This is a genomic window from Sphingomonas sp. CFBP 13733 (assembly GCF_014841795.1).
Lineage (GTDB): Bacteria > Pseudomonadota > Alphaproteobacteria > Sphingomonadales > Sphingomonadaceae > Sphingomonas > Sphingomonas aerolata.
In genome coordinates, this window is the sequence record NZ_JACYUP010000003.1 from 227145 (window position 1) to 283978 (window position 56834).

Annotated in this window: 50 protein-coding genes (1 of these 50 only partly in view); 20 read left to right on the forward strand and 30 right to left on the reverse strand. The window is 68.1% G+C overall.

Going from position 1 to position 56834, the window contains the following annotated elements; all coding sequences use genetic code 11:
* Positions 1–17: 17 nt before the first annotated feature.
* The 10 genes from IFT71_RS09590 to IFT71_RS09635 form a co-directional block, all read right to left on the reverse strand.
* Positions 18–2063 (reverse strand): acetyl-CoA carboxylase biotin carboxylase subunit, encoded by a 2046-nt coding sequence (locus IFT71_RS09590; protein ID WP_192140534.1) that lies wholly within the window; start codon positions 2061–2063, stop codon positions 18–20.
* Positions 2064–2118: 55 nt separating this feature from the next.
* Positions 2119–2490 carry a lysozyme inhibitor LprI family protein gene (locus tag IFT71_RS09595; RefSeq protein WP_192098630.1) on the reverse strand — a complete coding sequence of 124 codons (372 nt, stop codon included), beginning with the start codon at positions 2488–2490 and terminating at the stop codon, positions 2119–2121.
* Positions 2481–3524 carry a biotin synthase BioB gene (gene bioB / locus IFT71_RS09600; RefSeq protein WP_192140536.1) on the reverse strand — a complete coding sequence of 348 codons (1044 nt, stop codon included), beginning with the start codon at positions 3522–3524 and terminating at the stop codon, positions 2481–2483. The genes IFT71_RS09595 and bioB overlap by 10 nt, the downstream gene beginning before the upstream one ends.
* Positions 3525–3637: 113 nt before the next feature.
* Positions 3638–5788 carry a methylmalonyl-CoA mutase gene (gene scpA, locus IFT71_RS09605; protein WP_192140538.1) on the reverse strand — a complete coding sequence of 717 codons (2151 nt, stop codon included), beginning with the start codon at positions 5786–5788 and terminating at the stop codon, positions 3638–3640.
* Positions 5789–6110: 322 nt separating this feature from the next.
* Positions 6111–6896 carry an enoyl-CoA hydratase-related protein gene (locus tag IFT71_RS09610; RefSeq protein ID WP_192140540.1) on the reverse strand — a complete coding sequence of 262 codons (786 nt, stop codon included), beginning with the start codon at positions 6894–6896 and terminating at the stop codon, positions 6111–6113.
* Between the two features lie 130 nt (positions 6897–7026).
* Positions 7027–7446 carry a methylmalonyl-CoA epimerase gene (mce, locus tag IFT71_RS09615; protein WP_192140542.1) on the reverse strand — a complete coding sequence of 140 codons (420 nt, stop codon included), beginning with the start codon at positions 7444–7446 and terminating at the stop codon, positions 7027–7029.
* On the reverse strand, positions 7443–7955 hold the full coding sequence (locus tag IFT71_RS09620) for a hypothetical protein (protein ID WP_192140544.1): 513 nt from the start codon (positions 7953–7955) through the stop codon (positions 7443–7445). Before IFT71_RS09620 ends, mce begins: the two co-directional genes overlap by 4 nt.
* Positions 7952–8164 carry a hypothetical protein gene (locus tag IFT71_RS09625; protein WP_192140546.1) on the reverse strand — a complete coding sequence of 71 codons (213 nt, stop codon included), beginning with the start codon at positions 8162–8164 and terminating at the stop codon, positions 7952–7954. Before IFT71_RS09625 ends, IFT71_RS09620 begins: the two co-directional genes overlap by 4 nt.
* The gene (locus IFT71_RS09630; protein ID WP_192140548.1) at positions 8161–8463 is read right to left on the reverse strand and encodes a hypothetical protein; all 303 of its coding nucleotides are present in this window, start codon (positions 8461–8463) and stop codon (positions 8161–8163) included. Before IFT71_RS09630 ends, IFT71_RS09625 begins: the two co-directional genes overlap by 4 nt.
* A 59-nt stretch (positions 8464–8522) precedes the next feature.
* Positions 8523–10049 (reverse strand): acyl-CoA carboxylase subunit beta, encoded by a 1527-nt coding sequence (locus IFT71_RS09635; RefSeq protein WP_192098636.1) that lies wholly within the window; start codon positions 10047–10049, stop codon positions 8523–8525.
* 101 nt (positions 10050–10150) lie between these two features.
* On the opposite strand from IFT71_RS09635, the gene IFT71_RS09640 reads away from it, so the two are divergent.
* On the forward strand, positions 10151–11545 hold the full coding sequence (locus IFT71_RS09640; RefSeq protein WP_192140550.1) for a helix-turn-helix domain-containing protein: 1395 nt from the start codon (positions 10151–10153) through the stop codon (positions 11543–11545).
* A gap of 418 nt (positions 11546–11963) precedes the next feature.
* On the opposite strand, the gene IFT71_RS09645 is transcribed toward IFT71_RS09640, so the two are convergent.
* A complete protein-coding gene (locus IFT71_RS09645; RefSeq protein WP_031441838.1) occupies positions 11964–12365 on the reverse strand; it encodes an acyl-CoA thioesterase in 402 nt (133 codons plus the stop codon).
* A gap of 170 nt (positions 12366–12535) precedes the next feature.
* Here IFT71_RS09645 and clpB point away from each other — a divergent pair, with 170 nt between their 5' ends.
* Positions 12536–15115, forward strand: a complete 2580-nt coding sequence (gene clpB / locus IFT71_RS09650; RefSeq protein ID WP_192140552.1) for an ATP-dependent chaperone ClpB — start codon at positions 12536–12538, stop codon at positions 15113–15115.
* A gap of 73 nt (positions 15116–15188) precedes the next feature.
* On the opposite strand, the gene IFT71_RS09655 is transcribed toward clpB, so the two are convergent.
* Together IFT71_RS09655 and IFT71_RS09660 are read right to left on the reverse strand one after the other, a co-directional pair.
* Positions 15189–18224, reverse strand: a complete 3036-nt coding sequence (locus tag IFT71_RS09655; protein WP_192007968.1) for a TonB-dependent receptor domain-containing protein — start codon at positions 18222–18224, stop codon at positions 15189–15191.
* A gap of 405 nt (positions 18225–18629) precedes the next feature.
* Positions 18630–21767 carry a TonB-dependent receptor domain-containing protein gene (locus IFT71_RS09660; protein WP_192140554.1) on the reverse strand — a complete coding sequence of 1046 codons (3138 nt, stop codon included), beginning with the start codon at positions 21765–21767 and terminating at the stop codon, positions 18630–18632.
* A 307-nt stretch (positions 21768–22074) separates the two neighbouring features.
* Between IFT71_RS09660 and IFT71_RS09665 the strand changes: the two genes are divergently transcribed.
* Positions 22075–22626 (forward strand): hypothetical protein, encoded by a 552-nt coding sequence (locus tag IFT71_RS09665; RefSeq protein ID WP_244654857.1) that lies wholly within the window; start codon positions 22075–22077, stop codon positions 22624–22626.
* Between the two features lie 13 nt (positions 22627–22639).
* Here the strand turns inward: IFT71_RS09665 and IFT71_RS09670 are convergent, their stop codons facing one another.
* From IFT71_RS09670 to xseA, 3 genes are read right to left on the reverse strand one after another with little or no spacing between them, the layout of a single operon-like run.
* Entirely contained in the window at positions 22640–23491 is an 852-nt protein-coding gene (locus IFT71_RS09670; RefSeq protein ID WP_342212631.1) for a M23 family metallopeptidase, read from the reverse strand.
* Complete coding sequence (locus IFT71_RS09675) at positions 23488–23688, reverse strand: DUF2093 domain-containing protein (protein ID WP_031441717.1); 201 nt, start codon at positions 23686–23688, stop codon at positions 23488–23490. Before IFT71_RS09675 ends, IFT71_RS09670 begins: the two co-directional genes overlap by 4 nt.
* A gap of 31 nt (positions 23689–23719) precedes the next feature.
* On the reverse strand, positions 23720–25183 hold the full coding sequence (gene xseA / locus IFT71_RS09680) for an exodeoxyribonuclease VII large subunit (protein WP_446740759.1): 1464 nt from the start codon (positions 25181–25183) through the stop codon (positions 23720–23722).
* Between xseA and purD the strand changes: the two genes are divergently transcribed.
* The gene (gene purD, locus IFT71_RS09685; protein ID WP_192140556.1) at positions 25182–26453 is read left to right on the forward strand and encodes a phosphoribosylamine--glycine ligase; all 1272 of its coding nucleotides are present in this window, start codon (positions 25182–25184) and stop codon (positions 26451–26453) included. The two genes, xseA and purD, sit on opposite strands and share 2 nt — an antisense overlap.
* A gap of 135 nt (positions 26454–26588) precedes the next feature.
* The gene (locus IFT71_RS09690) at positions 26589–27380 is read left to right on the forward strand and encodes a hypothetical protein (RefSeq protein WP_192140558.1); all 792 of its coding nucleotides are present in this window, start codon (positions 26589–26591) and stop codon (positions 27378–27380) included.
* A 41-nt stretch (positions 27381–27421) separates the two neighbouring features.
* Here the strand turns inward: IFT71_RS09690 and IFT71_RS09695 are convergent, their stop codons facing one another.
* On the reverse strand, positions 27422–27727 hold the full coding sequence (locus IFT71_RS09695) for a hypothetical protein (protein WP_192140560.1): 306 nt from the start codon (positions 27725–27727) through the stop codon (positions 27422–27424).
* Positions 27728–27862: 135 nt separating this feature from the next.
* Here IFT71_RS09695 and IFT71_RS09700 point away from each other — a divergent pair, with 135 nt between their 5' ends.
* Positions 27863–28264, forward strand: a complete 402-nt coding sequence (locus IFT71_RS09700) for a hypothetical protein (protein WP_192069506.1) — start codon at positions 27863–27865, stop codon at positions 28262–28264.
* A 76-nt stretch (positions 28265–28340) separates the two neighbouring features.
* Here the strand turns inward: IFT71_RS09700 and IFT71_RS09705 are convergent, their stop codons facing one another.
* Complete coding sequence (locus tag IFT71_RS09705; protein ID WP_107045480.1) at positions 28341–29642, reverse strand: hemolysin family protein; 1302 nt, start codon at positions 29640–29642, stop codon at positions 28341–28343.
* Positions 29643–29782: 140 nt separating this feature from the next.
* Here IFT71_RS09705 and IFT71_RS09710 point away from each other — a divergent pair, with 140 nt between their 5' ends.
* Positions 29783–30457 carry an OmpA family protein gene (locus IFT71_RS09710; protein WP_056406963.1) on the forward strand — a complete coding sequence of 225 codons (675 nt, stop codon included), beginning with the start codon at positions 29783–29785 and terminating at the stop codon, positions 30455–30457.
* 516 nt (positions 30458–30973) lie between these two features.
* Here IFT71_RS09710 and IFT71_RS09715 read toward each other — a convergent pair.
* The gene (locus tag IFT71_RS09715; protein ID WP_192141221.1) at positions 30974–31405 is read right to left on the reverse strand and encodes a nucleoside deaminase; all 432 of its coding nucleotides are present in this window, start codon (positions 31403–31405) and stop codon (positions 30974–30976) included.
* A gap of 79 nt (positions 31406–31484) precedes the next feature.
* On the reverse strand, positions 31485–31718 hold the full coding sequence (locus tag IFT71_RS09720) for a hypothetical protein (protein ID WP_031395039.1): 234 nt from the start codon (positions 31716–31718) through the stop codon (positions 31485–31487).
* Between the two features lie 227 nt (positions 31719–31945).
* Here IFT71_RS09720 and rpmB point away from each other — a divergent pair, with 227 nt between their 5' ends.
* The gene (gene rpmB / locus IFT71_RS09725) at positions 31946–32236 is read left to right on the forward strand and encodes a 50S ribosomal protein L28 (RefSeq protein ID WP_031395040.1); all 291 of its coding nucleotides are present in this window, start codon (positions 31946–31948) and stop codon (positions 32234–32236) included.
* A gap of 311 nt (positions 32237–32547) precedes the next feature.
* On the opposite strand, the gene IFT71_RS09730 is transcribed toward rpmB, so the two are convergent.
* On the reverse strand, positions 32548–33582 hold the full coding sequence (locus IFT71_RS09730) for an esterase-like activity of phytase family protein (protein ID WP_342212632.1): 1035 nt from the start codon (positions 33580–33582) through the stop codon (positions 32548–32550).
* A 205-nt stretch (positions 33583–33787) separates the two neighbouring features.
* Between IFT71_RS09730 and IFT71_RS09735 the strand changes: the two genes are divergently transcribed.
* Positions 33788–34183: a glycine zipper 2TM domain-containing protein gene (locus IFT71_RS09735; RefSeq protein ID WP_192140562.1), complete on the forward strand. Its 396-nt coding sequence runs from the start codon at positions 33788–33790 to the stop codon at positions 34181–34183.
* A gap of 539 nt (positions 34184–34722) precedes the next feature.
* Complete coding sequence (locus tag IFT71_RS09740; RefSeq protein ID WP_192140564.1) at positions 34723–35037, forward strand: hypothetical protein; 315 nt, start codon at positions 34723–34725, stop codon at positions 35035–35037.
* Between the two features lie 149 nt (positions 35038–35186).
* On the opposite strand, the gene phbB is transcribed toward IFT71_RS09740, so the two are convergent.
* The 4 genes from phbB to IFT71_RS09760 all read right to left on the reverse strand — a co-directional run bounded on the left by phbB (position 35187) and on the right by IFT71_RS09760 (position 41137).
* Positions 35187–35909 (reverse strand): acetoacetyl-CoA reductase, encoded by a 723-nt coding sequence (gene phbB / locus IFT71_RS09745; RefSeq protein ID WP_192140566.1) that lies wholly within the window; start codon positions 35907–35909, stop codon positions 35187–35189.
* A 34-nt stretch (positions 35910–35943) separates the two neighbouring features.
* On the reverse strand, positions 35944–36951 hold the full coding sequence (gene hemH, locus IFT71_RS09750; protein WP_192097935.1) for a ferrochelatase: 1008 nt from the start codon (positions 36949–36951) through the stop codon (positions 35944–35946).
* Positions 36948–39140, reverse strand: coding sequence for a molybdopterin cofactor-binding domain-containing protein (locus IFT71_RS09755; protein ID WP_192140568.1), 2193 nt, complete (start codon positions 39138–39140; stop codon positions 36948–36950). Before IFT71_RS09755 ends, hemH begins: the two co-directional genes overlap by 4 nt.
* 308 nt (positions 39141–39448) lie before the next feature.
* Entirely contained in the window at positions 39449–41137 is a 1689-nt protein-coding gene (locus IFT71_RS09760) for a class I adenylate-forming enzyme family protein (RefSeq protein ID WP_192140570.1), read from the reverse strand.
* A gap of 94 nt (positions 41138–41231) precedes the next feature.
* On the opposite strand from IFT71_RS09760, the gene lgt reads away from it, so the two are divergent.
* The 6 genes from lgt (at position 41232) to IFT71_RS09790 (ending at position 46974) form a co-directional block, all read left to right on the forward strand.
* The gene (gene lgt / locus IFT71_RS09765) at positions 41232–42140 is read left to right on the forward strand and encodes a prolipoprotein diacylglyceryl transferase (protein WP_425057506.1); all 909 of its coding nucleotides are present in this window, start codon (positions 41232–41234) and stop codon (positions 42138–42140) included.
* 143 nt (positions 42141–42283) lie between these two features.
* Positions 42284–43336, forward strand: coding sequence for a class I SAM-dependent methyltransferase (locus IFT71_RS09770; protein ID WP_192141224.1), 1053 nt, complete (start codon positions 42284–42286; stop codon positions 43334–43336).
* A complete protein-coding gene (locus IFT71_RS09775; RefSeq protein ID WP_192140572.1) occupies positions 43333–43842 on the forward strand; it encodes a GNAT family N-acetyltransferase in 510 nt (169 codons plus the stop codon). Before IFT71_RS09770 ends, IFT71_RS09775 begins: the two co-directional genes overlap by 4 nt.
* A 289-nt stretch (positions 43843–44131) precedes the next feature.
* Complete coding sequence (pgeF, locus tag IFT71_RS09780) at positions 44132–44896, forward strand: peptidoglycan editing factor PgeF (protein ID WP_192140574.1); 765 nt, start codon at positions 44132–44134, stop codon at positions 44894–44896.
* 76 nt (positions 44897–44972) lie between these two features.
* A complete protein-coding gene (locus IFT71_RS09785) occupies positions 44973–46316 on the forward strand; it encodes a cystathionine gamma-synthase family protein (protein WP_373928262.1) in 1344 nt (447 codons plus the stop codon).
* Positions 46317–46455: 139 nt separating this feature from the next.
* Entirely contained in the window at positions 46456–46974 is a 519-nt protein-coding gene (locus IFT71_RS09790) for a phosphoribosyltransferase (RefSeq protein WP_031440516.1), read from the forward strand.
* A gap of 123 nt (positions 46975–47097) precedes the next feature.
* Here IFT71_RS09790 and murA read toward each other — a convergent pair whose 3' ends face one another.
* Positions 47098–48381 carry a UDP-N-acetylglucosamine 1-carboxyvinyltransferase gene (gene murA / locus IFT71_RS09795; RefSeq protein ID WP_031440515.1) on the reverse strand — a complete coding sequence of 428 codons (1284 nt, stop codon included), beginning with the start codon at positions 48379–48381 and terminating at the stop codon, positions 47098–47100.
* Positions 48382–48552: 171 nt separating this feature from the next.
* Here murA and IFT71_RS09800 point away from each other — a divergent pair, with 171 nt between their 5' ends.
* Positions 48553–49287 (forward strand): Crp/Fnr family transcriptional regulator, encoded by a 735-nt coding sequence (locus IFT71_RS09800; RefSeq protein WP_342212633.1) that lies wholly within the window; start codon positions 48553–48555, stop codon positions 49285–49287.
* A 54-nt stretch (positions 49288–49341) separates the two neighbouring features.
* On the opposite strand, the gene clpS is transcribed toward IFT71_RS09800, so the two are convergent.
* The 3 genes from clpS to IFT71_RS09815 form a co-directional block, all read right to left on the reverse strand.
* On the reverse strand, positions 49342–49728 hold the full coding sequence (clpS, locus tag IFT71_RS09805) for an ATP-dependent Clp protease adapter ClpS (protein ID WP_081874265.1): 387 nt from the start codon (positions 49726–49728) through the stop codon (positions 49342–49344).
* 238 nt (positions 49729–49966) lie between these two features.
* Positions 49967–50929, reverse strand: coding sequence for a phasin family protein (gene phaP / locus IFT71_RS09810; protein ID WP_192140582.1), 963 nt, complete (start codon positions 50927–50929; stop codon positions 49967–49969).
* 133 nt (positions 50930–51062) lie between these two features.
* Complete coding sequence (locus IFT71_RS09815) at positions 51063–52820, reverse strand: PHA/PHB synthase family protein (protein ID WP_192140584.1); 1758 nt, start codon at positions 52818–52820, stop codon at positions 51063–51065.
* 265 nt (positions 52821–53085) lie between these two features.
* On the opposite strand from IFT71_RS09815, the gene IFT71_RS09820 reads away from it, so the two are divergent.
* Entirely contained in the window at positions 53086–54294 is a 1209-nt protein-coding gene (locus tag IFT71_RS09820; protein ID WP_192140586.1) for an LL-diaminopimelate aminotransferase, read from the forward strand.
* Positions 54295–54581: 287 nt separating this feature from the next.
* Complete coding sequence (locus tag IFT71_RS09825; RefSeq protein ID WP_192140588.1) at positions 54582–55010, forward strand: acyl-CoA thioesterase; 429 nt, start codon at positions 54582–54584, stop codon at positions 55008–55010.
* Between the two features lie 4 nt (positions 55011–55014).
* On the opposite strand, the gene IFT71_RS09830 is transcribed toward IFT71_RS09825, so the two are convergent.
* On the reverse strand, positions 55015–55416 hold the full coding sequence (locus IFT71_RS09830) for a winged helix-turn-helix transcriptional regulator (RefSeq protein ID WP_042467067.1): 402 nt from the start codon (positions 55414–55416) through the stop codon (positions 55015–55017).
* A gap of 248 nt (positions 55417–55664) precedes the next feature.
* Between IFT71_RS09830 and IFT71_RS09835 the strand changes: the two genes are divergently transcribed.
* Positions 55665–56834 carry the 5' portion of a RelA/SpoT family protein gene (locus IFT71_RS09835; RefSeq protein ID WP_031394869.1) on the forward strand. Its footprint extends 951 nt past the window's final position, so the window shows 1170 of its 2121 coding nt (coding positions 1–1170); the start codon lies at positions 55665–55667; its stop codon lies beyond the right edge, outside the window.

Below are 56834 nucleotides of genomic sequence, written 5' to 3' on the forward strand. Positions count from 1 at the left end.
GACACAAGAACTGAAACCTATTCCAGCTCCAAAATCACCTGATCCACCGCCAGGCTGTCCCCCGCCGCCGCCGATACCGACTTCACCACGCCGGTCTTCTCCGCGCGCAGGATATTCTCCATCTTCATCGCCTCGACCACCGCAAGCGCCTGCCCCGCCTCGACCCGGTCCCCCGCCGCGACGTCGAGCCGCACCAGCAGCCCCGGCATCGGACAGATCAGGAATTTCGACAGATCGGGCGCGACCTTCTCGATCAGATGCGCGGCATAGGGCGCGACCCGCGCGGGCAGTACGCGCGCGACATGGCTCGCGCCGCGCGTCGTCAGCCTGAACCCGGCGCGCGCCCTGGCGATGCGGATCGTGAGATGCTCGTCGCCCTCGACCATCACCATCCGATCCCCCGGCGTATATTCGAGCGACAGGTCGAGCTCTTCGCCATCGACAGAAATCCCGTCGGTCGACACGCGCACGTCGTGATCGGTCCCGCCGATCATCACCACCCAGTCCGCAGGCGGGCGCAACCGCCGCCCGAGCTGCCCGTCGATCCGCCGCGCGCGATCGGCCTCCGCGGTCGCGGCGAACGCGGCGACGGCGGCAAGCGTCGTCAGCAACACCGCATCCGCGGGCGCGCCGTGGAAGCCGTCGGGATATTCCTCGGCGATGAACCCGGTCGTCAGCGCCCCCGACTGGAAGCGCGGATGCTGCATGATCGCCGACAGGAAATCGATGTTGTTCCCCGGCCCCTCCAGCTCGAACGCGTCGAGCGCCGCGATCTGCGCCGCGACCGCCCCCTCGCGCGTCGGCGCCCAGGTGATCAGCTTGGCGATCATCGGGTCATAGAACATGCTGACCTCGCCCCCCTCGCGCACGCCATCGTCGACCCGGACGCGGGGTTCGGCGGAATCCACAGCTCCTCCCCCGTTCGTGCTGAGCGAAGTCGAAGCACCCTCGCTCAGGGCGAACGGGAGGGGCGGATTATACCGCACCAGCCGCCCGATGCTCGGCAGGAACCCGCGATACGGGTCCTCCGCATAGACCCGGTTCTCGATCGACCAGCCGTTCAGCTTCACCGCGTCCTGCGCGAACCCCAGCGGCTCGCCCGCCGCGACCCGGATCATCAGCTCGACCAGATCGAGCCCGGTAATCTCCTCGGTCACCGGATGCTCGACCTGAAGCCGCGTGTTCATCTCGAGGAAGTAGAACCCCTCGCCGCTCGTATCCGCGCCCGACACGATCAGCTCGACCGTCCCGGCCGAATAATAGCCGACGGCGCGCGCCAGCGCGACCGCCTGGTCACCCATGGCCTTGCGCATCTTCGGCGTCACGAACGGCGACGGCGCCTCCTCGACCACCTTCTGGTGGCGCCGCTGGATTGAGCATTCGCGCTCGTTGAGATAGACGATGTTGCCATGCTGGTCGCCGATCAGCTGGATCTCGATATGCCGCGGGCTCTCGATGAACTTCTCGATGAACACGCGGTCGTCGCCGAACGATGCCAGCCCCTCGCGCTTGGTCGCCTCGAAGCCCTCGCGGACGTCCTGCTCGCCATAAGCCAGCCGCATGCCCTTGCCGCCGCCGCCCGCCGACGCCTTCATCATCACCGGATAGCCGATGTCGCCCGCGATCCGCACCGCCTCGTCGGTGTCCGCGATCTCGCCCAGATAGCCCGGCACGACGTTGACGCCCGCCGCCTTGGCGAGCTTCTTCGATTCGATCTTGTCGCCCATCGCCGCGATCGCAGCCGGCGGCGGGCCGACGAACGCGATCCCCGCCTCGGCACACGCCCGCGCGAAGCTCTCGCGCTCGGACAGGAAGCCGTATCCGGGATGGATACAGTCCGCGCCCGTCTCCTTGGCCGCCAGCAGGATCAGCTCGGCCTTGAGATAGCTCTCCGCCGCGGGCGCGGGCCCCAGCCTTACGCTCTCGTCCGCCATCAGCACGTGCGGGCTGCGCACATCGGCGTCGGAATAGACCGCGACGGTCTTGATCCCCATCGCCTTGGCGGTGCGCATCACGCGGCATGCGATCTCGCCGCGATTGGCGACCAGGATTTTCTTGAACATCTCTCGCCCTAAACTGTGCCGTCTCCCCGGCTTGGCGCCGGGTGCGGACGTGTATTTACTGGTACCAGATCATCGATTTGAGCTGCGCGGTCCGTGCCTTGGTCAGGGCGGTGCGGCAGCCGGCGATCGTCATCGCCTGCGCCGATCCGCCGGCATATTGCCCGCCCTCGATCACGCATTGCGTGTCGCGGAACTTCAGCCACGCGCGCTGGCTTTCGAGCAGCGATCCCGCAAACCCGAAGCCACCGCCACGCGACGTGTCCTGTGCATCGCGCCGCTTCATATAGGCATAGGTCCGCTTCCACTGCGCGGTCATCGCCGCATCCGCCTGCGCATAGCTGCTGCCCGCGGACCGGGTCATCTGCGCCTGCGCCTGCGACTGGGGCTGCATCGGCGCGGCGGCGACCAGGAGTGCGATCAGCAGCATGTCTTGGCCTCGCGCATCGGTTCGGCACCCGTCATCGGCGTCATCCCCAGCTTCGCCAGCAACGCCGCATCCGCGCTGTCGCCCGCATTGCCCGTCGTCAGCAGCGTGTCGCCGGTGAAGATCGAATTCGCCCCCGCCATGAAGCACAGCGCCTGGGTCGCCTCGGACATGCTCTCGCGCCCCGCCGACAGCCGCACCATGCTCAGCGGCATCGTGATCCGCGCGACCGCGACGGTCCGGACGAACTCGATATCGTCGATCTTGGCGAGCGGCGTGTCGGCGAGCATGTTGCCCAGCACCGTCCCCTTGACCGGCACCAGCGCATTGACCGGCACGCTCTCGGGATGCCGCGGCAGCGTGGCGAGCGCGTGGACGAAGCCGACGCGATCGCTGCGCGTCTCGCCCATCCCGACGATCCCACCGCAGCAGACCGAGATGCCCGCGTCGCGCACGTTCGCCAGCGTCTCCAGCCGGTCCTCGAAGGTCCGCGTGGTGATGACGTTGCCGTAATTCTCCGGCGAGGTGTCAATATTGTGGTTGTAGTAATCGAGCCCCGCATCGGCGAGCTGCTTGGCCTGCTCCGCGTCGAGCATGCCGAGCGTCATGCACGTCTCCAGCCCCATCGCGCGGACGCCTTCGACCATCGCCACGACCTTCGGCATGTCGCGCGGCTTCGGGTTGCGCCAGGCAGCCCCCATGCAGAACCGCTGCGAACCCGCCGCCTTGGCGTGCGCGGCGTCGGCAAGGACGGCATCGACGTCCATCAGCTTTTCCGCCTTCAGCTGCGTATCCGCGCTCGCCGACTGCGAACAATAGCCGCAATCCTCGGGGCACCCGCCGGTCTTGATCGACAGCAATGTGCACAGCTGCACCTCGCTCACCGCATGATGCGCCCGGTGCACGGTCTGCGCCCGGTACATGAGTTCGTCGAACGGCAGGTCGAACAACGCCGCGATCTCCGCCCGCGTCCAGTCCATACGCACCGTGCCCCCCTCCCCTTCAGGGGAGGGGCTGGGGGTGGGGCCCGTCCGCATATCCGACGTCGCTCTCGCGGCGGAACCCCACCCCAACCCCTCCCCTGAAGGGGAGGGGCTCGCAGGCGCCCCATAGCCGTCACCGGAGGGGCTCGTGCGGATCATCGTATCGGTCATTCTGCGGCTTCCTCTTGCGGGCCCATATTATGGCCGAGGAGCTTCAACACGTCCTCGGCGGCCTGGATCAGGTTGGTGCCGGGTCCGAAGATCGCCTGGACCCCGGCATCACGCAGCGCCTGATAGTCCTGTGCGGGAATAACGCCACCCGCGATCACCTTGATATCCGCGCGTCCCGCCTCGCGCAGGTGGCCGATCAGCTCGGGGATCAGCGTCTTGTGCCCCGCCGCCAGACTCGACGCGCCGACCACGTCGACGTCCTTGGCCAGCGCCAGCGCGGCGACCTCCGCCGGGGTCTGGAACAGCGCCCCCGGCACGATCTCGAACCCCAGATCGCCAAACATCGACGAGACGAGATTGGCGCCGCGGTCATGCCCGTCCTGCCCCATCTTGGCGACCAGCATGCGGGGCTTGCGTCCCAGCCGCCGCTCGGTCGCTTCGACCCCATCGGTCAGCCGCGTCCAGCGCGCATCGTCCTCATACGCGCCACCATAGACGCCCGACACCGGAGTCGGCTGCGTCCCGTAGCGCCCGAACACATCCTCCATCGCCGACGAGATCTCGCCCAAGGTCGCCCGCGCCCGCGCGCACTCGACCGCCAGCGCGAGCAGGTTCTCCGAGCCCTTCGCCCCCTCGCGCAGCGCATCCAGCGCGGCCCGGCACGCCTCCTCGTCCCGCGTCGCCTTGACGTGCGCGATCCGCTCGACCTGGCCTGCCCGCACCGCGACATTGTCCACGTCGAGGATCTCGATCGCGTCCTGCTCGGCGAGCTTGTACTTGTTCACCCCGACGATCACGTCCTCGCCGCGATCGACGCGCGCCTGGCGCCCCGCGGCGGCCTCCTCGATCATCGCCTTGGGCCAGCCCGCCGCGACCGCCTTCGCCATCCCGCCCTCGGCCTGGATCCGCTCGATCAGCGTCCACGCGCCGTCGACCAGGCTCTGCGTCAGGCTCTCGACATAGTAACTGCCGCCGAGCGGATCGACGACCTTTGTCATCCCCGTCTCTTCCTGCAGCACGATCTGCGTGTTGCGCGCGATCCGTGCGGAAAAGTCGGTCGGCAGCGCGATCGCCTCGTCGAGCGCGTTGGTGTGGAGCGACTGCGTGCCCCCCAGCATCGCCGCCATCGCCTCGATCGTCGTGCGCATGACGTTGTTGTACGGGTCCTGCTCGGTCAGCGAGACGCCGCTCGTCTGGCAATGCGTGCGCAGCATCTTCGACCGCTCGTCCTGCGCGCCCAGCTCGGTCATCGCGCGGTGCCACAGCACGCGCGCGGCGCGCAGCTTGGCGATCTCCATGAAGAAGTTCATGCCGATCGCGAAGAAGAACGACAGCCGCCCGGCGAACTTGTCGATGTCGAGCCCGGACGCGACGCCGTATTTCACATATTCCATGCCGTCGGCGATCGTGAAGGCGAGCTCGTGGAGCTGCGTCGCCCCCGCCTCCTGCATGTGATAGCCGCTGATCGAGATGCTGTTGAACTTGGGCATCTCGCGCGACGTGTAGCCGAAGATGTCCGAGATGATCCGCATGCTCGGCTCGGGCGGGTAGATATAGGTGTTGCGGACCATGAACTCCTTGAGGATGTCGTTCTGGATGGTCCCGTCGAGCAGGTGCCGCGGCACGCCCTGCTCCTCGCCCGCGACGATGAAGAAGGCAAGGATCGGGATCACCGCGCCGTTCATCGTCATGCTGACCGACATCTTGTCGAGCGGAATGCCGTCGAACAGGATCTTCATGTCCTCGACGCTGTCGATCGCGACGCCGGCCTTGCCGACATCGCCCGTCACGCGCGGATGGTCGCTGTCATAGCCGCGGTGCGTCGCGAGATCGAACGCGACCGAGAGCCCCTTCTGTCCCGCGGCAAGATTGCGCCTGTAGAACGCGTTCGACGCCTCCGCGGTCGAGAACCCCGCATATTGCCGGATCGTCCACGGCCGCCCCGCATACATCGACGCCCGCACCCCACGCGTGAACGGCGCGAACCCCGGGAGGCCGGGGTCGGCGGTCACGTCCGCCGCGGTATAGAGCGGCTTGACGTCGATACCCTCCGGGGTCGCCCAGGTCAGGTCGGCACCCTTCACCTCCTTGGCAGCAGCAGCCTCCCACTCGGCAAGCGTCGGATTCGGTTTGTGCGTATCATTCATACTTGAAACACCACCCCGGCGAAGGCCGGGGCCCAGTTGGAAAGTTTACAGTAACGAAGCGCAGCACCAGCCAATCCGCCGCCACCCAACTGGGCCCCGGCCTCCGCCGGGGTGGCGCGATCGATCGGCGCCATGGCCCCGTGAACACCGGCGTGCCCGTCTGAACGGGTGGAACTCGTCGCGCCAGTCATGCCCAAAACACCCCCCCCGGCGAAGGCCGGGGCCCAATTGGAAAGGTCACAGTAACGAAGCGCAGCACCAGCCAATCCGCCGCTGCCCAACTGGGCCCCGGCCTCCGCCGGGGTGGAGCGCGAACCAGACGTCACGTCCCCGTGAACACCGGCTTGCGCTTCGTCAGGAACGCGATCCCGCCCTCCATCGAATCCGCAGACCCGCGCGCGGCCCGCTGGTTGACCGCCTCGGCCTCCATCGCGCCCGCATAATCGCTTGCATAGGCCGCGGTGATCGCACGCCGCATCAGCCCCAATGCCACCGTCGGCATCGCCGCGAGCCGCTCCGCCAGCGCGAACGCCTCCGCGTCGAGCGCCTCGTCCGCGACGACCTTGTGCACCATCCCCCAGTCGAGCGCCTTCGCCGCAGGCACCCGCTCGCCCAGCATCATCATCTCGGTCGCGCGTGCGCGCCCGATCAGCCGCGGCAGCATCCACGACGCGCCGCCATCGGGCACCAGCCCGATATTGACGAACGCCTGGAGGAAATACGCGCTCTCGCTCGCGACACAGAAATCCGCGGCGAGCGCGAGGCTGCACCCGATCCCCGCCGCCGGTCCGCGCACCGCGCTGACCACCGGCACGCCCAGATCGGCGATCGCCGCCATCGCCGGATTATAGCTCCCCGTCAGCGCCTGATAGGTCGCCGCACCCGGATCATCCGACCCCAGCGCCCCGCCACCGACATCCGCGCCCGAACAGAACGCCCGCCCCGCACCCGCGATCAGCACCGCCCGCGCACCGTCGAGCGAGGCGACCGCGGCGGCGATCTCCTCGAACATCGCCGGCGGCGCCGCATTCAGCCGGTCGGGCCGGTTGAGCGTCAGCACCAGCACGTCGCCACGCCGCTCGCTCAGGATATGCTCATAGGCGGTCATGCCAGTCTCCCCCATCGATTACGCCCCAGTCCGCAAGCCCCACCCCCGCCGTTCGCCCTGAGCGAAGTCGAAGGGCCTGAGTCCCACGCCCTCCGACCACGCCCACCACGAACGGACGAAGGATGCGGGGTCAATGATCCTCCCCCGGCGTCTCCATCAATTCGACGAGCATGCCGCCAAAGTCCTTCGGGTGGACGAACACGATCGGCGTGCCATGCGCACCGATCCGCGGTTCGCCGAGCACCGTCGCGCCCTTGGCCTTCAGATCCGCGACCGCGGCCGCGATATCGGGTACCTCGAAACACACATGATGCTGCCCGCCCGCCGGATTCTTGCGCAGGAACCCCGCGATCGGCGAGCTGTCGTCATAAGGCTCGATCAGCTCGATCTGCGTATTGGGCGCATCGATGAAGCACACTTTCACACCCTGCGCAGGCAGATCGAACGGCTCCCCGATCACCGTCGCGCCGAGCAGCACCCGGTACGTCTCGACCGACTTCGCGATCGACGGCGTCGCGACCCCGACATGGTTGAGGCGGCCCAAAGTCATTGCGCATCCTCCGCCGCAGGCGGCGCAGGCGGCGGCACGACGCCCAGCGTGTAGCCGCACACCCCCAGCACCTGCCGCACCATCGCATCGCTCGCCGGCGCGACGAAATTGGCCTGCACCGCAAAGCCTGCGCCGTTGGTCGCCTCGACGCGCAGCGTCTTCGATTTCACCAGGAACGTCGTCAGCCGCGTGATCGCCACGGGATCGGTGATGTAGGTCCCCGTCCCCGGAAACTGCCAGTTATAGATGAAGGCCGGCCCGCCATCGAAGCGCACCGCGACCGGCTTGTCCGCGCCCTGCCCGAGCGACTGCGGCTGGATGAACTGGATCGACACGATCGACTCGGTGCCGACGTCGCACTTCACCACGAACCGCGACAGCCCGTCATTGCCCGTGACCGAGGTAGAGATGCTCCGCACCCCCGCCGCATTGGTCCGGTCGGCGAGCTTCCACGCGGGCGTTGCTGTGCTTGTCGCAGCCGCGGCTTGGAGAAGCAGAAGCGCGATCATTGCTCGATCCTCGGGGTCGGCCGTATCCCGGACCGCATTTCCTCGAACGTTTCCAGGCGGATCAGGCGTCCGTTGATCTGGATGACCGAGTCGACCACACGTCGCACCTGCCCGTTGGTCGCGGCAAGTTCCTCGCTCAATCGCTCGACCTTGCTGCGGAGCAGGATGACGGACTCGATCGTGCGCATCGCGTCGCCAATCATGCTCATGCGACACGCTCCGCGTCGAGCAGGCCGGCCTCGCGCAGCCTGTCGTCGATATCGGCGCGCAGACGCTGCTGCCCCTCGATCGCCGCATCGAGCGCGGCGTGCATCGCCGGGAGCGCCTCGTCGAGTTCGTGGATCAACAGCTTGAAGCGGTCGTCCTCGGTCATGTCACCCTCCACGACATAGCGCGAGGTCGCCTCGCGAACGACATGACCGACGGACATGCCGTTGCTCGCCGCAAACGCGTCGAGCGCCGCCTTGTGATCGGGGGTGGTCAGAAACGTCACGCGTTCGGTCTGCATGTCACGACTCCTTCGCATGACATGATAATGTGCTTGGCATGACCCAACAAGCCGCCCCCTCAGAGCGGGATGTTGTCATGCTTCTTCCACGGATTCTCGATGCTCTTGCCACGCAGCTTGCGCAGCCCCAGCGCGATCCGCCGCCGTGTCGAATGCGGCTGGATCACCTCGTCGATGAAGCCCTTGCTCGCCGCGACGAACGGGTTCGCGAAGCGCGCCTCGTACTCCGCGGTCCGCTCCGCGATCTCCTCGGGCGTCTTGCCGCGAAAGATGATCTCGACCGCGCCCTTCGCACCCATCACCGCGATCTCCGCGGTCGGCCATGCATAGTTGAGGTCGCCGCGCAGATGCTTCGACGCCATCACGTCATACGCGCCGCCATACGCCTTGCGCGTGATCACGGTGATCTTCGGCACGGTCGCCTCGCCGTACGCGAACAGCAGTTTCGCGCCGTGCTTGATGATCCCGTTATGCTCCTGCGCGGTGCCGGGCAGGAAGCCGGGGACGTCGACGAAGGTCACGATCGGGATCTCGAACGCGTCGCAGAAGCGCACGAACCGCGCCGCCTTCTTCGAGCTGTTGATGTCGAGCACGCCTGCGAGCACCATCGGCTGGTTCGCGACGAAGCCGACGGTCCGCCCCTCGATCCGCCCGAAGCCGGTGATGATGTTGGCCGCATGCGCCGGCTGCGTCTCGAAGAAATCGCCCTCGTCGACGACCTTCCGGATCAGCTCATGCATGTCATAGGGCTGGTTTGCCGACGCCGGGATCAGCGTGTCGAGGCTCTCCTCGACCCGGTCCCACTCGTCCGCGGTCGGCCGCTCGGGCACGCCCGCACGGTTCGATTCGGGCAGGAAGTCGAAGAAGTCGCGCGCCGCGAGCAGTGCCTCGATGTCGTTCTCGAACGCATTGTCCGCGACCGACGTCTTGGTCGTGTGCGTCACCGCGCCGCCCAGCGCCTCCTGCGTGACCACCTCGTTCGTCACCGTCTTGACCACGTCGGGCCCGGTCACGAACATGTAGCTCGAATCCTTCACCATGAAGATGAAGTCGGTCATCGCCGGGCTGTACACCGCACCGCCCGCGCAAGGCCCCATGATCAGCGACAGCTGCGGCACGACGCCGCTTGCCAGCACGTTGCGCTGGAACACCTCGGCATAGCCGCCAAGGCTGGCGACACCCTCCTGGATGCGCGCGCCGCCGCTGTCGTTCAGCCCGATGATCGGCGCGCCGACCTTCATCGCGCTGTCCATCACCTTGCAGATCTTCTGCGCGTGGCGCTCGCTGAGCGACCCGCCGAATACCGTGAAATCCTGGCTGAAGACGAAGACGAGGCGGCCGTTGATCGTGCCCGATCCGGTGACCACGCCGTCGCCGGGGATCACCTGGTCCTGCATGCCGAAATCGACGCAGTTATGCTCGACATACATGTCGAGCTCCTCGAACGATCCCTCGTCCAGCAGCACGTCAAGGCGCTCCCTCGCGGTGAGCTTTCCCTTGGCGTGCTGCGCTCCGATCCGCTTGATACCCCCGCCCACTCTTGCGGCTTCGCGGCGTCGTTCAAGCTCTTCGATCGTCGATGACATCGTCTCTCCGTCCTGCTGGGGGCTTTCACAGAGCGTGAGCCTTTGCGCAAATGCAATGTTGCAAACTTGTGCCACCCATGTTTGCAAACTACACCCGCGGCATGACCAATCCCCCCCGCCGCCTCTTCGTCGGACACCGGCTGCGCGACCTTCGCGGCACGCTCGGGATCAGCCAGGCGGCGATGGCGGTCCGGATCGGCATCTCGGTCAGCTATCTCTCGCAGATCGAGAATGGCGACCGCCCGGTCAGCGAAGCCGTGCTCGTCACATTGGCGCGCGAATTCCCCGCCGACTGGGGCAGCATCGACGCCGCCGACGACACCGCGCTGCTCGTCGCGACACTCGAGGCCGTCACCGACACCAGCGTAGCGGCGCCGACTCTGGACGAAAGCGCGATCCGCCGCGCGGTGAAGCACCAGCCCTTGCTCGCCCAGCGCCTCGTCGCGATGCACGACGCCTATCGCCGCGCGCAGGAGCAGTTGCGCGCGCTCGACGACCGGCTGGTGGCGGGGTCAGGCGCGCCCGGGCTGCTCCCCTGGGAGGATGTCCGCGACTGGTTTCACGCCGCGGGCAATTATGTCGACACGCTCGATCGTCGCGCGGAGGAAATCGGCGAGACGCTCGGCAGCGACCGGATCGCAGCACTCGAGGCGCGGCTCGCGGCGCGCGGCGTCTCGGTGACGATCTCGGGCGCCCTGGCAGCACCGTTACGCGACTATGACGGCGCGACCTTGCGGCTCGACGGGTCGCAGCCCGGCGAGACCACGCTCTTCTCGCTCGCGCATCAGGTCGCGCGCGGCGAGTTCGCCGACCTGATCGCCGACATCGTCGCCGCCTCCGACATGGCGTCGGAGACCGCGCGTGCGCTGCTGACCGCGGGGCTCACCAATTACGCCGCGGGCGCGATCGTCATGCCCTATACCCGCTTCCGCGCAGAGGCGCGCAGCGTCCGCCACGACATCGACCGGTTGCGGCGGATCTTCGGCACCAGCTTCGAACAGACCTGCCACCGGCTCTCGACGCTCCAGCGCCCCGGCGCGCTTGGCATCCCGTTCTTCTTCTGCCGCGTCGACATGGCGGGCAACATCACCAAGCGCCACTCCGCCACCCGCCTCCAGTTCGCGCGCTTCGGCGGTGCCTGTCCCTTGTGGATCGTCCACGAAGCGGTCGCGATTCCCGACCGCATCCTCACGCAATTGCTCGAGACCAGCGACGGCATCCGCTACGTCTCGATGGCCAAGGGGCTGGTGAAACCCTCCGAAACCTATACCCGGCCCGCGCGCCGCTATGCGGTGGCGCTGGGCTGCGAGGAGGCGAACGCGTCCGAATTCATCTACGCCGACGCGCTCGGCACCGGCGGCATCGCCACCCCGATCGGCGCATCCTGCCGCATCTGCCTGCGCCCCGACTGCGACCAGCGCGCGTTTCCGCCGGCCGCCAGCGAAATCCGCGTCGACCCCAACCGCCGCGGCGCGGTCCCGTATGAGGTGGTGTGACGACTAGGCCACCTCCCCGGCGAAGGCCGGGGCCCAGTTGGGGGCCGGAAATAACGTGAGGCGAAGCGGAGTCACGAGGGCCTTCCCACCTGGGCCCCGGCCTCCGCCGGGGAGGTAGTGTACGTCGCTGACCGCTCGCCCCAATCCGGCGACCCAGGACAGGCGGCCGCATCCAGCCCGCCCCCCAAAACCCGTCATCCCCGCGAAGGCGGGGATCCAGACCGGCAAACCACGGCGATACCCACAAAAGCCAGCCGCTCCGGCTTCCCGCCTCCGCGAGAATGACGGCACGGGTCGCACGTCCCGGTCAAAAAAAACCCCGTTCGCCCGCGAAAGCGAGGGCCCAGGCTCAAGCAGTGCAGCGCCTCATAACCCTGGACTCCCGCCTCCGCGGGAGAACGGCCAAGGCAAACGCCCCTCAATCCTTGGGAAAGAACCGCTCCACCACATTACTCGCCAACCGCGAAGGCCGCAGCGTCTCCGCATCCAGGCAACACCAGCTCGACTTCACCTCGGCCAGCACATCCTCGCCGCGCTTGATGATCGTCTCGTAAAACGCCCGCGCGCCCTGCACCTTTTCGAGCAGCACCGTCGCGATCACGTCGTCGTCCAGAAACGCCGGCTTGCGGTAGGTAATCTCGTGTTTCAGCGCGACCCACAAATGCCCCGCCACCGCCTCGGCCGGGGCGAGCCGCTGCCAGTGATCGATCACCGCGGCCTGTACCCACTTCAGATAGTTCGCGTTGTTGACGTGACCCATGAAGTCGATGTCGGCCGGCTCGATGCCGATGGCGTAGATATGGGGAATGGCTGTTGACACCCCACCTATATAGCATGGGCGCGGGCTTATAGCGATGACGACGCTGCTTCGACACCGACAATAAACGCTATTCCGGCCCGCGGCGCTTGTCCCTAGCATGATGCAACGCCGCCCTCTTGTGTTGCCTAAATACAACACCATCTCTGGCCAAAGACCACAGGGATACGCCCATGAACATCGACAAATTCACCGACCGCGCGAAAGGCTTCCTCCAGTCCGCGCAGACCGTCGCCATCCGCATGAACCATCAGCGGATCGCGCCCGAGCATCTGCTGAAGGCGCTGCTCGAGGACGAACAGGGCATGGCCGCGGGGCTGATCGCGGCCGCGGGCGGCGACGCCAAGCGCGCGACCGCCGAGACCGATCTCGCGCTCGCCAGGATCCCCGCCGTGTCGGGCTCGGGCGCGCAGACCACGCCGGGCATCGACAATGACGCAGTCCGCGTGCTTGACCAGGCCGAACAGATCGCGACCAAGGCGGGCGACAGCTTCGTCACCGTCGAACGCCTGCTCGTCGCGCTCGCGCTCTCGCTCAACACCGCCGCGGGCAAGGCGCTCAAGACCGGCGGCGTCACCCCCGAGGGGCTCAACACCGCGATCAACAGCGTCCGCCAGGGCCGCACCGCGGACACCGCGGGCGCCGAGGACCGCTATGACGCGCTCAAGAAATTCGCGCGCGACCTGACGCAGGCGGCGCGGGACGGCAAGCTCGACCCCGTCATCGGCCGCGACGAGGAGATCCGTCGCACGATCCAGATCCTCGCGCGCCGTACCAAGAACAACCCCGCGCTGATCGGCGAACCCGGCGTCGGCAAGACCGCGATCGCCGAAGGCCTTGCCCTTCGCATCGCCAACGGCGACGTCCCCGACACGCTCAAGGACCGCCGCCTGATGTCGCTCGACATGGGCTCACTGATCGCCGGCGCAAAATATCGCGGCGAGTTCGAAGAGCGGCTGAAGGGCGTGCTCGACGAGGTGAAGGCCGCCGAGGGCGACGTCATCCTGTTCATCGACGAGATGCACCAGCTGATCGGCGCGGGCAAATCCGAAGGCGCGATGGACGCAGGCAACCTGCTCAAGCCAGCCCTCGCCCGCGGCGAGCTCCACTGCGTCGGCGCAACCACGCTCGACGAATATCGCAAATATGTCGAGAAGGACCCCGCGCTCCAGCGCCGGTTCCAGCCCGTCATGGTCGGCGAACCCACCGTCGAGGACACGATCTCGATCCTGCGCGGCCTCAAGGAGAAATACGAGCTCCACCACGGCGTCCGCATCACCGACGGCGCGATCGTCGCAGCCTCGACGCTGTCGAACCGCTACATCACCGACCGCTTCCTCCCCGACAAGGCAATCGACCTGATGGACGAGGCCGCGAGCCGGATCCGCATGGAGGTCGAGTCGAAGCCCGAGGAGATCGAAAATCTCGACCGCCGCATCATCCAGCTCAAGATCGAGCGCGAGGCGTTGAAGCGCGAGACCGACGAGGCCTCGATCGACCGGCTCGACACGCTCGAGGGCGACCTCGTCAATCTCGAGGAACAGTCCGCCGAGCTGACGACGCGCTGGAAGGGCGAGAAGGACAAGATCAACGCCGAGGCGCGGCTGAAGGAACAGCTCGACGCCGCGCGCCTCGAACTCGACCAGGCACAGCGTTCGGGCGATCTCGCGCGCGCGGGCGAGCTCTCCTACGGCACGATCCCCGGCCTGCAACGCCAGCTCGACGAGGCGGCGGGCGCGACCAAGGGCGCGATGCTGCGCGAGGAGGTCAATGCCGACGACATCGCCGGTGTCGTCAGCCGCTGGACCGGCATCCCGGTCGAGCGGATGCTCCAGGGCGAGCGCGACAAATTGCTCGCGATGGAGGCGACGATCGGCAAGCGCGTCATCGGCCAGGCGCATGCGGTCAAGGCCGTCTCGACCGCGGTCCGCCGCGCACGCGCGGGCCTTCAGGATCCCAACCGGCCGCTCGGCAGCTTCCTGTTCCTCGGGCCAACGGGCGTCGGCAAGACCGAGCTGACCAAGGCGCTCGCCGAATTCCTGTTCGACGATCCCTCGGCGATGGTCCGCATCGACATGAGCGAGTTCATGGAAAAGCACGCGGTCGCGCGGCTGATCGGCGCGCCTCCCGGCTATGTCGGCTATGAGGAGGGCGGCGTGCTGACCGAGGCGGTCCGCCGGCGGCCCTATCAGGTGATCCTGTTCGACGAGGTCGAGAAGGCGCATGGCGACGTGTTCAACGTGCTCCTCCAGGTGCTCGATGACGGCCGCCTGACCGACGGCCAGGGCCGCACGGTGGATTTCAGCAACACGCTGATCATCCTGACGAGCAACCTCGGCAGCCAGTATCTCGCCAACATGGCCGAGGGCGACGACGTGTCGTCGGTCGAACCCCAGGTGATGGAGATCGTCCGGTCGCACTTCCGCCCGGAATTCCTCAACCGCCTGGACGAGGTGATCCTGTTCCACCGTCTGGGCCAGGCGCACATGGCGCCAATCGTCGACATCCAGGTATCGCGCGTCGACAAGCTGCTGGCCGACCGCAAGATCACGCTCGACCTCACCGAAGCCGCCCGCGCCTGGCTCGGCCGCGTCGGCTACGACCCCGTCTACGGCGCAAGGCCCCTCAAACGCGCGGTCCAGCGCTACCTCCAGGACCCCCTCGCCGACATGATCCTGCGCGGCGAGGTCAAGGACGGCGCCACCGTCCATATCGGCGAGGGCGACGGGAAACTGGTGCTCGCGGTCGGGTGAGCCCCCGAACGGCAGGCACAAAAAAAGGGCGGCTCCCGAAGGAGCCGCCCCGATATGTCGCGTGGGTATCGGCTTAGAAGTTGAACTTCGCGCCGGCACGATACTGACGACCGAAGATGCCGTCGCCACCCTGGATCGCATTGTACAGATACGCGCCATAGGTGACGGTATCGACCGGCGGCAGGCGATCGAAGAGGTTCAGCGCGTTGACGTAGAAGCTGAACTTGTCGGTGACCTTGAAGTTCACGTTCGCATCGACCGTGATGTAGCTCTTCACGTGGCAGTCATTGTACACGGCAGCCTGGCCGCAATCCTTGTATTCGTCGCCCTGATCGGTCGCCGACAGGTCATAGCCCGACGTGTAGTTGACCGTGGTGCTGACTGCGAAGTCGCCGAAGTCGAACGTGTTGAGCCAGTTGCCCTTCCACTCGAACGTCCCCGACCCTGCGGTCAGGTTGAAGTTGCCGAGCGTGCCCTCATAGCGCTGCTTCTCGCCGTCGATCGTCGTGCTGAGCTCGATGATGTAGCTCGCATTCAGGTTCGACGTCCACTTGACCGGACCGAAGTCATACGCGCCGTTGATGCCGAAATCGATGCCCGACGACTTGATCGTGTCGGCATTGATCAGCTGCGAGCGGACGAAGGCGATCTTCGGACGCGCGTTCGGGTTGTTGACGTCGGGTGCGTCGGCGATGACCTCGAACCCGGCAACCGGTGCGGCACCGGCATAATAGGCTGCGATCGCGGCCGAATTGTCCGGCGTCGTGATCGCACCGGTCTTCTTGATGTTGTAGTAGTCGACGGTCAGCGACACGCTGCGGATCGGGTCGAACTTGAGCCCGCCGGTGAAGCTGCGCGACTTTTCAGGCTTCAGCTCCGGCGATGCCAGCGTCGTCTGTCCGATCGAGTAGGACGTCAGATAGGCCGGGCACGCCGTCGGGTTCGCCTGCGAACAGCCTGCGCCATATTGGGAAAGGAACGCATCGGGGATCGCCGAGATCTGCTGCGTCACATAGCCCGTCGTCGGCAGTGCATTCGCCTCGCCGAAGCTCGGGATACGGAAGCCGCGCGAATAGGTACCCCGCACCGTGACCTGCTGGAGCGGCGTGAAGATCGCGCCGACCTTCGGCGAGAAGTTGCTCTGCCCGGTCGAATAGTGATCGTAGCGACCCGAACCGTTGAGCGTCAGCACGTCGAGCACCGGTGCGTTGATTTCGGCGAAGGCCGAGCTCACCGTGCGGTTACCCTTGGTACCAAAGGCGTTCAGCGTGAAGTACCGCTGCGTCGCGCCGTTATAGTCGTCGTTCGCGCTGGGCGCGTCGACCGCTTCGTAGAAGATCGAGCCACCGACCGCGACGCGCAGGTCGCCGCCGGGCAGCGTGGCAAGCGACTTCTGGACGGTCAGCTGCGCCTGATAGAGATCCGACGTCGTGTCGGTGATGTTCTCAGGCGTCAGATAATCGCGCACCGCCTGGGTGTTGAGGCCCGGGTTGACGAAGTTGTAGCTGCCGTCGGCAATGACGTTGAGCAGGTTCTGGATATAGACATACCCGTTGGTCTTCACCCGCAGGTCGGTGTGCATCGCCGTTGCGTTGAAGTCATAGTCGAAGCCGTTGAGGACCGTGCCCTTGAGGCCGAATGCGGCACGGTACACGCGGCTGCGGGTCTCGTTCTGCGTGACCGTGTCGGGCAGCGCGCCGACGAGACGTGCGACCTGGCCCTGTGCCGCGAACGGGTTGTTCGGGTTCAGCGTGCCGTTCGTCGGACCGCAGTTCACGCGCGCGGCGCAGACATAGACCGGCAATGCCAGGACGCCCGAGCCCGCGGCCAGCGCGGCAGTCTGCGCCTGCGAGGTCGAGAACTGCGGCGAGAGGATGCCGGCCGGTGCGTTACCGCGGATGACCGACGGACGACCGGTATAGTTGCTCGCCGACTGGGCGAAATTGACCAGCAGATATGCCTCGGAGTCGGCACCGACCTTTGCGCTGAAACGGGCCGAGCCGCCGAAACGCTCGATGTTCGGCGTCACCATGTCGTACTTGTTGGTGTTGTCGACCTGGCAGACCGTGGTCGGCGTCGTCACGTTCGCCGGCGTGGCGAGCTGCGCGGCGGTCGGGTTGTAGGGGGTGCCGTTGAGGCAGCCCGCTGCCGGGTTCAGCAGCTGGTACCGGCCCGATGCGACCGTGTTCGCGGCGTCGGCCGGACGGACGTAGAAATTGCCCGTACCGATCGCGAAGCCGTTGAGGGCGCCGTTCGCGTCAAGGCCGTTCGCCGTGTTGTTCGGGCCGCACTGCGTGGTGCCGGTGCGGTTGGAACAGATCCCGGTCAGGTTGTCCGAATTGAAGGGCGCCGGCAGGTCGCGCTGGTACACGCCCTCGTTGCGGAAATAGAAGCCGCTGACATAGGCGTTGTAGCCCTTCTCGTCGAGGTCGCCGGTACCCGCGGTCAGCGTCAGCCGCTGGTTGGCGTTGTTGCCGTTCTCGGAGATGCCGGCCTCGGCGCGACCGCTGATGCCGTTGAACTTGCGCTTGGTGATCACGTTGACCACGCCTGCAATGGCATCGGCACCGTAGCTCGACGATGCGCCGTCGCGCAGCACGTCGATGCGCTCGACGATGTCGTCGGGGATGGTGTTCAGATCGACGAAGTTGCGCGATCCGTCATCCGACAGCGGGTAATAGGCGGCGCGCAGGCCGTCGAACAGCACGAGCGTCGAGTTGGTCGACAGGCCACGCAGCGACACCGAAGACGCGCCCGCGGCGAATGCGCCGTTGGCGGTGAACGAGTTGGTCAGCGCCGGGCCGTTGTTCGACGACAGCGCCTGGATGCCGGCCTGCACCGTGTTGATGCCGCGCGAATCCAGATTTTCGGTGGTCAGCGTGGTGACGGGCGAAATGCCGGTATCGGTACCGCGGATGATCGATCCGGTGACGACGATCTCGTCGCCGGCGGCGGGCTGGTTCTGCGCGGCGACGTCGCTCGACGGGACACCGTTCTGCTCGGGCGGCGTCGCCTGCTGCGCGAACGCCGGCGCCGCCATGGCGAACGCGAACGGCGTCGCAGCCGCGAGCAGGAGCGCCTTCTTGGTCAACGAAATGCTGGTCATCATGATCCCTCGCTTGAACCCGGTCGCCCGCATCGCGGTACGCCGGGCAATTTTCCGCCCCTTTCATCGCGCCGAAGCACGACCCCGAAGGACATGGCGATGGGATGGAGGTGCTGTCGCATCCTGTAAAGAATGCATCCGGGCGGCCGAATGCTTTGGCAATCTCGTGTAGCGAAAAAGACACAATCACTGGTGCTTTTTCTTACAATCTGTTGCTTTTTCCGACAGCAGATCATCGCTACGCATAATAATTAGGCAAAGGCATTTTCACGTCGCACCCGCGACAGGCGCTTGGCGAGGCCTCGGCTCGGGCTTCAGCGTCACTCCGGACCGGCCACACCCGAACCAAAAAAAGGGGCGGCGGATCCATGATCCGCCGCCCCCCGATATCGCGTCCCGAAGGATCGCTTACATGTCGATCGTCAGGCCGACGAACAGGTACCGGCCGAGCGCATCATAGATGCCCGGATAGGTGTTGCCGTTGCCGAACGAGCCGATCGGCGACGCCGTCGCGCTGAGGATCGGCGGGGTCTTGTCGAGCACGTTGTTGACGCCGAGGCGGTAGGTGACCTTGTCCGCGACCCGGATGGTGGCGGCGAGATCGAAATAGTCCTGCGCCTTCACGCGGCCGTCATTGGCGAAGAACGGGCCGGCCAGGTCGGCATCGCCGCTGGTCCGCTCGAACTTGGTCGCCGACAGATGGCGCCAGTTGCCCGACAGGCCGATGCCGCCCAGCGTGGTCAACGACAGACGCGCCTGGTGACGCCACTTGGACATCGGATAGCCGCACTGTGCGCCGTACAGGCCCGCGCAATCGAACTTGGTGCCGACCTTGTCCGACGTGAACTTGTCGACATAGGTGCCGTTGAACGACAGCCCGATCGTGCCGATGCTGTCCGAGCGGTAGGTATAGCCCGCCGAGGTCTCGATCCCCTGCGTGGTCAGCGACCCTGCATTGACGTTGGTGTCGACGATGAAGCCCGCATTGCCCTGCCACAGCGTGCCGTTGGCATCGCGGTTGATCGCACTGCAGAACTGGTCGTCGGCGGTCTGGAGGCACTGCGCGATGATCGTGTCCGCGCCGACGACGCCGATCCGGTCCTTCAGCTTGATGCGGAAGCCGTCGACCGACAGGTTGAAGCCCGGCAGGAACGACGGCCGCAGGATCACGCCCGCGGTGAACGTGTCGGCCTTTTCGGGGCGCAGGTTCGGGTTGCCGCCGAGCAGGCCGTTATACTGCTCGGACGGGTTGGCGGCGATCAGGCCGAACCGGTTCGCGGGAACGCCGGTCAGCGCGCACTGCGCGGCGGTGTTGCCGTTGACCAGGCCGTTGACCGCGGCGCCGGCGCAGGGATCGGTCGCACCGTCGAGCTGGACCGACTGCTGTGCGAACAGCTCCTGCGTGTTCGGTGCGCGGACCGCACGGTTGTAGCCGCCGCGGAAGCGGACGTCGGAGATCGGCGCCCAGACCAGCTCACCCTTGTACGAATGCGCCGAACCCGCGGTGCTGTAGCTCGAATAGCGATAGCCGCCATTGACCGTCAGCTCGTTGACGAACGGGCGGTCGCTGACCAGCGGCACCTGGATTTCGCCGAACACTTCCTTGACGGTGTAGCTGCCGCGGATCGGCAGCGTCGCGCCGCCCTGGCCGGCCAGATCGCCGCTCAGGAACGCGTTGTCGACTTCGAGGCTCAGCGATTCCTTGCGGTACTCGCCACCGACGTTCAGCGCGATGCCCTCGCTCGCGAACGGCGACTGCACGCCGTATTCGGCGCCCTTGAAGGTGAAGTTCGCGTTGAGGACGGTTTCCTTGTTCTCGCCCGACTGGAAGCCCGGGGTCTGGACATAGTTCAGCGCCTCGGGCGTGATCCCGGCCGCGCCGAAGATGTTGAGCGGGACGCAGTTCGGATCGGTGCCGTCGACGACCGAGCGGCAGACCGCCTGGCCGAGCGTCGCCGAGCCGGGACGCGTGTCGGTGATCGCGTCGAGCGCGCGCGTGGTGCGCGAGATCGAGAATTCATTGCGATACACCTGGCTGAACACGGTGCTGCCGAACTGGCCATAGGCCTCGTACGAAATGCCCTTGTCGATATCGCCGGTCGCGCCCGCGACGAAGCGATACTGGGTGTGGCGAAGATCCGCCTGACGCCCGCCGCCCTCGACGTTGCGACGGCCGATGCGGACTTTCGCCTGCTGATACTGCGAGCCGTCCGGGTTGGTCAGGTTGACCACCGCGCCATTGGCGTCGGTCACCAGGTTGGACGCACGGCAGAAGGTCGAGACCTGCGCCGCCGACAGCAGCGGGTTGTTGCAGTTCAGGACCGTCGTGTTGTTGAAATCACCTGACGGCGCGATCTGCGCGACCGAGCGATCGTCCATGAACATGAAGTCGGCATAGGGCTTGAACGCGTCGCTGACTTCATACTTGGCGAGGAAGCCCGCGGTGTAGCGCGTGTCCGGACGCTGGTAATAGTTCAGCGGGTTGGCGTTGTAGAGCGTCCGCCCCGCGACGAGCTGGCCTGCTGCGTTCAGCGTATAGCCGGTCGGCGGCCCGCCCTCGGTCGCATCGCCGAGCGTGAAGTTCGCCGGGAATGCGGTGGCCGATCCGCCGCAGACATAATCGTTGCCGACATTGCCCGACGGCGCGTTCAGCCCGCACGAGCTATAGTCGCGCGACCCCTGCAGGATCGCGCCAATCTTGCGATAGCCGCCATAGCCGACGACATGGCCGCGGCCGTCGCTGGTGGCCGCGCCGACCTTGAAGTTGATGTCGAACTGCGTGCCGTCGAACGCCTGGCCGCTCGGCGCGGGATAGCCGCTTGCCGCCGACAGCGCCTGGAACCGCTCGCTGCGGTTGTTGTGGTTGTTGATGCCGCCCGACACGTCGACGCTGAAGCCTTCGTAATCGGTGTCGAGCACGAAGTTGACGACGCCCGCGATCGCGTCCGACCCATAGACCGAACCGGCGCCGCCGGTCAGCACGTCGACGCGTTTGATCAGCGAGGCGGGGATCATGTTGACGTCGGCGGCCGCACTCGCGGTGCTGCTCGACGAGGGGTTGCCCGGCATCAGGCGGCGGCCGTTGATCAGCACCAGCGTGCGCGATTCACCCAGGTTGCGCAGGTTGATCGTCGCCGTACCGGTCGAACCGTTCGACACCGACGAGGTCTGCGTCGCGAACGACGCCGGCAGGCTGTTGAGCACGTCCTCGATCCGCGTCGCGCCGCGCAGCTTGATGTCCGCCGCGTTGACCACGGTGATCGGGCTGGCAGAGGTCAGGTTGGGGTTCGAGATACGCGATCCGGTGACGACGATGTCGGTGCCCGCGGCGGTCCCGGCTGCAGCGGGATCCTCGCTCGGCGTGTTCGAGACCGCCGGGGTCGTCGCTGCCGCGCCGTCGTCGCTGGTGGTGCTCTGCGGTGCGGGAGCCGGCTCGGCTGCCGGTGCAGGAGCCGGTGCGGTCTGGGCCGCTGCCGGCAGCGCCACAACGGCGCCCGCGATCATCGTGGACGCGAGCAGGCAGTCCCGAAACATATGATTCCGCATGTATTCATTCCCCTTTCGCGTCGTCGATCCGTGATGACTGACGCGATGTGTTGCGGCGCGCTCCGGCGCACTGACTGGGGGCCGGTTACGCAAACGGCAGCGCTTTTGTCCAAAATAAAATTGTAAAATAGTAACGGATCATCGCATTGACGTACCATTGTAACAAAAAGGCAACATCGCGAATCCGGCGCCCTCCGGCGGGTTTTCCGAAGGAATCAAAGGGGATATTCCGGAGATGGCGGGCCCTGCGCGCCCCCGCCCCGGATCGGCCCCGGATTGCCGAAGCCGATACGAGGATGACACGGACATGCACATATCGACACGACGCGCGGCCCCCGGCCTGCTGATCGCCGGCCTGCTGACCACCGCCCTGCTGATCGCGGGCCTGCCGTCCGCTGGGACCGCGGGGTCACCGCGCGGCGGACGCGCGCCCGTGCTGGTCGCGCTCACCCAGTGCCGCACGCTGTCGGACACCGCCGCGCGGCTCGCCTGTTTCGACCGCTCGGTCGCCGCGCTCGAACAGGCTGAAGCGAACCGGACGATCGTCATCATCGATCAGCAGCAGGTCCGCGAGACGCGACGCGCGGTGTTCGGCATCGCGCTTCCCGAGACGGGCCTGCTCGGCAAGGCCGAGGACCTGCCGCAGATCGAGGCGGTTCTCGCGGGTGCGTCGGTCGACGACTCCGGCCATTGGCGCTTCCAGCTCACCGACGGCGCGCGCTGGATCCAGACCGACGACAATGTGATCGCCCGGCGCCCCCGCGCGAAGGACGCGGTCGTCATCAAGCGCGCCGCGCTCGGCAGTTTCCGGATGAGCGTCGGCGGTCAGCCCGCGGTCAAGGTCCGCCGCCTCAACTAGACGTCGCGCGCTCTTACTTCATCACCCCCGCCGCCAGCAACGGATCCAGCTTCGCATCCCCCCAGCGCAAACTCCAGTGGAGATGCGGACCCGTCGCGCGGCCGCTATTCCCCACCGCGCCGACCGGCTGGCCCTGCGTCACCCGGTCGCCCGGCTTCACGTCGATCCGCGACAGATGCAGGAACGCGCTGTTCAGCCCCATGCCGTGGTCGATCATCAGCAGATTGCCCTCCAGCGTGAAGGGGTGATCCGCGGCCAGGATCACCACGCCGTCCGCGGGCGCGACCACGGTCGTCCCCGTCGGCCGCGCGATGTCGATCCCCGAATGATAGGAGCCCGCCTCGCCATTGGCATAGACGCGCTGCGACCCGAACAGCGTCGAGATCCGCCCCGTCACCGGCCAGACGAACGCCTGCCGCCAGCCGTCCGACACCGCCGCGATCCGCCGCGCCGCGACGATCTGCGCCAGTTCGCCGGGGCGCACGCGCGCGAATTCGGGCGCGGGAACCGGATATTTGGGCAGGCTCGACAGCCGCGAGATGTCCCAGCCGCGCGCCGCGATTCCCAGCGGCTGCTGGACGACGCGCCCGTCCGCCAGCGTCGCGACGAGCATCGCCTGCGTCCCCGCATCACGGTCGAACCCCGCGACGAACCGGCGATCGGGCGCGACCGTCACCGCCCGCCCGTCGAGCGTCAGCGCGCGCGTCCCCGCAGGCGCGGTGCCCAGGATCAGCCCGCCCTGGCTCAGCGTCCCGGTCCAGACGAACCCTGTCGCCGCGGGGGCGACCGCGACAGGCGCCGGCCCGGTCTGCGCGACGCCGCCCGACGCCAGCAGCACCAACGGCAGCAGCAGCGTGCGGATCACCGCGGTTTCATCGCCTCGGCGGCGCCCGCCGCGGTCGCATAGGCCTCCTGCCGCTCGACGCTCCAGTAGCGCAGATCCTCGAGCAGGATGCGGTGGCCGGTGACCGCGCACACGACATGATCCCCCGGGCTCAGCACGCGAAACCCGTTCGCCATGTAATGCAGCTTGGCGGCGCGGTCGGAATTGGACATCAGCATCAGATTTCTCTCGTCGTCACAGGGGGAAGGATCAGAACAGGGTCGGCTGGCGCGGCGCGGCACCGGAGGCAGCGGACGGGGCGGCAGACGGCGTCGGCCGGCTCGCCGGCTTCGGCCTGGCGGCGACCTCGCCCTCATCCCCATCGACGGTGGCATCGACCATCCCGTCGCGGAAATGCAGCGTCAGCGCGCCCGCTGCACGCGCCGCCGCCGCCGACGCGAGCGTCGTGCCCCCCGCAGCCCGAGACGTCACCCGCGCATACCCACGGTCGAGGATCGCATCCGGGTTGAGCGACTGGACCAGCCGCCACGTCGCATCGAGCCGCGCCCGCGCGCCCTCCAGCTTGCGCTCGAGTGTCGCCGGCCGCAGCGCCGCGCCCGACCGGTCGAGGCTCCCGCGCGCCAGCGTCAGCCGCCGCTCGAGCCCGCGATCGAGCCGCTGCCCGGCATCGTCCGCACGCTGCCGCTGCGGCCCGAGCAGCTGGTCGCGCTTGGGCAGATGCCGCGCCAGCGCGTCGAGCCGCTCGCGCCCGCGCTCGACATAGCGCCGCGCGCACCGCTCGGTCCGGTTGCGATGGCTGTCGATCGTGAGGCGCAGGTCGGCGAGCACCGGCACCGCGATCTCCGCCGCCGCGGTCGGCGTCGGCGCGCGCAGGTCGGCGGCATAGTCGCACAGCGTCGTGTCGGTCTCATGCCCCACCGCGGAGATGATCGGGATCGAACAGGCGGCGACCGCGCGCACCACGACCTCCTCGTTGAACGACCAGAGGTCCTCGACCGACCCGCCGCCGCGCGCGACGATCACCAGGTCGGGGCGCGGCACCGGCCCGCCGGGCGCGATCGCATCGAACCCGCGCACCGCCGCAGCGATCTCGGCGGCCGATCCCTCGCCCTGCACCTTGACCGGCCAGACGATGACGTGCGTCGGACAGCGATCCTCGAGCCGGTGGAGAATGTCGCGGATCACCGCACCCGTCCCCGACGTCACCACGCCGATCACCTGCGGCATGAACGGCAGCGGCTTCTTACGGCCCGCGTCGAACAGCCCCTCGCCGCCGAGCTTCGCCTTCAGCTTCTCGAGCAGCGCCATCAGCGCGCCCGCGCCCGCCAGCTCCATCCGGTCGATCACGATCTGGTATTTCGACCGCCCGGGATAGGTCGTCAGCTTGCCCGTCGCGATCACCTCGACGCCGTCCTGCGGCACGAAGGCGAGCCGCGCCGCGCTTCCCTTCCAGATCACGCCGTCGATCACCGCCTGATCGTCCTTCAGCGCCATGTAGCAATGTCCCGACGCGACGCGCTTCCATCCCGAAATCTCGCCGCGCAGGCGGACATGGCCGAATTCGCCCTCGACCATCCGCTTCAGCTTGAACGCGAGTTCGCCGACCGACATGGCGAGTGCGTTGTCGCCGGCGACCGGCTCGGCTACCAGCCGCCCCATATCGCTCGCCAGCATGTCGCTGGACACGACGTCATCGGAAAAGGGATCGGGCATGAACGTCCTGCTGTTGGGCTCGGGGGGCCGCGAACATGCGCTCGCGTGGAAGCTGGTGCAATCGGCCAGCTTTTCTCCAGGCCTCGATACGCTCTATGCCGCGCCGGGCAACCCCGGCATTGCCAGCCTTGCGACGCTCGTGCGTCTCGATGCGACGGATCACGCGTCCGTCGTCGCCTTCGTCCGCGAAAAGGCCATCGGCCTCGTCGTGATCGGCCCCGAGGCACCGCTCGTCGACGGCCTCGCCGATACGCTGCGCGCCGCCGCCATCCCCGTCTTCGGTCCGTCGAAGGCCGCCGCGCAGCTCGAAGGGTCGAAGGGCTTCACCAAGGATCTGTGCGCGCGCGCCGGTATCCCGACCGCGGGCTATGTCCGCGTCGCGAGCCGCGCCGACGCCGACGTCGCGCTCACCCGCACCTTCTCGCTGCCCGTGGTCATCAAGGCCGACGGGCTCGCCGCGGGCAAGGGCGTCGTCATCGCCTTCACCCGCGCCGAAGCCGACGCCGCGCTCGACGCGCTGTTCGCGGACGGCGAGGCCGAAGCGGTGATCGAGGAATTCCTCGAAGGCGAGGAGGCGAGCCTCTTCGTCCTCACCGACGGCACCACGCTGATGCCGTTCGGCTCGGCGCAGGATCACAAGCGCGTCGGCGAGGGCGATACCGGCCCCAATACCGGCGGCATGGGCGCCTACAGCCCCGCCCCCGTCCTCACCGCCGACCTCGAACAGCGCGCGCTCGACGAGATCGTCGCCCCCACCGTCGCGGCGATGGCGGCGGACGGGATCCCGTTCAGCGGCGTCCTTTATGCCGGCCTCATGCTCACCGCGCAGGGCCCCAAGCTGATCGAATATAACGCCCGCTTCGGCGATCCCGAGACGCAGGTGCTGATGATGCGGTTCGAGGGCGACCTGATCGCGACGATGCTCGCGGTCGCAGAAGGTCGCCTCGCCGACCTGCCCCCCGCCCGCTTCAGCGCCGCCACCGCGCTGACCGTCGTCATGGCGGCCGAGGGCTATCCCGGCACGCCAAAGGCAGGCGGCGCGATCATCGGCCTCGATTCGGCACGCGCGGCGGGCGGCACCGTCTTCCACGCCGGCACCCGGCTCGAGGATGGCGGCCTCGTCGCCGCGGGCGGCCGAGTCCTCGCCGTCACCGCCACCGGCGACGACCTCGCCTCGGCCCAGACCAACGCCTACCGCGCGGTCGAGGCGATCGATTTCGAAGAAGGCTTCTACCGCCGCGACATAGGCTGGCGCGAACTCACCCGCTGACCCGAAGCAAAAAAGCCCCTCCCCTTCAGGGGAGGGGTTGGGGGTGGGGCGCATCCCCAAACGCAACGCCACTGATACCACCGCCAACACGCATTAAGTCTCGCCCCCCCCGACCCACCCCGCTACTATAGGCAAATGAACGAAACTTCCGCGACGTCCGCCTCGGGCGACAGCCTGCTCCCCGACGGCATCACCACGCTGACGACGATCCATTTCGCGATCATCGCGGTGCTCGCGCTCTTCGTGATCGCCGGGCTGCTCTGGGGCATCAAGGCCAAGCGCAGCCGCAAAAAGGCGTCGCGCGACGTCATCGCCAACGCGCGCGAAGCCGGCGTCGAACCCGCACCCGAGCCGACCCCCGATCTCCCCGCCGCGCCGACGCCCGCCGCCGCCCCCGAAACGCCCCCGGCGCCAGCCCCGAAGCCGGCCCCGAAACCGGCTCCCGCGCCCAGCCAGTCGCAGGTCCAGACCGCCCCGACCCCGATTCCGGTCGCGCCGGCACCGCAGCCAGTCGCCCCCGCGCCCGCGCCCGCTCCCGCGCCAACCCCCGCGCCGCTGTCCGACGAACCGATCGCCGCCGCCAGCTTCGACGCCAACCCCGCCGCCGAAGCCGCCACCCCGACCGAAGCGCCTGCCCCGATCCCGGCACCTGCCCCGGCACCCGCCCCGACTCCCGCGGTCGACCACGCAGCCGCCCCCGTCACCCAGCTCAAGGGCCTCGGCCCCAAGGTCGCCACCCGCCTCGCGGAATTGGGCGTCACCACCGTCGGCGACATGGCCGCGCTTTCCGAAACCGAAGCGCAGAACATCGACGCGCAGCTCGGCGCCTTCACCGGCCGCATGGGCCGCGACCGCTGGATCGAACAATCCCGCCTCCTCGCCGCCGGCGACAAGCCCGGCTTCGAAGCGGTCTTCGGCAAACTCTGACACGCAGGCCGCGCATCAGCGGCCTGCTTCATCCCGACAGGCTATTTCCGACCGAGCGTCTCGATCGCCGCATTGCACCATGCGGGATCCTTCGGATGCTGGCTGCCCTTGCCGATCCGGCTGATGAGATACGGCTCGTCGGCGGGGTTGGCCTTGGCCACGGCAAGGAACGTGTCCATGTCGGCGGCGGCGATAAAGCGCGAACAGCGACCCGCGATTTCCATCGTGTCGCCCAGCCCACGAAGCGGGGCGGACACCGTCCGGTCATCCGCCGGCCGCACGATCACGGGTGGCGCCATCTGCCCCGAGGCAACTTGCAGCAATAAGACAAAGGCTATGGTGGTCATGGCCGACACTAGCACGAACATCCACCACCGCCCGCGTTGACGCGGACGCTGCCTCACGCACCGTTAACGAATTTCATCCACGACAAGGAAAACCAATAAGGCGGCGGACAGGCTATGCAGCAACCACGATACGGGATGGCAAAGGGGCTGCTGATCCTTGCGTATCTATGTCTGGGTCCAATCGTCTGCGCTGCTGTCGCCTTCGACAAGCCTGTCATTATCCTGGCGGTCGGTTTGGCCGTTGGCGTGTTCCTTGGTCCCGTCCTGCACCGTCTGGCAAACAGCGAGCATGCGGAAACCGTCGCACACGAGGAGGTCGACGCCGAAGCAAGGATCGCCATCCTCGTGTGCGCAATCCTGTTCGTCGCACTGTGCGTCTACGTCATCTATAGCTCGTGGTATGACTACCAATCACTTCGCGACGTCCCGATCTACGGGGTCGGAATGATCTATGCGCCGTCTCTTGTAGTCGGAATCGCGGTTTTTGCCTGCGTGCGGTACGTGTCGCGACGGCTTAAAATCTCGGGCAACCGCTAAGCGTCGAAACAATGAGCGCCCGGGTAAATCAACCGGGTCGGTGATCCGGCGCGTTCGGGGCCCCGCACCCCCAGCCTCAAACCTCGCTGACGAGCAGCTTGTCGATCCGTCGCCCGTCGAGATCGACGATCTCGAACTTCCACCCCTGTTCGACGAAGCTTTCGCCCTCGCCCGGCAGATGGCGGAACACGGCGAGCGCCAGCCCTGCGACGGTCGCGTAATCGCGGTCCTCGGGCAGGTCGATGCCCAGCCGGTCGGCCAGCGCATCCGCCGCCATCGTGCCCGCGACCAGCAGCGAGCCGTCGTCGCGCACCACCACCGACGGCGAATCGTCCGGGTCGGCATCCGACTTGAACTCGCCCGCGATCGCCGCGAGCAGGTCGGCGGGGGTCACGATCCCCTCGAAATGCCCGTATTCGTCGTGGATCAGCGCCATCGGCACCTCGGCCTGGCGCAGCGCGATCAGCGCGTCCATCGCGTCGATCTGGTCGATCACCACCGGCGCCTTGCGCATCAGCACGTTGAGGTCGAGCGGCTCGCCGCGGAACAGCGCGGCGGCGATGTCGCGCGCCTGCACCACGCCGCGCACCCGGTCGATCGACCCGTCGCCGACCGGTAGCCTGGTGTGCTGCGACGCGAGCAGCGTGTCGCGGATCTCGTCGGCATCCCAGTTGCAGTCGAGCCAGTCGATATCGGTCCGCGGCGTCATCACCTCGCGCACCGGCCGGTCGGCGAGCCGCACCACGCCCGAGATGATCGAGCGCTCATGCTCCTCGATCACGCCCGACTTGGACGCCTCGGCGACGATCAGGTGCAGTTCCTCGGCGGTGACATGCTCCTCCGATTCGCGGTTGAGGCGCAGCGCCTTGAAGATCAGCGCGCTCGTCGAATCGAGCACCCACACGATCGGCGCGGTGATGATCGCCAGCCAGCGCATCGGCCGCGCCATGAACGCGGCGATCGTCTCGGGCGATCGCAGCGCGAACTGCTTGGGCACCAGCTCGCCGATGATCAGCGAGGCATAGGTGGTCAGCCCGATGACGATCGCAAAGCCGACCGTCTCCGCGGTGCTCGCGCTCAGCCCCAGCGCCTGCAGCCGCGCCGCGGTCGGCGTGCCCAGACTCGCGCCCGAATAGGCGCCCGCGAGGATCCCGATCAGCGTGATGCCGATCTGCACGGTCGACAGGAACTTGCCGGGGTCGGCGGCGAGCAGCAGCGCGGCGCTCGCGCCTTTCCGCCCGGTCCGCGCCAGCGCGTCGAGCCGTGCACGCCGCGACGACACGATCGCAAGCTCGCTCATCGCGAACACGCCGTTCAACGCGACGAGCGCGAGGATGATCGCGACGTCGATCCAGGGGAAGGGGGGAAGCGGTGCCATTGGCTCGATCGTCTCTTGGCGCACATTCGCGCGCTTCACAACCGGTCTCGACACTTATCGTCATCGGGCGTTCAGTGCGCAGGTGGAACAATCGCCGAATATGCCGGGTTATCTGCGGCATGATCAAAAGGGACAGAGACATGAAGGCCAAGGGTATATTCATCGGCGCAGCGCTCGCCGCACTCGTCACGACGTCGGCCTGCACGACCGATCCGGAGACGGGCCAGCGCACGATCTCGAAGACCGCACTCGGCGGTATCGGCGGCGCGCTCGGCGGCTATCTGCTCGGCGACATCGTCGGCGGGCGTAACGACCGGACCGAGAAGCTGCTCGGCGCGGGCATCGGCGGCCTCGCGGGTGCGGGCGTCGGCGCGTACATGGACAAGCAGGAGCGCGATCTGCGCGCGCGCACCGCAGGGACCGACGTCCAGGTGATCCGCCAGGGCGACGACCTCGTCCTCAACATCCCGTCGGGCATCACCTTCGCCTATGACAGCGCGACCGTGCAGCCGCAGTTCCAGCGCACGCTCGACCAGGTCGCCTCGACGCTCGGCCAGTATAACCAGACCTATATCGACGTGTACGGCCACACCGATTCGACCGGCAGCGACTCCTACAACCAGACCCTGTCGCAGCGCCGGGCGACCTCGGTCGCGGATTACCTGTCGAGCCACGGCGTCCAGTCCGCCCGCATCGGCACCCGCGGCTACGGCGAAAGCCAGCCGATCGCCTCGAACGACACCGACGCCGGCCGCGCCGCCAACCGCCGCGTCGAGGTCAAGATCGTCCCCATCACCCAGAACGACCTCCGCTAACTCCACCGTCCGCCCGCCCCTCCGTCATCCCGGCGAAAGCCGGGACCCAGGGTGCGGGCGGACCGGCAGTAGAAGACAGGGGTTCGCGCGGAGGCGCGGAGACGCAGAGAGGGTGTGCACGTCGCGAAGCGACCACCCGATCACCTCCGGCAGAGCTAAAGGTCAGGGTTTCCCGACCGAAAGGCCGGACGCACCCCCTCCGCGCCTCCGCGTGAACCCCTTGTCCTTAATCCCCCCGTCTTGATCACCCCGTCATCCCGGCGAAGGCCGGGACCCAGGGTCACAAGCGCAAACCCGCATGGTCCTGCGCCCCGGCGTCAGCCGGAAGGACGAGCACGCGCCACAAGACAGAAGAAGTTTGGTTCACGCGGAGGCGCGGAGGCGCGGAGACGGTGTGGACGCCGCGAAGCGACCGCCCGATCACGTCCGGCAGCGCAAAAGGTCAGGGTCTCCCGACCGCAGGGCTGGACACACCCCCTCCGCGCCTCCGCGCCTCCGCGCGAACCCATTCTTCTTCTACGAACGCCGCCCCCGGAAAAACCCGGTCAGCAACGCGCCAGCCTCCCGCTCCCCGATCCCCGCATACACCTCAGGCCGGTGATGGCACGTCGGCTGGCCGAAGAACCGCGCGCCATGTTCGACCGCGCCGCCCTTCGCATCCGCCGCCCCGTAATAGAGCCGCGCGATCCGGGCATGCGCGATCGCCCCCGCGCACATCGCGCACGGCTCGAGCGTCACCCACAGATCGCAGTCCTCCAGCCGGTCCCGCCCCAGCGCCTTCGCCGCCGCGCGAATCGCGAGCATCTCGGCATGCGCGGTCGGATCGCACAGCGCGCGCGGCGCATTGGCCGCGGTCGCGATCACCTGCCCGGCACGCACCACGACAGCGCCGACCGGCACCTCCCCCGCCGCCGCGGCGTCGCGCGCGGCGTCCAGCGCGCGCCGCATCGGGTCGGGGATCGGAAACATGCCCCGCCCTGCCCTGCCTTCCCCATCAGGTAAAGCCGCAGGGCAGGGCGGGCGCGGATCAGTTGGCGGGCACCTGCCCATTGTCCGCCGCGGTCCCCGGCTTGTCGACCGAGATCGTCGGCACCGCGACCGTCTTGGTCTCGGTCCCCAGCCGCACCTTGGCGACGTCCGCCTCGAATTTCGGCGTCTGGATCGCGCCGGCGCGCGTCTGGTCGATGTTGATGATCCCGAAATACATCAGCGCGACGACGGCGAGCAGCGCGATCGCGACCAGAGACAAGAGCGTACGCATGGAATTCCCCTTATATAAGGCCACGACCCATGACGGGCGTCGACCGGTTCGATGGCGTAACAACGTCGATCAACCCCGCGCGGTTGCACGCCCCGCTCTGCCGCCCCGTTCGCCGCATCCGCGTGGGCACCGATCGGCAAAAACAGGTGAATCGGTTGACGCGGCCGCGCTTGCCGGGTATCCGCGCGCCTTTCCGGGGTTCCTCCCGACACTTGATAGGTAGACAGATGTCGCGCATTTGCGAACTGACCGGCAAAGGCCGGATGGTCGGGAACAACGTGTCCCACGCCAACAACAAGACCAAGCGTACGTTCCTGCCCAACCTGCAGAACGTCACGCTGATCTCCGACTCGCTCGAGCAGAGCGTTCGTCTCCGCGTCTCGACGCACGGCCTGCGTTCGGTCGAGCATAATGGCGGCCTCGACAACTGGCTCGTCAAGACCTCGGACGACAAGCTCTCGCTCAAGGCCCGCCGCCTGAAGCGCGACGTCGTCAAGAAGATCGCCGCCGCCGCCTAACCCGCGCGACTGCGACACGGCCCCGGCCCGCGCTCCCACCGGAGCGCGGGCCGTCGGCATTTGTACGCCCGCCGCACGGAAACGCGCCGCCGAACCCGTTCCACCCCCTCTCCGTTGGTGTCGAGCGCAGTCGAGACACCGCCCGCCCGGCGCACCGTCCCCTCCCGTTCGTGTCGAGCAACCCCCTCCCGTTCGTGTCGAGCGAAGTCGAGACACCCCCACCCCGCTCGCCTCCCGCCGTTCGTGTCCAGCGACCCCCTCCCGTTCGTGTCGAGCGAAGTCGAGACACCGCCACCCCCGCTCGCCCCCCGCTACCCCTCCAGCCGAAACTTCAGCAACAGAGTCCGCTCCAACGCAGTCTCGTTGTCGTCCGACACGATCCACACCACCGTGTCGTCCCCCTCGCGCACCACCGCGATCCCCTCGAAATTGTCATGCACCAGCGGCGCCGCCAGCCGCGCGATCTCGCGCCCGCGCACCACCGCCCCCGCCCGAATCGCCCCCGATTCGATCACCGTCACGGCGTTGGAAAACGCGAACGGCGCGGCAAAGGCGCGATTGAGCACGATCAGTCGCCCGTCGGGCAGCTCGGCGACATCGACCGGACTGAACCCGACCGGCGGCACATAGGTAAAGCCGACGCCGCGCGCGTTGAGCGGATCGCCCGCAAACAGCAGCCCCCGCCGCCCGGTCCCGCGCCCGACCCCGCCCGCGCTCGTCCGCACCCGCGGCCGCGCGGTCTCCGACAGCACGACGAATCGCCCGTCGCGCAACCGCACCATGCTCTCCGGCCCGCCATTGTCGGGCCATTCGCGCATCGCCCGCGGCCGGACCATCCCCTCGAATCGCGCCAGCAGCGTGCCGTCCGCCCCCGCGGCATAGCGCCCGACCGCGTTCCAATATTCGAACCCGACCCAGGCGGTCCCCGTCGCCGCATCGATCGTCAGCGATTCGCTGTCCCGGTCGCGCTTCGACCAACCCTGTCCGGGCCCACCCGGCAGCGCGGCAAAGCCGATCCCCGCGGGCCGCCAGTCGTCACCGATATGAAAGCGGACGATATTCCCGCCATCGCTCAGCAGCGTCACCTGCGTCCGCGAAGCCCTGCGACGGACCGCGATCGAGGAATATCCCCCGAACGCCGAATCGCGACTGCGCAGCACCACCCCGCCCAGATAGGTCAGCCCGCCGAGCCGCCGCCGCGACGGATCCGCCGGATCGATCCGCACCCGCGTCGCGGTCATGTCCGCCGCCGCACCCAGCAGCGGCAGCCGCGACGTGCCGCTCCATCCGGGCACCAGCAGGTGCACGCTCGCCAGCACGAACAACAGGGTCGGGATACGCCGCACGCCCGCCCCATAGCCGCTGCCGCGCCCGGGGGCACCTGCTTCCAGTCAGGCGCACGCGATAGGGCGCGGGACCGGAGTCGCGCCTGAACCGTTGATAACGAACGCATTCAGGCTCGGCTCAATCCGACTCGACCATAAGGCTGTCATCAGGATCGAAGGGCCCGCCACCGGCGCACTCCCCCAGGTCCCAAATGGGAGACGTTTGATGTTCAAGACCTTCACCCTCGCCGTCAGCGCGCTCGCAATGGGCACCGCGACCCTGGTCCCCGTCGCCGCTGAGGCGCAGCGCTACGGATACGAGCGCGGCTATGACCGCGGTTACGACGGGCGCGGCTATGACCGTGGCTATAACGGCCGGGGCTATGACCGCGAATATCGCGGCAACGACCGCCGCTACAGCTACCGCAACGACCGCAACAACCGTCGCGGCTGCGACAACACCGGCGGCACGATCGTCGGCGCCCTCGCCGGCGGCCTGCTCGGCCACACTGTCGCGGGTCGCGGCAACGGCACGATCGGCGCCCTCCTCGGCGCCGCCGGTGGCGGCCTCGCCGGCAACGCGATCGATAAGTCGGACAACCCGCGCTATTGCCGGAGGTAAGCGCGACAGCGCGGGTGCTCGCACGGCGAGCACCTCCGGCACGGCCGGCGGGTGGCCCCAAGCCACCCGTCCGACGACGGCTTAGCCGGCGTCCGCTCCGGGCCTGCTCCAGTTTCCCCAGTTCCCTCGCGTAGCGTATCGAGGGCAGAGGCCGGTCCCCCACAGGGGGCCGGCCTCGTGTTCGTCGAGGGTCGCGCGAAGTCGCGCACCCTCGACCGGCCGGCGGGTGGCGCCCGCGCCAACCCGGCCGACGGCTTTGCCGACGGCAGGCCCGCCTACGCCAGTTGGCACCCCGTCATCACACCCCTCTTCCGTCATCCCGACGAAAGTCGGGACCCAGGCTACCACCCGCAACGCCCGTGACCCTGGGTCCTGACTTTCGTCAGGATGACGAGAGTGAATGACGTCCACCACCAAACCCCGTCATCCTGACGAAAGTCAGGATCCAGGATACCACCCACCGTCCCCGGCCGCGCATCCCCGCTTCCGTCGCAACGCCGACCGCCCTACGCTGCGACATCCAGACCCCGGAGAGCCCCGTGATCCGCACCCTCGCGCTCGCCATGCTGACGACTCTTCCGCTACTCGCCGGCTGTGCGGCCGCGCCGCACGCCGAAAAGCCCGTCCTCACCGCACACGCGGTCGCGCAGATCGCCACCCGCTGCGGCGCGGTCCGCGGCAAATTCCGTCCCAGCCGGACCCAGCTCCCCAGCGCAGATTTCACCCTGCACGCCGACGATCAGGGCGACGCGCAGTCCTCCCCGACGGTCCGCTGCATCGGCACCGCGCTCGACGCGTACCGCCACGATTATTTCGGTTTCGCCCCCGAGACCGGAACGACCCCGTCATCCTGACGAAAGTCAGGATCCAGAGCCCAAGGCCACCGTCCCCAGCGACCCAGAGAAACCCAAGCCGCCGGCAAAGCCGTCGGCCGGACCGGGTTCCACCCGTCCGCCGGCCGTGCCGGTTTTGCCCCGGCTGCCCCGCAGCCGGGCCAAAACCGTCAATACATATGCTGTCCGCCATTGATGCTCAGCGTCGAGCCGGTCACGAACCCGCCCTCTTCCGAGCACAGGAACACCACCCCGCGCGCAATCTCGCTCGCCTGGCCCAGCCGCCCGACCGGGATCTTCGCGACGATCTTCTCGAGCACGTCGGCCGGCACCGCCGCCACCATATCCGTATCGATATAGCCCGGCGCGATCGCGTTGACCGTCACGCCGGCCCGCGCGCCCTCCTGCGCCAGCGCCTTGGTAAAGCCGTGGATGCCCGATTTCGCCGCGGCGTAATTGACCTGGCCATATTGCCCGGCCTGCCCGTTGATCGAACCGATATTGACGATCCGCCCCCATTTGCGCGACCGCATCCCCGGGAACACCGCCTTGGCCATGTTGAAGCAGCCGCCCAGATTGGTGTCGATCACCGCCTTCCAGTCGTCATAGCTGAGCTTCAGGATCGTGCCGTCGCGCGTGATGCCCGCATTGTTCACGACGATGTCGACATCGCCCAGGTCGGCCGCGACCTTCGCACAGCCCGCCTGGCACGCGTCGTAATCCGCGACATCCCATTGATAGACCGCGATTCCGGTCCGCGCGGCAAACGCCTCGGCACGTTCGGCATTGCCCGCATAGGTCGCCGCCACGGTCAGCCCGGTCTTCTGCAGCGCAAGGCTGATCGCCTCGCCTATGCCACGCGTTCCCCCGGTTACGATCGCGACGCGTGCCATGCCTTCTCTCCCGCCATACGTGTTTTACCGGAGGCTAACCGCGGCGCGTCCAACCTTCAAGCTCGCGTGCGAGCAGCCGTTCGAGCATCGCGATCCCCGCGGGGCCATCGTTCAGGCACGGCAGATAGGCAAAGTCCTTGCCGCCCGCCTCCTCGAAGCTCTCGCGCCCGCGAATCGACAATTCCTCGAGCGTTTCCAGACAGTCCGCCGAAAAGCCGGGCGCAAAGATCGCGACCTTGGTCTTCCCCGCCTTGGCCAGCTCCACGAGGGTCTCGTCGGTCGCGGGCCCGAGCCATGTCTGCGGCCCGAACCGCGACTGGAACGCGACCGTCAGCTCGCGCCCCATCGCCGCGCTCAGCAGCCGTGCGGTCTTCTGGCAGTGGCAATGGTACGGATCGCCCATCTCCAACGTCCGCTTGGGCATGCCGTGAAAGCTCGCGACGATCGCATCGGGCACGAAGTCGAGCGCGGCGAGCGACGTCTCGAGATCGGTCTTCAGCGCGTCGATATACAAGGGATCGTCATAATAAGGCGGCAGCGTGCGCAGCGCGGGCTGCCAGCGCAGCCCCGCCAGATGCGCGAACGCCTTGTCGTTCGCGGTCGCGGTCGTCGCCGCGCAATATTGCGGATAGAGCGGCGCGAGCAGGATCCGCTCGCAGCCCGCCGCCTGCATCGCGCTCAGCCGCTCGGCGATCGCCGGCCGGCCATAGCGCATCGCCCAGTCGACCAGCACCTCGGGGCCGAATGAATCCTTCACCGCCGCCGCCTGCAACCGCGTGATCGCGGCGAGCGGCGAACCGTCCTCGCGCCACACCTGGCTGTACGCATGCGCCGATTTCTTCGGCCGCGTGTTCAGGATGATGCCGCGCAGGATCGGCTGCCACGCGATCGCCGGAATCTCGACGACGCGCCGATCCGACAGGAATTCGCCGAGATAGCGTTTGACCGATCGCACGTCGGGGCCGTCGGGCGTCCCCAGGTTCATCAGCAGGACGCCGATCCGGGGCTTCGGAATCGCGGGATGGTCGGGGGGCAGGGTCATGTCGAGGGTCTTAAAGGCAAATCGCGCAGACGAAAGCCCGTTGCGGAGAAGATTGCGTTGGCGATCGCCGGCGCGACCGCGGGTACGCCCAGCTCGCCGACCCCGCCCGGCGCCTCGTCGCTGCGGATCAGCTCGACGGTGATGTCGGGCGTGTCCGCCAGCCGCGGCAGGTGCAGGTCGCCGAACCCGCGTGCATCGGCCAGGTTGCGCGTGAAGCCGGTCGCTGCGCCCAGCGCGGTCGCCAGCCCGAAGATCAGCCCGCCCTCGATCTGCTGGCGGACCAGGTCGGGGTTGATCTGCACCCCGCAATCGACCGCCGCGACCAGCCGCTCGACCACCGGCCGCCGGTCCGCGCCCAGATGCGCCTCCGCCAGCACGGCGATGAAACTGCCGCGAAAGGCGTGGGCCGCGATCCCCTGCCCGCTGCCGGGGACACCGCCATTCCACCCGCCCAGCGACGCCGCGGTCGACAGGCACCGCGCGAGTCTCGCCCCGCCGCCCAGCATGCCGATCCGGTAGGACATCGGCTCGGTCGCGGCGATCCGCGCGAGCTCGTCGACGAACGTCTCGGTGAAGAACGCGGTATAGCCATGCGCGCCGCCGCGCAGCGCCCCCGTCGGTACGCCGATCTCGGCGGCATGATGCACGACCGCCACCGCCGGGATCGCATAGGCGGGCAGCGCGCCGCCGACCGCATGCGGATCGCCGCGGGTCAGCGCGGTCGCCGCGCGGCTCGCGATCCCCGGCAGCACCCTTGCCGCGATCTCCGCGCCGGTCGCAGGTGCCGCGATCGCCGTGCGCCAGGCGAGGATCCGCCCACGCGCATCGAGTCGCGCCGCCAGCCGCGCCGCCGCCGCGGGCCGATAGCGATCGTGCATCAGGTCCTCGGCCCGCGACCAGACCAGGCTGACCGGACGCTTCAGCCGCACCGCCAGCACCGCCGCCTGCGCCGCCGCGTCATGCTCCAGCGCGGCGCCGAACGCCCCGCCGACCGGCATCGGATGGATCACCACCTGCGCTTCGGCGATCCCCGCCGCGCTTGCCGCCGCCGCGCGCGCGGGCCCCGGCGCCTGAGTCTGCAGCCACAGCTCCAATATCCCGTCGCGGTACGCCGCGGTCGCGCTGCGCGTCTCGATCGCCGCATGCACCGCGGGCGCGACGCGGTAGGCGGCGGTCACCACCCCCGCCCCGTCGAGCAGCGTGCCGATCTCCCCGCTCTGCGCCATCGTCGCGCCCGACGTCTCGAACGCGGCGTCGAGCGCGGCGGCGATCGTCCCGCTATCGACCAGCGACGATCGCGTGGCAAAGCGCGGCGCCATCGCGGACAGCGCCTGCTGCGCCGCCCAGCCGGTCGTCGCCACCGCCGCGACCCAAGCCGGCGTCTCGACGATCTGCAGCACGCCGCGCACCCGGTCCGCGGCGGCGCGGTCGACGCCGATCAGCCGGCTGTCGCCGACCGGTCCCTGCCGGATCGCCGCATGGACCATGTCGGGCAGGCGGACGTCGCCGGTGAAATTGGCGGATCCGTCGACCTTGGCCGACGTGTCGATCCGCGGCACCGACCGCCCCGCGAGAGCCCCCGCGCCCGGCCCGCCGATATTGGGGTCGTCCGGCAGCGTCTCGCGCGCGGCGTCCTCGGCGAGCGCGGCGAAGCGAATCCGCCGCGTGCCCTGGACGACGAACCCCGCCTCGGTCCGGCAGTCCGCCCAGTCCGCATCCCAGCGCCGCGCCGCCGCCTTGCACAGCAGCACCCGCGCCGCCGCACCCGCGCTCCGGCACGCCGCCTCGAACATCCGCACCGAACTCGATCCCGCGGTCAGCATCGGCGCGGGGCCGGCGACCGCTGCGGGGATCACGCCCGGCATCCCCTCGAACATCGCGTTCAGCCCGACCGGATTGGCATAAAGCGGGTTGAGCGGCGCGGGCTCGACCCCCACCGTCCGCCAGTCCGCGCCCAGCTCGTCCGCGACGATCTGCGCCAGCGCGGTATAGACGCCCTGCCCCTGTTCGGCCTGCGGCACCGCGACCGTGACATGCCCGTCGCTGCCGATCTTCAGCCACGCCCCGAACGCGCTCTCCCCCGGATCCGCCACCAGCGTCGGCGCATAATCACGCGGCCACAGCCCCCAGGCGACGACCAGCCCGATCCCCACGCCGCCCCCCGCCAAAATCCCCCGCCGACCAATCATCCCGCGCCCCTACCCCGTCTCCCCCCCGCGGTGAAGGCGCCGCAAACCGCCGGATGAGGGGGAACGCGCCCCACCCCCACCCGTCATCCCCCCTTCCGTCATCCCCCCCTTCCGTCATCCCGACGAAAGTCGGGACCCAGGGTACCAAAACGCAACGCTGCTGGGCCCTGGATCCTGACTTTCGTCAGGATGACGGGAGTGGGTGGGCGTGCCGGTGCCTCGCTCCGTCCGTCATCCTGACGAAAGTCAGGATCCAGAGCCCCGAACGCCACCCCCGGCCGACGCCCCGCCGGCCGAAGGCACCCCCCTCAGACCATCCCCCGATACCGCTCCCGGATCGTCACCTTGTCGATCTTCTCCGTCCCCAGCCGCGGCAGCGGCGCGTCGGCGATCCAGACCCGCTGCGGCACCTTGAACGCCGCGATATGCTGGTGGAGATACGCGCACAGATCATCCGGCGTCAGCGTCTCGCCGTCGCGCAGCACCACCACCGCGCCCGGCACCTCGCCGAACCGCTCGTCCGCCAGCCCGAACACCGCCGCCTCCGCGACCGCGGGGTTCTGGTACAGCGCCGCCTCGACCTCCTGGCACGAGATATTCTCGCCGCCGCGGATGATGATGTCCTTCTTGCGGTCGACGATGAACAGATAGCCGTCCTCGTCGAGAAACCCGATATCGCCCGTCCGGAAATAGCCGTCCGCGGTGAACGCCGCCGCGGTCGCCTCGGGCCGGTTCCAATATTCCTTGAAATTGCACACGCTGCGGATGCCCACCTCGCCGCGCACGCCGACGTCTTGCTTGCGCCCGTCATCGTCGAGGATCGCGAGATCGACCAGCGGCGCGCTCGCCCGCCCCGCCGAATTGGGCTTGGCGATATAATTGCTCCGCCAGTTACCCGTCCCCACCGCATTCGTCTCGGTCAGGCCGTAGCCGATCAGCGGCGCGCTGCCGCCCATCTCCTCGCCCAGCCGCCGAACATGCTCGACCGGTCGCGGCGCGCCCCCCGCGGCGAAATCGGTCACGGTCGACAGGTCATAGTCGCCGCGATCGGGGTGGTTGAGGATCTCGAAGCTCATCAGCGGCACGCCGACGAAATAGGTCACGCCCTCCGCCTCGATCAGCCGCATCGCCTCGCGCGCATCCCATTTGGGCATCAGCACGAGCTTTCGCCCCATCGCGAAGCTCTGCAGGAACACCGGCACCTCGCCGGTGATGTGGAACAGCGGGATCGTCAGCAGCGTGACCGGCTGGCCGACCGGCGGATTGCCCTGCGCGGTGGCGATGCCGAGCATCATCATCGCCTGCCCCAGATAGTTGAAGATCGCCTGGATGATCGCGCGATGATCGCACAGCGCGCCCTTGGACTGGCCGGTCGACCCGCTGGTGAACAGGATCGTCGCATGGTCGTCGGGGCCCAGCGGCGGCAGCGCGACGCCGACCGGATCCTCCTTCAGCAGCACGTCGAGCGCGATTCGCAGCGGCAGCGTATCGTCGATCCCGATCACCGGCGTCGCCAGCCCGGCGATCTGCGCCAGCCGCTTCACGCGCGGCGGATCGGCGAACACCATGTTGCAGTCGACGTCGCGGATCGCCGCCTCCAGCTCGTCCGACTGCCACCAGCCGTTGAGCAGGGTCGCGACCCCGCCGGCCATGATGATGCCCATGTACAGCACGATCCACGACGGCGAATTGCGCATCGCGATGCCGATCCGGTCGCCGCGCTGGATACCGTGCGCGGATACCAGCGCACAGGCGACGCGCTCGGCCGCGTCCTCGACCTCGGCGAAGGTCAGCCGCTCGTCGCCTGCGACAAGGAACACCTGGTCGCGGTGCTCGCCGGCATAATGCGCGAAATAGGCGTTGAGCGCGGGCGGCGCGACCGCGATCGTCGGCAGCGTCACGCCGAACCGCTCGATCGATCCAAGCCCGAGCATCCCCCCGGGCGCGGTCAGCGCCGCCATCGTCGAATCCATCGCCGCGTCTAGCTCGGTCCGCATCTCACTCTCCCTCTGGACTTATGGCCCCGGTCTTATCGCCTTGGTCTTATCGTCACCGCTCATTATGCAGGCGCGAACGCGTGGGGAAAAGCCATTGATCCTGTCGACCTTAGCCGCCGTAGCCGGTGGCCTGCCTAGCCCCGCTACGGGCCAACATATCCGGTTCGAGGACCTGGGGCTCCACCCCGACGTCTTCTCGATCGGCTTCTTCACGCTGCGCTGGTACAGCCTTGCCTATATCGGCGGGATCCTGCTCGGCTGGTGGTATCTGCTGAAGCTGCTCGCCCAGCCCGGCGCACCGATGGCGCGGCGTCATGCCGACGACCTCGTCTTCTACGCGACGCTCGGCATCATCCTCGGCGGGCGGCTCGGCTATGTGCTGTTCTACGCGCCCGAGATGATCCTGCGCCCGTTGCGCATCCTCCGGCTCTGGGACGGCGGCATGTCGTTCCACGGCGGCGTCATCGGCGTGTCGCTCGGGCTGATCCTGTTCGCGCGCAAGCACAAGCTCAACTGGCTGCGCGTCCACGATTACATCGCCTGCTGCGTGCCGTTCGGGCTGTTCTTCGGGCGGCTCGCCAATTTCGTCAACGGCGAGCTCTGGGGCAAGCCGACCGACGTCGCCTGGGGCATCGTCTTCGCGCGCACCGTCCCCTTCGGCATGATCGAACCCGCCCGCCATCCGAGCCAGCTCTACGAGGCGGGGCTCGAAGGCCTCGCGCTGTTCGCGCTCCTCTGGTTCGCCTTCTGGAAGACCAAGGCGCGCTATGACCCGGGCAAGCTCGTCGGGCTGTTCGTGCTCGGCTACGGCCTCGCGCGCTTCACCGTCGAATTCTTCCGCGAACCCGATTCGCAGCTGCGCGCCTTTGCCGAGAAGACCGGGCTCCACATGGGCCAGTGGCTCTGCGTGCCGATGATCCTCGGCGGCCTCTTCCTGATCCTCACCGCCGCCCGCCGCCGCATCCGCGTCGAACCGATCGCCGGCGCGCAGAGCGTCGCGTAGCGGACACCACCCTCACCCTCATCCCCACCCCGGCGAAGGCCGGGGCCCAGTTGGGAAGGCCCAGGTGACGAGCGTGCTGCCCCCCGTCATCACCGTCCCCCAACTGGGCCCCGGCCTCCGCCGGGGAGGTAGAGAAGTACATGATGACTGAATCCACCCCCGACACCGCCCTCCCCGAACGCCTCGCCCGCGCGATCACCCTCGCCGGCCCCGTCCCCGTCGCGCAGTACATGGCCGCCGCCAACGCGCACTATTACGCGACCCGCGACCCGCTCGGCACCGCAGGCGACTTCACCACCGCGCCCGAGATCAGCCAGATGTTCGGCGAGCTCCTCGGCCTGTGGTGCGCCGATCTGTGGGACCGCGCCGGCCGCCCGGACATCGCCTGGGTCGAGCTCGGCCCCGGCCGCGGCACGCTCGCCGCCGACGCACTCCGCGCCATGGCCAAGGCCGGCCTCGTGCCCCCCGTCCATTTCGTAGAAACCAGCCCCGCGCTCCGCACCGCGCAGGCCGAGCGCGTCCCTGCCGCGACCTGGCACGACGCCATCGACACGCTGCCGACCGAGCTTCCGCTGATCGTCGTCGCGAACGAATTCTTCGACGCGCTGCCGATCCGCCAGTTGCTGAAACGCGAGGACGCCTGGCACGAACGCCTCGTCGCCGCGCAGGACCTGCTGTTCCTCCCGATCGCGGGCAAGCCGCTTCCCGACGCGGTCATCCCCGAGCCCTTCCGCGACGCGCCCGCCGGATCGATCCTCGAGACCGCCCCCGCCGCGGTCGGCATCGTCCGCGCGCTCGCCAAACGCCTCGTCGCACAGGGCGGCGCGCTGCTCGCGATCGATTACGGCTATGAAGGCCCCGCGCTCGGCGACACGCTCCAGGCGGTCCGCGCGCACGCCTTTGCCAACCCGTTCGAGGCACCGGGCGAGCACGACCTGACCGCGCATGTCGATTTCACCACGCTCGCCGCCGCCGCGCAGGCCGATGGCGCGGTCGCCTGGGGCCCCGTCGCACAGCGCGACCTGCTCGGCGGTCTCGGCATCGACACGCGCACGTCCGCGCTCGCCAAGGCCTCGCCCGACCGTGCCGAAGCGCTCGCCGCCGACCGCCGCCGGCTGATGGACGACATGGGGTCGTTGTTCAAAGCGCTCGCGATCACGTCGCCCGGCTGGCCCAACCCGGCCGCCTTCGCATGATCACCTATCGCGACGCGCGCCCCGCCGACGGCCCCGCGCTCGCCGCCATGGCGCGCGCGTCGTTCACCGAGACGTTCGGCACGCTCTACCGCCCGCAGGATCTTGCCGCCTTCCTCGACCAGGCGTTCGGGCCGCAGGGCCTGCCGTCGCAGATCGGCGACCCCGCCTTCCGCATCCATATCGCGCTCGACGAGGGTGAGATCGTCGGTTTCGCGAAGACCGGCCCGGTCGCCTTCCCCGGCGACTGGCCCGCCACCGCGGTCGAACTCTACCAGCTCTATGTCCGCGCCGACCGGCACGGCGCCGGCGTCGGCCCCGCGCTGATGGACTGGGCGCTCGCCACCGCGCGCGCCGACGCCCGGACCGAGATGATCCTCAGCGTCTATGTCGACAACCACCGCGCCCACCGCTTCTACCAGCGCTACGGCTTCACCGAGATCGGCCGCTACGTCTTCATGGTCGGCGAGAAGGCGGACGACGACCGCATCCTCCGCCTGGCGCTGTGACGCGGCACCTCCACCCCAACCTCCACCCCGGCGAAGGCCGGGGCCCAGTTGGGAAAGCCCCGGTAACGACGCGATGCCCCCAGTCACAACCGCCCCCCACCTGGACCCCGGCCTCCGCCGGGGAACCGCAGCACGCCGGTGCCTCACCCCCAGACCCCCACCCCGGCGAAGGCCGGGGCCCAGTTGGCACGTCCCCGGTAATGAAGCGCCACCCCCCATCACAACCGTCCCCCAACTGGGCCCCGGCCTCCGCCGGGGTGGTGCTGGACCACAGACAGGACATCCGAGCATGAATCCCGCCCCCACCCCCATCCGCGCAAAATCCCTCGCCCCCATCCCCCACGGCTTCCTCACCCGCACCGGCGGAGTCTCGACCGGCGCCTATGCCAGCCTCAACACCGGCACCGGCTCCGACGATTCCCCCACCGCGATCGCCGAGAATCGCCGCCGCGCGACCGACGCCGTCCTCCCCGGCGCACAGCTCGTCGGCCTCTACCAGATCCACTCGGCCGAGGCGGTGACGATCACCGCCCCCGTCGACGACACATTCCGCCCGCGCGCCGACGCGCTCGTCACCGACCGCCCCGGGCTCGCGCTCGGCATCCTCACCGCGGACTGCGCCCCCGTCCTCTTCGCCGACAGCGAGGCGGGGATCGTCGGCGCCGCGCATGCCGGCTGGCAGGGCGCGCTCGGCGGCGTCACCGACGCGACCCTGCTCGCGATGGAGGCGATCGGCGCGCGCCGCGACCGGATCGTCGCCGCGGTCGGCCCGTGCATCGCGCGCGCCAGCTACGAGGTCGACACCGGCTTCCTCCGCCGCTTCTGCGAGGCCGATCCCGAGAACGAACGCTTCTTCGCGGATGCCCGCACCGACCATTACCAGTTCGATCTCGAGGCCTATGTCGTCAACCGGCTCGCCGCCGCGGGGGTCGGCCGGGTCGAGGCGCTCGGCCGCGACACCTACACCGAAGACGACGCCTTCTTCAGCTATCGCCGTGCGACCCATCGCGGCGAACCCACTTATGGTCGCCAGATCAGTATCATCGGCCTCTGACGCCTCCCCAAACCGGCTGCGCATCGCTAGGCTCGCCGCATCGGCCCGCACCAGACGGGTCATGCAGGAGCCTAGAATGTCCGATACCCCGACCCCCACCGGCATGCCCGCCGAGACCGAAGCCGACCTCACCGGCGTCGCCGCGCGCGTCGCCCCCAAGCCCGAGGTCGAGAAGATCGGCGGCCGCAAGCTGAAGCCCTCGACGCTGATGATGGGCCATGGTTACGACCCGTCGCTGTCCGAAGGCTCACTCAAGCCCCCGATCTTCCTCACCTCGACCTTCGTCTTCCCCAATGCCGCCGCGGGCAAGCGCCATTTCGAGGGCGTCACCGGCAAGCGTCCGGGCGGTGCCGAGGGCCTCGTCTATTCGCGCTTCAACGGCCCCAACCAGGAGATCCTCGAGGATCGCCTCGGCGTCTGGGAAGAGGCGGAGGACGCGCTCGCCTTCTCGTCCGGCATGTCCGCGATCGCCACCTTGTTCCTCGCGATGGTCAAGCCCGGCGACACGATCGTCCATTCGGGGCCGCTCTACGCCGCGACCGAGACGCTGATCGGCCGCGTGCTCGGCAAGTTCGGGGTCAAGTGGCTCGACTTCCCCGCCGGCGCCACCCGCGAGGAGATCGACGCGGTGATGACCGAGGCCGCGACCGGCAATGTCGCGCTCATCTATCTCGAAAGCCCCGCCAACCCGACCAACGCGCTGGTCGATGTCGAAGCCGTCGCCGCCAGCCGCGACGCGATCTTCGGTGACGAAAAGCCGCCGATCGCGATCGACAACACCTTCCTCGGACCGCTCTGGTTCCAGCCGCTCAAGCACGGCGCGGACATCGTCGTCTATTCGCTGACCAAATATGTCGGCGGCCATTCGGATCTCGTCGCGGGCGGCGTGCTCGGCACCAAGGCGCACATCAACACGATCCGGACGATGCGCAACACGATCGGCACGATCACCGATCCCAACACCGCGTGGATGCTGCTGCGCAGTCTCGAGACGCTCGAGCTCCGCATGAGCCGAGCGGGCGAGAATGCCGCCAAGGTCTGCGCCTATCTGCGGCATCACCCCAAGGTCGAGCGCGTCGGCTATCTCGGTTTCCTCGCCGACGAACCCGGCGCCGAGCGTCAGGCCGACATCTATCGCCGCCACTGCACCGGCGGCGGCTCGACCTTCTCGCTCTACCTCAAGGGCGGCGAGCGCGAGAGCTTCGCCTTTCTCGACGCGCTCAAGATCGCGAAACTCGCGGTCTCGCTCGGCGGCACCGAAACGCTGGCCAGCCACCCCGCCGGCATGACGCACCTCTCGGTCCCCGACGCGCGCAAACAGGCTTTGGGCATCACCGACAATCTGGTGCGCATCTCGATCGGCGTCGAGGATGCCGACGACCTGATCGCCGACTTCACGCAAGCGCTCGAAGCGATCTGACCAACCGGGCGCCCGCTAAACCAGCGGGCGCCCCCCCCTCCTCGTCATCCTGACGAAAGTCAGGACCCAGAGCCCAGCAAACCCGCCCGCACCGAACACCGGCTGGCCCCAGCGCCCCCCACCCGTTAAAGCGCAACGGATGCCGATCTTCACCCCCATCCCGCAGGACGACTTCGTCGCCGCGATCCACACCCTCGCCGCACAGCTGCGCGCGGACGCCGACTGGACCCCCGATTTCATCATCGGCATCGGCCGCGGCGGCCTCGTCCCCGCGGTCTTCCTCAGCCACGCGATCGGCCTCCCGACGCTCTCGGTCGACTATTCGAGCCAGGTCGAGGATTTCGCCGACCAGCCGCTCGTCAAGCTCGCCGCGCGCACCCAGTCGGGCGAGCGCCTGCTGTTCCTCGACGACATCAACGATTCCGGCCGCACGATCACGCATCTGCGCACCGCCCTCGCCGCCGCGGGTGCGACGCCCGGCGCGATCCGCTTCGCGACGCTGATCGACAATCTCAGCTCCGCCGAACGCATCGACTACACCGCGCGCACGATCGACCGCCGCGACACCAAGGACTGGTTCGTCTTCCCCTGGGAAGCCGTCGCCCCCGCCACCACGATCGAACACGACGCCGCCGAAGTCCCCGACCGCATCGCCTGACGCGCGCCCAAGACCGTCATCCTGACGAAAGTCAGGATCCAGAGTTACAGACGCTGCGCTTAATGGCTCTGGATCTTGACTTTCGTCAGGATGACGGAGGAGGGACGTCCGACGCCCCAAACCTCACCCGTCGCTGGCCCGCTCGATATCCGCCCCAACCGCGCTCAATTTCTCCTCGAGCCGCTCATACCCCCGGTCGAGATGATACACCCGCCCGACCGACGTCTCGCCATCCGCCGCCAGACCCGCCAAAATCAGGCTCATCGACGCACGCAGGTCGGTCGCCATCACCGGCGCGCCGACCAGCTTGTCGACGCCGCGCACCACCGCGGTGCGGCCGCGCACCTGGATGTCTGCGCCCATCCGCGCCAGCTCGGGCACGTGCATGTAACGGTTCTCGAAGATCGTCTCGGTCAGCACGCTCGCGCCGTCCGCCTTGCACAGCATCGCCATGAACTGCGCCTGCATGTCGGTCGCAAACCCCGGATAAGGCGCGGTCGACAGCGTCAGCGGCTGGAGATGCCCGTCCGACGCGACGCGGATGCCGTCCTTGGTCGGGGTGACGCTCACCCCCGCCTCGACCAGCGCGTCGAGCGTCGCGCCCATGTCCGACGCGGTCACGCCGGTCAGCTCGAGGTCGCCGCCGGTGATCGCCGCCGCGCAGGCATAGCTGCCCGCCTCGATCCGGTCGGGCATCACCGCATAGGTCGCGCCGTGCAGCCGGTCGCGGCCCTCGATCGTCAGCGTCTCGGTGCCGATCCCGTCGATCGACGCGCCCATCGCGACGAGGCAGCGGCACAGGTCGACGATCTCGGGCTCGCGCGCCGCATTCTCGATCACGCTGGTCCCGCGCGCGAGCACCGCCGCCATCACGACATTCTCGGTCGCGCCGACCGACACGATCGGGAAGCGATAGCGCCCGCCGGTCAGCCGCCCGCCGGGCGCGGTCGCCTTCACATAGCCCGCCGCCATCTCCAGCTCGGCGCCGATCGCCTCGAGCGCGCGCAGATGCAGGTCGATCGGCCGGTTGCCGATCGCGCAGCCGCCGGGCAGCGACACCGTCGCCTCGCCGCCGCGCCCGAGCAGCGGCCCGAGCACGAGGATCGACGCACGCATCTTGCGCACGATGTCGTAGGGCGCCTCGGTCGAGGTCAGGTTGCCCGCGCGGATCGTCATCACCCGCCCGAAATCCTCGGGCCGCGTCCCCTGGATCGCGGTCGACGCGCCCAGCTGGTTGAGCAGATGCCCGAACCCGTCGACGTCGGCCAGCCGCGGCAGGTTGCGCAGCGTCAGCGGCTCCTCGGTCAGCAATGCGCAGGGCATCAGCGTGAGCGCGGCGTTCTTCGCGCCGGAAATGGGCAGGCGCCCGGTCAGGCGGTTGCCGCCGCGAATGAGAATACGGTCCATCCCCGGCTGTCTATCGCCCCGCACGATCCGCGCAAGCCCAGCCGCGTGGCGGGTGCGGGGAGGCACGCTTGGCGGGCGATCAAAAGCGGTTCATACCGGCCCTATTGATCGACTTTAATGCGCAAAATCGAGGGGTTTGCTCATTGGTGCGAGGACGGGGAGCCGATTAAAGTGTCGCACAGCTGCTTCGCCGAACGTCTCGGCGATTTCATCACCTTGACCGAGAGCGAGACGACGGCACTGACGCGCCTCGAGGAGCGCCCGCGCGAGGTGCGTCGCGGCACGATCCTGTTGCGCGAGCACGACCCGATGGCCGAGCTCTTCATCCTCCAGCGCGGCATGGCGATGAGCTATGTCCTGCTCGACGACGGCAGCCGCCAGATCCTGCGCTTCCTGTTTCCCGGCGACATGCTCGCGGCCTCGGCTTTGGTCTATCGCGACTCGCCCGAGACGATCGTCGCAATGACCAACCTGACCGTCTGCCCGTTCGACCGGACGCTGATGGCGGGGCTGCTGACCGAACACCCGCGGCTCGCGGCGGTCATCATGGTGATGAACCAGATGGAAAAGGTCGCGCTGACCGACCGGCTCGCAGCCCTCGGCCGGACCTCGGCCAAGGTCCGCGTCGCTGCGCTGCTGCTCGAGATCCGCAACCGCATCCGGCTGACCGGACAGGCTGCGACCACCGACTTTGCACTCCCGCTGACGCAGGAGGAGATTGGCGACGCGACCGGACTGACCGCGGTCCATGTCAACCGCATGCTCCGCCAGCTCGAGGAGGACGGGCTGATCGCGCGTGGTGCTGGCCGCGTGTCGTTCACCGACGAGACCGCGCTGCTGCGCGCCGCCAATTATGTGAACCGGTTCGACGGTCTCGACCTGCGCTGGCTCCCGCCCGCGCGCTGAACGCCCTGGCCCGGCGGGGGGCCCAGCGCCCGACGCGCGCTCAAAGCCGCGCGATCACGCCTTTTCGAGCGTGCACTGCAGCGGGTGCTGGTTCTGCTGCGCGAAATCCATCACCTGGCTGACCTTGGTCTCGGCGACCTCGTAGCTGAACGTCCCGCACACGCCGACGCCCTTCTGGTGGACGTGGAGCATCACCCGCGTCGCCGCCTCCATGTCCATGCGGAAGAAGCGCTGCAGGCACAGCACGACGAATTCCATCGGCGTGTAATCGTCGTTGAGCATCAGCACCCGGTACGGCGTCGGCTGCTTGGTGCGCGACCGCGTCTTGGTCGCGATGCCGACATTGCCCCGGTCGTTGCCGCCGGAATCCCCGTTGCCGTCGGAATTCCCGTCTTCGGCACGGATCCCATCTTCAACACGGCTATAGCGTCGCTCGGTCATCGTCATCGGAACCAGTATTTTCGGTGTCAGCGCCATGACGTGAAAATATGGCACCTGATGGTCGAAGAGCAAGCCCCGCCCGCTAAAAGGGCAACCTATGAGGCCCGGCAAAAGGGCCCGGCAAAAGCGTAAGACACAAGCGCCACGCAAAAGGGGCAGGCAAGGGATCCCCTGCCTGCCCCTCCCGTCTCGCGTCCGGCCGGAGGCGGCGCGCGCGGCGCCGACCCCGGTCACCGGCTCAGTTGGCGATCTTCATCTTCTCGGTCGCCAGCGCGACCCGGTTGGACAAAGGCTGCGTGATCTCGCCCGCCATCTTCATCATCATCTCGGTCGAACGCGCGCTGTCCGCGATCAGCGTGTCGAACGCGGTGCGCATGTAATCGCCCTGCAGCTTCATGAACTCGGTCGGCGACTTCGCCGCGGCGAGCGTCTTCATCGCCTCGGTCGCGCCCTCGAACGACGCCTTGGCATAGGCCGAAACCTCATGCCCCAGCGTCTCGGCGCCCTTGGCGGCGATCTTCGACGATTCGACGATCGCCTCGATATTGCCCTTGGCGAACGCATTGGCGTCCTCGAAAGCAGCCGCGCTCTTCTCCATCGCGCCCTTCGCGCGGGTCGAGAGGTCGGCGAACATTGCCTGGGTCTTTTCGATCGTGCCGGTGTCGAAATTCATCATGCCATCCTTTCCTGTACGCGCCGCTCCGACGGGAACGACGATGTCTGCTGGTGTCGAAACGGGTGTTGCAAGCGGCACCGCGACGCCGGTCACGGCGGGCGGCACCTCGTCGGTGCTCACAGGCTGTGCGTCGTCGGACGTGGCGGGCTGTGCCTCGTCGGGGCTCACGGGCTGCGCGGCGATGTCCGCCGCAGCGATCCCCGCCCCCCCCTCGACCGCAGCGACAGCCATCTCGGGCACAGTCTCGGGAGGCGCGACGGGCGCCGTCTCGGGCGGTGCGATTTCGAGGGCTTGCACGGCTACCGGAGCCGGCTCGACGATCGGGGTAGGCTCCGCGACCGGGGTAGGCTCCGCGACCGGGGTAGGCTCCGCGACCGGGGTAGGCTCCGCGACCGGGGCCGTCTCAACCGCCGCGACCATCTCGGCCGGGGGCAACGCGACGGGCTTGGCGACTCGCTTGGCTCGCGCCGGCGCGACGGATTTGACCGTCCCGCGATCGCCCGACTTCGAACCAGACCCCCGCATCACATCTGCCCCCGCCTTATCGTGTTGCGTCGCAATATATCACAGTTGCAACGCCCCGACAATCGTCATTGTGCAGTGCAATATATTCCCCGATTCAACGTGTTGGTTAACGGGCGCTGGACGCGGCCTGTGCTCACCGCATCCGCACATAGTCTCCCGGCGACTCGCCAAGCGCGGGCAGCGCGCCTTCGCCGGTAATCCGCGCCCCCGTCGCCGCGACCGTTTCGTCCCCCATCGCGCGCAGCCACGCGACCCAGTCGGGCCACCAGCTCCCCTTGGTCTCGACCGCCGCGGCGACGAACGCGTCGAGGCTCGAAGGCGTTTCGGCGCCCGCCGGATCCAGCGTCCAATATTGATATTTCCCTGCGGCGGGCGGGTTGACCACGCCCGCGATATGCCCCGACCCCGCCAGCACGAAGCGAACCGGCCCCGACAGCGCGGTCGTCAGCTTCCACACGCTCGCCGCCGGCGCGATATGATCCTCGCGCCCCGCCTGGACATAGGCCGGCGTCGTCACACGGCCGAGGTCGACCGGCGTGCCGCCCACCACCATCGCGCCCGGCTCGACCAGCAGATTGTCGCGGTACAGGTCGGTCAGATAGGCCTTGTGCCATTTCGCCGGCAGATTGGTCGTGTCGCCGTTCCAGTGGAGCAGGTCGAACGGCACATAGTCCTTGCCGAGCAGATAGTTGTTGGTGACGTAATTCCAGATCAGGTCGCGCCCGCGCAGCAGGTTGAACGTCGCCGCCATGTAGCGCCCGTCGAGAAACCCCTCGGGCGACAGCGTGCCGAGCAGCGCGATCTGCTCGTCGTCGATGAAATGCGCGAGCTCGCCCGCATCCGCGAAATCGACCTGGGCTGTGAAGAACGTCGCGCTCGCGACGCGGTCCGCCTGCCCCCGCGCGCTCAGCACCGCCAGCGTCGCGGCCAGCGTCGTCCCCGCCACGCAATAGCCGATCGTGTGCACCGCGGGCACGTCGAGCAGGCCGCGCACCGTCTCGATCGCCTCGATCTGCGCGGCGACATAATCGTCCCAGATCACGTCCTTCATACTCGCATCCGCGGACTTCCACGACACCATGAAGACGCTCAGGCCCTGCTCGACCGCCCAGCGGATGAAGCTCTTTTCGGGGTTCAGGTCGAGGATGTAGAAGCGGTTGATCCACGGCGGAAAGATCACCAGCGGCGTCGCCTGCACGCGCTCGGTGGTCGGCGCATAATGGATCAGCTCGTACAGCGGCGTGCGCAGCACGACCTTGCCCGGCGTCATCGCCAGGTTGCGGCCCAGCTCGAAGCTGCCCTGTGCGGTGTGGCTGAGCTGCCCGCGGCCGATGTCCGCCATCATGTTCTGCAGGCCCTGCAACAGGTTGGCGCCGCGCGTCTCGATCGTCTTCTCGATCACCTCGGGATTGGTCAGCGCGAAGTTGGTCGGGCTCATCGCATCGACGAAGCCGCGCGTCGCAAAGCGCAGCTGCTCCTTCTGCCGCGGTTCCAGCCCCTCGACCGCGTCGACGCTGCGCAGCATCTGGTCGCCGATCGTCTGGTAACTCTGCCGGATCAGGTCGAACACCGGCTCGCGCCACTGCGCCGCCTTGAACCTTTTGTCGGTCGCGGGCCCGGGCTCGGGCTGGGGCGCCGCGCCGCCCCCCGGGGGCACCAGCATTTGCTGCCACAAGGCAAAGCCGTCCCGCCAGAAATCGCGCACCCGCGCAATCGTCGCCGGATCGTTGAACCCCGGCACCACCATCGCCTCCGGCACTGCCGCATCGAGCGGCGCGGTGATCGCATCGAGCCCCTGCGCCATCATCATCTGCTGCGCGCGCCCCATCACCCAGGTCCAGTGCTGCAGCTCGGCCAGCGTCGGTGCGGCAATCCCCGGCGTCTCGGACATGGGCAACCTCTCCTTTTGCCCAAGCCTAACCCACTCCCCCACCCGGCGAAAGCACACCCGCACCCCACCCACCTCGTCATCCTGACGAAAGTCAGGACCCAGAGCCAAGCAGCGCACACGCCCGCCACCCTGGGTCCCGGGTCGAACCCGGGTTGACGAAGAAGGGCAGGCCCCCCCCCACCTTTCCCACCACAACCCAAACGCGGTGGATGACGCCCCCCGCGGCATACGGTACAGCACCCCTTCCTCCAGCTCGGGGCCGATCATGTCCGACGATTTCTACCGCATCAAACGCCTGCCACCCTATGTCATCGCCGAAGTGAACGCGATGCGGGCGGCGGCGCGGGCGGGCGGCGAGGACATCATCGATCTCGGCATGGGCAATCCCGACCTGCCGCCGCCCGATCACGTCATCGCCAAGCTCGTCGAGGTCGCCAGCAAGCCCGGCGCGCACGGCTATTCGCAGTCGCGCGGCATCCCCGGCCTCCGCAAGGCGCAGGCCAATTATTATGGCCGCCGCTTCGGCGTCGATGTCGATCCCGAGACCGAGGTCGTCGTGACGATGGGCTCGAAGGAAGGGCTCGCCAGCCTCGCCACCGCGATCACCGCGCCCGGCGACGTCGTGCTCGCGCCCAACCCGTCCTATCCGATCCACACCTTCGGCTTCATCATCGCCGGCGCGACGATCCGCGCGGTGCCGACCACCCCCGACGACGCCTATTTCGAGAGCCTCGAGCGCGCGATGGCGTTCACCGTGCCGCGCCCGTCGATCCTCGTCGTCAACTATCCGTCCAACCCGACCGCGGAGGCGGTCGACCTCGCCTTCTACGAACGGCTCGTCGCCTGGGCGAAGGAGAACAAGGTCTGGATCATCTCCGACCTCGCCTATTCCGAGCTCTATTATGACGGCAATCCGACCCCCTCGATCCTTCAGGTCAAGGGCGCCAAGGACGTCGCGATCGAGTTCACCTCGCTCAGCAAGACCTATTCGATGGCGGGCTGGCGGATCGGCTTCGCGGTCGGCAACAAGACGCTGATCGCGGCGATGGCCCGGGTGAAGAGCTATCTCGATTACGGCGCCTTCACCCCGATCCAGGCCGCCGCCTGCGCCGCCTTGAACGGCCCGCAGGACATCGTCGCGCGCAACCGCGAGCTCTATCACAAGCGCCGCGACGTGCTCGTCGAAAGCTTCGGCCGCGCCGGCTGGGACATCCCCTCGCCGCGCGCCTCGATGTTCGCCTGGGCCCCCTTGCCGCCCGCGCTCGCGCATCTCGGCAGCCTCGAATTCACCAAGCAGCTCCTCACCCACGCGCACGTCGCGGTCGCGCCCGGCGTCGGCTATGGCGAAAATGGCGAGGGCTATGTCCGCATCGCGATGGTCGAAAACGAACAACGCCTCCGCCAGGCCGCGCGCAACGTCAAACGCTACCTCCAGAGCATGGGCGTCAACACCCCCGCCCAGGGCGCCGGCTGACCCGCCGCCCCCACCCGTCATCCTGACGAACGTCAGGACCCAGAGCCACGCAGCACTCCGCCCGTGGCTCTGAGTCCCGGATTAAGTCCAGGATAACGGCGGGAAGAGCAGCACCCCCACCCCAAACCGTCATCCCCGCGCAGGCGGGGATCCAGACCGGCGAACGCCCGCGAGTCCAGCCGCACCCGCATAGACTATGGACTCCCGCCTCCGCGGGGATGACGAAGCGGGTGGCCATGCCCCCCGAAGGTTGACGCCACCCCCCGCCCCAGCCATCCCCCAAAGCCATGACCCGCCCCGGCTTCGCCTTCTCCACCACCCTGCGCGTCCGCTACGCCGAGATCGACGGGCAGAAGATCGTCTTCAACTCGCGCTATCTCGAATATGCCGATGTCGCGATCACCGACTTCTGGGACTGGAGCGGGATCGCCGCCGCGGTGCCCGGCTGGGACGACACCGAATTCAACGTCCGCCGCACCGAGATCGACTATCTCGCGCCCTTCCGGCTCGGCGACACGATCGCGGCGCATGTCCGGATCGAGCGGGTCGGCACGTCGAGCCTCACCAAGCGGATCGAGCTGACGCATGCCGCTACCGGCGCGCTCCACACCGTGATCATGATGGTCAGCGTCCATGTCGATCTCGCGACCGGCCGCCCCGCGAGCCTGCCGCCCGCGATCCGCGACCATATCGCGCGGCTCGCCACCCCCGCCTGACCGCTCAGTCCGTCGCGCCGATCTCCCCCGGCAGCGCCCAGATCAGTTCGCCCCGGCCCAGCACGCGGCCGTCATGCGCGCGCACCGCGACCTGTTCGATCGGCTGCCGGTCGCGCGCATCGACCAGGATCGGGAAGGCCGGGATCCGCGTCTCCCACCGCTCGCCCCATTGCCGGAGCGCGATCATCGTCGGCAGCAGCGCAAAGCCCTTTTCGGTCAGCCCATAGGCGATCTTGCGGCGATCCTCGGGCAAGGGCCGCCGCGCGAGGATGCCGTGCTCGACCAGCCGCGCGAGCCGGTTCGCCAGGATGTTGCGCGCGATGCCGAGCTCGGCCTGGAATTCCTCGAAATGATGCAGCCCGTTGAACGCCGCGCGCAGGATCAGGAACGACCAGCGCTCCCCCATCGCCTCGAGCGCCGCCGGCAGGCTGCATTCCCGCAGCGGCTCGCGCAAAGTCCCCCGCGAAATTCCCCGCGAAATTCCCCGCGAAATTCCCCGCGAAATCCCCCCCGAAATCCCCATCGTCCCGGCTCCCCCCGACCCCGGTCTAGCCTATAGCATTCCGCCGCGCGATGCGCTCATCGAGTGCGTCTATCACGGTGACCGGACGCTTTTGGTTGCAAAGCAACACGCTGCGGCCCCATCTATGTCCGGTGTTGCGCCAATATGAACTCGTCGATCGAGTCCTCGATTACGATCCCGATGCCGACGAGGCCCTGCTGAACCGCGCCTATGTGTTTTCGATGCAGGCGCACGGGTCGCAGAAGCGTGCGAGCGGCGATCCCTATTTCAGCCATCCAATCGAGGTGGCGGGCATCCTCACCGATCTGCATCTCGATGACGAGACGATCGCCACCGCGATCCTCCACGACACCATCGAGGATACCGTCGCCACGCCCGAGGAGATCACGCGCCTGTTCGGCCCGTCGGTCGCGCGGCTGGTCGACGGCGTCACCAAGCTCAGCAAGATCGAGGCGCAGACCGAGAACGAGCGCGCCGCCGAAAATCTGCGCAAGTTCCTGCTCGCCATGTCCGACGACATCCGCGTGTTGCTGGTGAAACTCGCCGACCGGCTGCACAACATGCGCACGCTGCATCACATCGCCAAGCCCGAGAAGCGCCGTCGCATCGCCAAGGAGACGATGGACATCTACGCGCCGCTCGCCGAGCGGATCGGCATGTACGAGTTCATGCGCGAGATGCAGACGCTCGCCTTCGAACAGATCGAACCCGAGGCCTCCGAATCGATCAACCGCCGGCTGGAACAGCTGAAGGACGGCGACGGCAACCGCATCGCCAAGATCGCCTCGGGGCTCAAACTCGTGCTGTCGCGCGCCGGCATCGAGGCGGAGGTCGCGGGGCGCGAGAAGCATCCCTATTCGATCTTCCGCAAGATGTCCGAACGGCACATCAATTTCGAGCAATTGTCCGACGTGATGGCGTTCCGCGCGATCGTCCCGACCGAAGCGGACTGCTACGCCGCGCTCGGCATCATCCACCAGCGCTGGCCGATGGTGCCCGGCCGGTTCAAGGATTACATCTCGACGCCCAAGCGCAACGGCTATCGCTCGCTCCACACCAGCGTGATCCATGCCGACAATGCGCGCATCGAGATCCAGATCCGGACCGAGGCGATGCACGCCCAGGCCGAATTCGGCCTCGCCGCGCACTGGGCGTACAAGCAGAAGAGCGGCGGCCAGACGATCGGCGGCGGCGAGCATCAGGTCAGCTGGATCCGCGACCTGGTCGAGATCCTCGACACCGCCGAAAGCCCCGAGGAGCTGCTCGAACACACGCGGATGGCGATGTACGCCGACCGCATC

What these genes read in the sequence shown, in the direction of transcription:
- IFT71_RS09720 (WP_031395039.1), bottom strand. Translation starts at nt 31,718, where the DNA reads ATGCGTACGCTCTTGTCTCTGGTCGCGATCGCGCTGCTCGCCGTCGTC.
- IFT71_RS09830 (WP_042467067.1), bottom strand. Translation starts at nt 55,416, where the DNA reads ATGGGGGAGCGCTGGTCGTTCCTGATCCTGCGCGCGGCGTTCAACGGG.
- bioB (WP_192140536.1), bottom strand. Translation starts at nt 3,524, where the DNA reads ATGCGGACGGGCCCCACCCCCAGCCCCTCCCCTGAAGGGGAGGGGGGC.
- IFT71_RS09820 (WP_192140586.1), top strand. Translation starts at nt 53,086, where the DNA reads ATGTCCGACGATTTCTACCGCATCAAACGCCTGCCACCCTATGTCATC.
- IFT71_RS09785 (WP_373928262.1), top strand. Translation starts at nt 44,973, where the DNA reads ATGTCCGATACCCCGACCCCCACCGGCATGCCCGCCGAGACCGAAGCC.
- xseA (WP_446740759.1), bottom strand. Translation starts at nt 25,183, where the DNA reads ATGCCCGATCCCTTTTCCGATGACGTCGTGTCCAGCGACATGCTGGCG.
- IFT71_RS09735 (WP_192140562.1), top strand. Translation starts at nt 33,788, where the DNA reads ATGTTCAAGACCTTCACCCTCGCCGTCAGCGCGCTCGCAATGGGCACC.
- IFT71_RS09775 (WP_192140572.1), top strand. Translation starts at nt 43,333, where the DNA reads ATGATCACCTATCGCGACGCGCGCCCCGCCGACGGCCCCGCGCTCGCC.
- IFT71_RS09595 (WP_192098630.1), bottom strand. Translation starts at nt 2,490, where the DNA reads ATGCTGCTGATCGCACTCCTGGTCGCCGCCGCGCCGATGCAGCCCCAG.
- IFT71_RS09675 (WP_031441717.1), bottom strand. Translation starts at nt 23,688, where the DNA reads ATGCTGATGTCCAATTCCGACCGCGCCGCCAAGCTGCATTACATGGCG.
- hemH (WP_192097935.1), bottom strand. Translation starts at nt 36,951, where the DNA reads ATGACCCTGCCCCCCGACCATCCCGCGATTCCGAAGCCCCGGATCGGC.
- IFT71_RS09760 (WP_192140570.1), bottom strand. Translation starts at nt 41,137, where the DNA reads ATGCGGACCGAGCTAGACGCGGCGATGGATTCGACGATGGCGGCGCTG.
- pgeF (WP_192140574.1), top strand. Translation starts at nt 44,132, where the DNA reads ATGAATCCCGCCCCCACCCCCATCCGCGCAAAATCCCTCGCCCCCATC.
- IFT71_RS09655 (WP_192007968.1), bottom strand. Translation starts at nt 18,224, where the DNA reads ATGATGACCAGCATTTCGTTGACCAAGAAGGCGCTCCTGCTCGCGGCT.
- IFT71_RS09640 (WP_192140550.1), top strand. Translation starts at nt 10,151, where the DNA reads ATGACCAATCCCCCCCGCCGCCTCTTCGTCGGACACCGGCTGCGCGAC.
- IFT71_RS09695 (WP_192140560.1), bottom strand. Translation starts at nt 27,727, where the DNA reads ATGACCACCATAGCCTTTGTCTTATTGCTGCAAGTTGCCTCGGGGCAG.
- murA (WP_031440515.1), bottom strand. Translation starts at nt 48,381, where the DNA reads ATGGACCGTATTCTCATTCGCGGCGGCAACCGCCTGACCGGGCGCCTG.
- IFT71_RS09825 (WP_192140588.1), top strand. Translation starts at nt 54,582, where the DNA reads ATGACCCGCCCCGGCTTCGCCTTCTCCACCACCCTGCGCGTCCGCTAC.
- IFT71_RS09590 (WP_192140534.1), bottom strand. Translation starts at nt 2,063, where the DNA reads ATGTTCAAGAAAATCCTGGTCGCCAATCGCGGCGAGATCGCATGCCGC.
- IFT71_RS09665 (WP_244654857.1), top strand. Translation starts at nt 22,075, where the DNA reads ATGCACATATCGACACGACGCGCGGCCCCCGGCCTGCTGATCGCCGGC.
- IFT71_RS09660 (WP_192140554.1), bottom strand. Translation starts at nt 21,767, where the DNA reads ATGCGGAATCATATGTTTCGGGACTGCCTGCTCGCGTCCACGATGATC.
- mce (WP_192140542.1), bottom strand. Translation starts at nt 7,446, where the DNA reads ATGACTTTGGGCCGCCTCAACCATGTCGGGGTCGCGACGCCGTCGATC.
- clpS (WP_081874265.1), bottom strand. Translation starts at nt 49,728, where the DNA reads ATGACCGAGCGACGCTATAGCCGTGTTGAAGATGGGATCCGTGCCGAA.
- IFT71_RS09635 (WP_192098636.1), bottom strand. Translation starts at nt 10,049, where the DNA reads ATGTCATCGACGATCGAAGAGCTTGAACGACGCCGCGAAGCCGCAAGA.
- IFT71_RS09690 (WP_192140558.1), top strand. Translation starts at nt 26,589, where the DNA reads ATGAACGAAACTTCCGCGACGTCCGCCTCGGGCGACAGCCTGCTCCCC.
- IFT71_RS09755 (WP_192140568.1), bottom strand. Translation starts at nt 39,140, where the DNA reads ATGATTGGTCGGCGGGGGATTTTGGCGGGGGGCGGCGTGGGGATCGGG.
- scpA (WP_192140538.1), bottom strand. Translation starts at nt 5,788, where the DNA reads ATGAATGATACGCACAAACCGAATCCGACGCTTGCCGAGTGGGAGGCT.
- IFT71_RS09610 (WP_192140540.1), bottom strand. Translation starts at nt 6,896, where the DNA reads ATGACCGCCTATGAGCATATCCTGAGCGAGCGGCGTGGCGACGTGCTG.
- clpB (WP_192140552.1), top strand. Translation starts at nt 12,536, where the DNA reads ATGAACATCGACAAATTCACCGACCGCGCGAAAGGCTTCCTCCAGTCC.
- purD (WP_192140556.1), top strand. Translation starts at nt 25,182, where the DNA reads ATGAACGTCCTGCTGTTGGGCTCGGGGGGCCGCGAACATGCGCTCGCG.
- IFT71_RS09705 (WP_107045480.1), bottom strand. Translation starts at nt 29,642, where the DNA reads ATGGCACCGCTTCCCCCCTTCCCCTGGATCGACGTCGCGATCATCCTC.
- IFT71_RS09620 (WP_192140544.1), bottom strand. Translation starts at nt 7,955, where the DNA reads ATGATCGCGCTTCTGCTTCTCCAAGCCGCGGCTGCGACAAGCACAGCA.
- phaP (WP_192140582.1), bottom strand. Translation starts at nt 50,929, where the DNA reads ATGCGGGGGTCTGGTTCGAAGTCGGGCGATCGCGGGACGGTCAAATCC.
- IFT71_RS09700 (WP_192069506.1), top strand. Translation starts at nt 27,863, where the DNA reads ATGGCAAAGGGGCTGCTGATCCTTGCGTATCTATGTCTGGGTCCAATC.
- phbB (WP_192140566.1), bottom strand. Translation starts at nt 35,909, where the DNA reads ATGGCACGCGTCGCGATCGTAACCGGGGGAACGCGTGGCATAGGCGAG.
- rpmB (WP_031395040.1), top strand. Translation starts at nt 31,946, where the DNA reads ATGTCGCGCATTTGCGAACTGACCGGCAAAGGCCGGATGGTCGGGAAC.
- IFT71_RS09625 (WP_192140546.1), bottom strand. Translation starts at nt 8,164, where the DNA reads ATGAGCATGATTGGCGACGCGATGCGCACGATCGAGTCCGTCATCCTG.
- IFT71_RS09630 (WP_192140548.1), bottom strand. Translation starts at nt 8,463, where the DNA reads ATGCAGACCGAACGCGTGACGTTTCTGACCACCCCCGATCACAAGGCG.
- IFT71_RS09815 (WP_192140584.1), bottom strand. Translation starts at nt 52,820, where the DNA reads ATGTCCGAGACGCCGGGGATTGCCGCACCGACGCTGGCCGAGCTGCAG.
- IFT71_RS09715 (WP_192141221.1), bottom strand. Translation starts at nt 31,405, where the DNA reads ATGCGGCGCGCGCTGGACGCCGCGCGCGACGCCGCGGCGGCGGGGGAG.
- IFT71_RS09790 (WP_031440516.1), top strand. Translation starts at nt 46,456, where the DNA reads ATGCCGATCTTCACCCCCATCCCGCAGGACGACTTCGTCGCCGCGATC.
- IFT71_RS09710 (WP_056406963.1), top strand. Translation starts at nt 29,783, where the DNA reads ATGAAGGCCAAGGGTATATTCATCGGCGCAGCGCTCGCCGCACTCGTC.
- IFT71_RS09770 (WP_192141224.1), top strand. Translation starts at nt 42,284, where the DNA reads ATGACTGAATCCACCCCCGACACCGCCCTCCCCGAACGCCTCGCCCGC.